The organism is Raoultibacter timonensis, from assembly GCF_022845715.1.
In the GTDB taxonomy this organism is placed as follows: domain Bacteria; phylum Actinomycetota; class Coriobacteriia; order Coriobacteriales; family Eggerthellaceae; genus Raoultibacter; species Raoultibacter timonensis.
This window is the reverse complement of record NZ_AP025564.1, coordinates 519045-576715: the sequence shown is the minus strand read 5'-3', so window position 1 is coordinate 576715 and position 57671 is coordinate 519045. Positions and strand designations below refer to the sequence as shown.

Here is a 57671-nt window from a genome sequence, read left to right as displayed (position 1 = left end):
TGACCATGCTGCGCACCTCTTCATCTTCCCATTCGGTGGCGCCCAGCTCGCCTTCAGCCCAAGCGCGCTTGGCCATAATGTCCTGTTCGGCGGTTTCTTCGCCGCTTTCGGGCCTCAGATCGTAGGTAACCACCACAACGTTGTTCTCGTCCTCGTCGGTGTCGACGTAGCGCATAGTGCCGGCAAGGTCGTCGTTATCCTTGCCGGTGACCTCGAGCCAACCGGAAGGAACCTTCAGAGTCATCCCCTGCACTTCCACTTCGCGATCAAGGCTTGCACCACAACCGGCCAGCACACCGCCAATGGCCAAGAACAAAGCAAGCAGGGCCGCAACGCGCACTTTCTTTCTCATGTTTCGTCCTTTCATTTATTTATTGTACATTTGTACATTAGGAAGATACCAGAAAGTGCGCGTTATGTACATCTGTACATTAAAGTTTCTTGAAATTGTTTTCTACTCGTCTTCACCCACAAGCGCAACGATGGCGGCGCAGATGGTATCGGAATCGTAGGACGCGCCGTAGATAGCCGTGTCGATGATCAGGCCCGTAAGAAAGGTTGACAAGATTTGCAGCCTCTCGAGACCGATGAGCGGGGCGTAATCTTGCGCATTTTCCACCAGCGCGCGCTTCCATAGCCCACTGACCTCCGGATCGCTGACGGCGGCGGCATAGAACATGGCGTCGGTACTCACTTGCCGTTCGTCGGCAAGATAAGCAACGACGAAGTCGCACAGCATCTCAACGCCCATCTTTCGACTTCCCACCCGCGCAAGCATCTCTTGGTTGCGCAGGGCGATCTGCTCTGCAAGCAGCGCAAGGCCGGCATGGCGCAAGTCGTCGATGCTCTTGAAGTACTGGGTGGTGGATCCCAGCGGCACGCCCGCATGCTCGGCGACGCGGCGATGCGTGAGGTGCCGGGTTCCCTCTTGGGAGATCAGTTCTGCAGCAGCTTCTGCAATCTGCCGCTTGCGACGCTCCGGGTCGCGCGGTGCCCGCGCCTTCTTCCGCTCCTCCGCCTGTTCCTTGCGGCTCTCTTCGCCCATTGCGTCCTCCTCGTACTAATGTTCAAATGTACATTAGTGTAGCACGAAACGAGGTCGGCTATCGACACGAGACGGGGCTCGATGAGATGCTATACTTTCTTACCTGCCGATTGATCCAAGGAGGTGCGATGGACCCGTCCGCTGCCTGCATGTCGAAGCACCCGCACGTCGTACGCCTCGCCCTCGCCGTGACGCTCACCCTGCTCTTCCTCTTTTCGAGCGCACCGCGCGCTGCCTTTGCCGATCCGACGGGCGATCCCGCACGTGAAGCGGCCCTGCCCCCTTCGTTCGATCTGCGCGCCGTGCCCGCCGAGGATGGCGACACGGCCAACTACCTTACGCCCGTCCGCGCCCAAACCGAGGACATCTGCTGGGCGTACGCTTCGCTCGCCTCGCTCGAGTCGTCTATCCTGCGTACCAGCGGCGCCGCCGTCGAGCTTTCCCCGTGGCACCTTGCATACTTCACTGTTACAGGAACCGAAGAGAAGGAAGCCGCCGGACTCTTTTTCATGGATCCTCCCCTGTACGCCGGGGGCACCGAGCCCCACCTCGTGGCCGCAAGCCTCGCTGCCGGCAAAGGAGCAACCCCCGTTGCAGCGGGAGCCGATGCGGCGTACGATCCCATGGACGAAAGCCTTCGCTACCGAAGCGAATACCGCCTTACCGATGCCGCATTTCTCTCGGCGCGGGCGGGATCCTTCTGGGTGGGCGCCTCGGACGATCAGGTCATGGCCGATGCCAAGCACCGCATCATGGATTCCGGGCCCATCGTGGCCGAATTTGCTAGTTCGATGTACAACGGATTCTACGACTTCGACTACGCATCGTATTGCAACGCGGCAGAGCCGTGGAACGCGCCCGACCACTACGTAAGCATCGTCGGCTGGGACGATGCGTTTCCCCGCGAGCACTTCAACGCCGCACACCAACCGCAGGCAGACGGCGCATGGCTCGTGAAGAACTCCTGGGGAACCGACGTCCAGAACGATGGCTACTGCTGGATCTCCTACGAAGACGAAACGCTGCGCTTGATAGCGGGATTCGACGGCGAACCGTCCCGCCAGGGAGAAACCGTCTACCAGTACGATAAGCAGGGATGGCTCGATTCGATCGCCCTCGGCAGCCAGACAACCGCTTACATGGCAAACGTATTCACGGCAGACAGCACCGAGCTGCTCGACCGCGTGATGCTCTGCACGACTGATCGGGGTACCGCCTGCACCATCGAGGTCTACCGCTCGGTCGACGAGGGAGACGCAGACCCGACGGCGGGCGAGCTCGCCGCGCGCCAGACGGCAACGTTCGGATTGCCCGGCTACCACACGATTCCGCTCGATACCCCCGTAAAGCTCGACCCGAACGAGCGTTTTTCGATCGTGGTCAAGCTCGACAACCCGACGTACCGCTACGTCGTTCCCGTCGAGGGCATGGTGCTCACGGATCCCGAGCTGCCCGACGACACTGCGCCGCAGCATATGGGATACGACGCATCGGGAGCCCGCGAGATCAGCTACCTCCCGCCGATGGCGTAACGTGGAGCGATTCTGCGGGATCAACGTGGGAGGGCGTTGCCTCGCGCTGCTACAAGACCAACGTCTGCCTCAAGGCGCTCACGGTACCGCGCGAAGCGGATAGCGGCGAGGGCGAAGGCAGCGAGCCGAATCAGGATCACGATCAGCCGTCCGAGATGGACGGGAAGCCGACGTCCGGCGAGGGGTCGATCCGGGCAGGCGCCTCGCTTCCCGCAGTCGGCGACGAATCGCCTGCCGCTCTGGCGCTCGGAGCGGCGGCCGCAAGCGCGCTGCTTGCTCTCGTCGCACGAGCAAAGGAGGCGAACCGCCGCTCTCGTCGCGGCTAGCGTCAGTCGAACCGAGTCGCCATCGCCGGATGCCCCGAGCGGCTATCACCGTATAAACACCCGACCTTTTCGCTTCGCGGCCCCTTTCCTCACGCAACTTGCTATAATACCTTTGTCTAACTACATTGCGACAAAGGCAGCAAGGCAGCCGGCTTTCGGCTACCAGCCGCCGAAAGCTTTTCACCAGGGGATCGGAACACGGGGGCTGCATGTTCAATATGCTCATAACATGCTATCTCTTTCTCGGCGGAGCAGGCGCCGGAGCGCTCACCGTCATGGGGGCTCTCGAATGCGTCAACGCACAGCAGCGTTTCGGTGATTGCCCCGCCGAAACATCGACCGTCAGTCGAAGGCGGCGCATCCGCCAAGCTTTCACCCTGCCCGACGAGTTCTTCTCGCGCGGATGGTCGTTCTGCTTCGTGGCGCTTGCCACAGGCATGCTCTGCCTGTTCGCCGATTTGGGCAGACCCGACCGCATCATCAATCTGCTGCTCTCCCCTGAGCTCTCGGCTATCGCCGTCGGTTCCTACGCACTCGTGCTTTCGCTCGCCTGCTCGGGCGCCTTCGCTCTCGCTTCCCTTCTCGAAACACCGCGCATCTCTCCCCGCGTCATACGCGTACTCGCAGCGCTTTCCATCGCTTTCGGCATTGCAACCATGGCATACACGGGAGTCCTTCTGCAAAGCATGGCATCGATTCTTTTCTGGCAAACACCGCTGCTTCCGATCATTTTCGTTCTCTCGTCGTTTTCGTGCGGCATCGCGCTTCTGCTCTTTTCCACTTCGTTCGTCGAGGCGCGCTACTCGTTCGTTCGGCCGATCGTCTGGCTCTGCCGAGCCGACAGCATCGCCATCGTGCTCGAGGCGGCGTTTCTTGCCGCATACCTCGCTTGGGGATTCAACGCCGAAGGCACACGGCTCGCCGTTGAAGCGCTCGTTGCAGGGGATCTGCGCTGGCTTTTCTGGGCAGGCCTCGTCGTATGCGGCCTCGCGGTACCGTTCGCACTCGAGCGCTTCGTTACCCACGGCAACTATAGAACACAGCTTTTATGGATCGGCACGTTTCTCTTAGCAGGAGGCTTCGTGCTGAGATACTGCATCGTCGGCACCGCCGATTACGACGTGACCCAAATGCCCGACCTCTTGTACGGATTGGCTTTCTAGCAGATGAAAGGTACTACTATGGGACGACGCAATACCCGCATGATGAAGGACGCCCCCTACGACGTTCGCGACAAAGAAGCCGAAATCAGGACAGCAACTTCGTACGTACCGCGCAAATCATCCCGAAACGGCGCGGTGATCTTCAACATCGCCGTATTCGTGGCGACGTGCGCGATCGTGCTCGGAATAGCTTGTGCCGTATCGGGATCGATCACCCTCGAGGCGATCATCGCCATGCTGCTTGTCGCCGCGCTCGTGCTCTCGTCAACCCACATCGCGCTTTCCTGGGAGAAGGTCGTCGTGCTGCGCTTCGGCAACCTCAACCGCGTGGTGGGTCCGGGACTCTACTTCACCATCCCCATCATCGAACACGGTACGATACGCGTCGACCAGCGCATCATAGCCACCCCCTTCTATGCCGAAAAAACGCTCACCGCCGATCTTGTTCCCGTGAACATCGATGCCGTGCTGTTCTGGGTGGTATGGGATGCCGAGAAAGCCTGCACCGAGGTGGAGGACTACTACGCAGCCGTCTCGTTCCTCGCGCAGACCGCCATGCGCGAGGCAGTGGGGCGCTCGACGGTGGCCGAGGTGGCGCTGCGCCGCGATCAGCTCGACTTGGAGATCAAGGAGGACATCGAGAAGGAAGCGGCCGGCTGGGGCGTCGACATCATCTCGGTCAAGGTGCGCGATATCGTGATCCCCGACGAGCTGCAAGAGGTGATGTCGCTCGAGGCGCAGGCCGACCGTGAGAAGAACGCACGCATGGCCGTTGCGGGCGTCGAGCGGGACTTGGCCGAGATGCTCTCCGAAGCAGCCGACGTGTACGGCGATCCGGAAGCTGCGCTCAAACTGCGCACCATGCTCATGCAATACGAAACCGTGAAGAAGTCGAAGGGAACCGTGGTCACCGTGCCGAGTGCCCTCAGCGACGGCTTCGTCGACGGCTCGGGCGACAAAACGGGCGATGCAGCGCGGAGTCCGCGTGGATAAACGCCGATGGGAAAGCATGTCTGCTATGATGAACACCACTTACTACTCTGAAAGAACATCCTTATGAGCGCACTCGAATCGTTTGAACTGGACTACAGCAGCGGCCTTCCCGTATGGATTCAGGTAAAGAACCGCATCGCCTACCTGATCGGATCAGGCGAATACAGCGCAGGCGACCGCCTGCCCACCGTGCGCGCGTTGGCGGTCGACCTCGACATCAGCTACAACACGGTGAACCGCGCTTACATGGATCTAGAACGCGAGGGGTACATCACCACGAGGAAGGGCCGCGGCACGTTCGTTGCCGAGCGCAACGACGTGGGCGCCGCACGGGCGACCGACAGCCCCGTCGAACTCTTGATCGACGATATGATCAACGCCTGCTCCCATGCGGGGCTGAACGAAGACGACATTCTCGCGATGGTCAAGGCGCGGCTGGCGCATCGGAAGGGCTAGGCTCGCACCCATTCGGCAGCATCGCGTCTCTTAGAGGAGGTTCGCGGATTTGCCGACCAGCTTTACTCATAAATTTATTCTCTAATTGGAATAGTTTGTCATATTGATTGTCGCAATGGATTGCGATAAAGTGACAGCATGAGGATTTGGCCAATTCTTTACGAGGAGTATCAGGGGGATATCCTGAAGGATTGAGCTTGGGGGAAACCGGGAGTATGGGCTTCCAATCGAAGCATCCGACAGATGATATCCTGACACAATCTTTGAGGAGGAGAAATGTCAGGAGCGAATAGTCCGCAAGGCGGGCTCACTCGTAGAAGCTTTCTCAAAACGACCGCTGCAGTTGCAGGGGCGGCCACCGTCGTTGGGGGCGCATCTTCGCTCACAGCTTTAGCGGAAAATTACAGTGCTGGTCAGGTAGAAGCGCAAGGCGAGCAAATCTTTCGCGGTGTGTGCCGCCCGAACTGCTTTGGTTTTTGCCACATAAACGTCCATGTGCGCGATGGCAGAGTGACGAAAACCTCGCGGGCGGAATACAACGAAGAGTGCTACAACCGCATTTGCCAGCGCGGCCTATCTCACGTCCACCGAATCTACGATCCCGAACGCGTGCAGTACCCCATGCGCCGCGCGGAAGGAACCGAACGCGGCGCCGGCGAATGGGAGCGCATAAGCTGGGACGAAGCGCTTACCGAAATAGCCGACAAGATCAAAAGCATTCAAAGCGAATACGGCGAAGGTTCCGTAGCGTTCCTTACCGCCTCGGGCAATCAGGCATCCGGTATCACCAGCGCCTATGGCCGCTTGCAGGCCCTCCTGAATGCCAGCAGCATCGGCCCTTGCTTGGACATGGGCAGCTACTACGGTATGCAGGCGGTAGCAGGTCTGTACATCAGCCCCTTAATGGGCTTGCAAATGTGGGAGGGCAACGAGCCCACCGATGCCAAAAACGCAAAAACCATCGTGGTATGGGGCGCCAACATCACCGACGCCCAAGTGCAGAATTGGCACTTGGTCAAGGAAGCCATGCAGAACGGCACCAAGCTGGTCGTCATCGACCCCGTATTCACGCAAATCGCCTCCAAAGCCGACAAGTGGATACCTATTCGCCCAGGCAGCGATACGTTGCTTAAATACGCCCTCATGAACATCGTTCTTGAGAAAGAGGCTCAGGATATCGAGTTCCTGCAACAGCATACGGTCGCCCCGTTCCTCGTCCGTAGCGATACGGGCATGTTCGTACGCAGGAGCGATACCGGCGTCGAACCCACCGCAACCGGCGAGATGAACCCCACGACGGGTGAAGAGATCATGCTCGATCCGTACATGGTACTGGTTGACGGCGAGCTGGTCGAAGTGACCGAAGCTTTAACCCCCGCCATCGAAGGAACCTACGACCTCGATGGTGTAGCATGCCGTACCGCCTACGAGCTGCTGAAAGAAGAGATCCTCTCGCACTCCCCCGAGGAGGCGTCGAAGCTGACCGAAATACCCGTCGAAGATATCTACGAACTGGCGGATATCTGCATGGATACGCCAGTGTATCACTACGAAGGCTACGGCCCCCAAGCGTACAACAACGGTGCGCACACCACCATGGCGGGCCTCACGCTATGCGCGCTTCTGGGCAACCTGGGCAAGCCGGGAGCTTCGTACGGAGCGTTCTGGGGAGTCCACATGGGCCTCGGTTCAACCTATACCGCCCCCAACGGCCCCAGCACGGGCTTTTCGATCCCCAGCGTCGACCTGAAGAACGTTGTGGAAAAAGGTCAGTTCGCCGGCAAAAAAGCCGACATCAAAATGCTGTGGATGTACTCGGCAAACCCGCTTAACACCCACACCGACACCCATGCATGGACCGACGTCATCATTCCCGCTATGGAGTATGTTGTCGTTGCGGACTCGGCCTTGACCGATTCCGCCCGCTACGCCGACATGGTGCTGCCGATCGCGCAATGGTTCGAGCTCGAAGAAGTAGCCAATGCGGGACAGTGCTCCTCGCTTCACTACAACGAAAAAGCCATCGAGCCGTTGTACGAAAGCAAACCGGACACCCAAATCGTCACCGAACTCGCTGAAAAACTGGGGCTCGGCCAATACTTCACGCTGAGCAACGAGGAGATTCTCGAAGAGGTATACAACACCGAACTGGGTACCGCACTCGGCATGAGCATGAACGACCTGCGTGAAAAGAAGCAGATACGCTTCATTCCCGGCGATGCCGAAACCGATCCGCACATCGCATACAAAGACGGCGCGTTCGGCACTGCGTCGGGTCGCTTCGAGTTTTACCGCGAAATGCCCACGGTGCGAGCGGCAACGACAAAAACCCCTACACCTGAAGAAATCGACCGCGACCGCATGGCGCACTGGTTCCCGCCGCTCGAAGCATGGCCGGAAAACGAGCTGTATTCGAAGTATCCGCTCGTGCTCATGAGCGAGCGCCCGCGCTATCGCGTCCATTCGCAGTGGTTCAATACGCCGCTTTTGCGAGAAATCGATCCCGAGCCGTTCGTGAAGATCAACCCCGTAGACGCCGAAGCGCGAGGCATCACCGATGGCAGCTACGTCGAATGCTTTAACGATCGAGGCACGGCTGTAGCCAAGGCGGTGTTTTCCGAAGCGATCCGCCCCGGCACGCTGCTCTACCCCAAAGGCTGGCAGCTCAACCAACACAAAGCCGGAGGCTGGTCTCTTTTGAGCTCCACAGAATTCGACGTATTCGCAGTGAACAACAACTTCATGGACGTATTGTGCGACGTTCGCGTATGGGAAGGGAGTGACGAATAATGACGCGTCTTGGTTTTGTCATCGACAAAAAGTCCTGCATCGCCTGCCATGCGTGCGCGGTAGCATGCAAAGTGGAAAACAATTTGCCTGACGGCATATGGTGGAATCGCATTCTCACCGAAGGCGGGGATAACATGGACACCCCCGACGGCACCTATCCCAACCTCACCATGGCAAACATTGCCGTTGCGTGTCAGCATTGCGACAACCCCGCCTGCGTGAAGGTGTGCCCCGTAGGCGCGACCTACAAGGATCCCGACACGGGGGCCGTACGCCAGGACTACGACAAGTGCATCGGCTGCCGCATGTGCATGTCGGCATGCCCTTACACGGGCGTGCGCTCGTTCAACTGGGAAGAGCCGAATTACGCCATCGGGCAGGCAATGGGCGACGCTGATGTTCCCACCCATCAGAAGCACGTGGTTGAGAAATGCACGATGTGCTGGCATAGGCTGGCGAAAGGCTTAGAGCCCGCATGCGTTGAGGTTTGTCCCGCTCGCGTACGCTATTTCGGTGACTTCGACGACCCCAACTCCGAGGTTTCCAAGCTCATTCGCGAACGAGAGCATACGAAGCTCCTCGAAAATCGCGGTACCAACCCATCCGTCTACTACCTCGTCTAAGCAGAAAGGGAGAGAACAATGTCTGAGAACAACCGGGCGACGACGTCGCCCAAGGCTCCTGCTGCCAGGTTCGGGGGCAAGGGGCTCAACGTCGGCATCGCCGTTGCGGCTATCGTAACCGTTGTAGGTCTAGTGCTCTGGGGGGTCCAGCTTTCGGGCGGCCTCGCGCAGACGGGCATGCGCAACTTCGACTCGTGGGGCCTCTACATCACCTGCTTCATGTTCCTCGTGGGCCTGTCGGCCGGCGGCCTCATCATCAGCTCGGTGCCGAAGGCGTTCGGGATGAAGGGCTTCGGCGGCATCTCGAAGGTTGCCGTGTGGACCTCCGTCTGCTGCACGGTGCTCGCCATCGGCTTCGTGGTGGTCGACCTCGGCCAGCCCTTGCGCCTGTGGGAGCTCTTCGCCTACTCGAACCTCGGAAGCCCCCTCATGTGGGACATCGCGGTCATCGCCATCTACCTGATCCTCTCGGTCGTCTACCTCTGGGCGACGCTGCGGGCGGAGGCCGGGAAGGTGTCGCAGAAGGCCCTGCGCGTCGTCAGCGTCATCGCGCTCGTGTGCGCGGTGCTCGTGCACTCCGTCACCGCCTGGATCTTCGGCCTTCAGCAGGCCCACGAGTTCTGGTACACGGCGCTTCTCGCGCCCTGGTTCGTGACCTCCGCCCTCGTGTGCGGCACCGCGCTCGTGCTCGTGGTGGTCATAGCCCTGAGCAAGGCCGGTTACATGGAGCTCGCGCAGGAGAACGTCGTGAAGATGGCGAAGATGCTCGGCGCGTTCGTGTGCGTCGACCTGTACTTCTTCGCCTGCGACCTGCTCACGTCGGCCTTCCCGGGAGGCTCGGGGACCGAGGTCGTCGACATGCTCGTCTCCGGCCCGCTCGCCCCGTTCTTCTGGGTCGAGATCGTCGGATGCGCGCTCGCCGCGGTGGTCTGCTTCGTCCCGAAGCTGCGCACCAATCCGCTGCTCGTCGCCGCCGGCCTGCTCGCCATAATCGGCATCTTCTGCAAGCGCGTGCAGCTGTTGGTTGGCGGCTTCCAGATCCCGAACATCGACTACGCGGGCGTGATGACGCAGTACTCGGTGACCGACTGGGCGGCCGGCATGGCCGGAGCCTACCAGGGCATGGTGTACTGGCCGACCCCGCTCGAGTTCGGCGTGGCCCTCGGCGTGTTCGGCCTCGGGGCGCTGATGCTGCTGCTCGGCCTCAAGTTCCTGCCCCTCAAGCCCGCCGAGAACTCGCACTAGAAGCCCCTCGCCCGCAAGGCGCCTCCCACGCCGCGGCTGCCAGCGGCGTCCCGGAGCGCGGCTTGCGGGCCCTGCCTAAGGATCGACATGGTCAAGAAAACCCTCGTAACCCTCGCGGCGTTCCTGCTCGTGGGCGCCGCCGTGTTCGGCGCGGGAGCGCTCGCCGACCCGTCGGTGGGCCTGCCGCGGGCCATCGCGGAGGACTCCCCGTGCCCCGCGACCTCGTGCGCGAGCGGGAGCTGCCACGGGTTCGACGACGTGCCCGAGCCCGACGGCGCGACCGAGATGGCGTGCCCTGAAGCCTCCTGCGCAAGCGTCGAGTGCCACGCGTGGGACACGCTCGCCGACCGCTACTACCGCCCCTCCGACGCGAGCCTGAACCTGTGGGTGCTCGCGCCCGTGGCGCTCGTCGTGGGCCTCGTGCTGCTCGTGAAGAAGGTGAGGTAGATGGACGGGAAGTGCTTCGTCGCAGACGCCGTCGCGCTCGCCGTCTACCTCGTCGCGGCCAACCCCGCCCTCACCGGCATCGGCCTCCACGAGTGGATCGGCCTCGGCGTTTTCGTCGCGTTCGCCGCGCACGCCGCGCAGCACGCCGGATGGGTGGCCGACACCGTGCGCGGGGCGCTTCGCTTTCCCGCGCCCGCCCGCGTCGCCAACCTCGCGCTCGACGCGCTCATCCTGATCGCGTTCATGGTCGTCACGGTGTCGGGCCTCGGCGTCTCGGGTACGGTGCTGCCCGCGTTCGGCCTGTACGCCGACGGCTACTACTTCTGGGACCCGCTGCACGCGATTGCGGCCAAGGCGCTCCTCGCCCTGCTGCTCGTGCACGTGGCGGTCCACTGGAAGTGGCTGTACAACTTCGTGCGTAAAAGCAGGGGGGCCGTACGCGGAAAGAGCCCCGTCGAAGGAGAAGACGATGACTGAGCACGAAGCGAATCCGATTGCAGGCGGCGCATCCGCCGAACCGCGCGCCCTCGCGACCGCCTACGAGCTGCTCGCTCTCTCCTTCCGCCACCCGGGCCCCGAGCTCGCCGGGGCCGTCGCCTCCGGCGAGTGGGCGGAGGCTGCCTCCGAGGTCGCGGGCGCGCTCGGGCTCGCGCTGCCGGGCGGCTGGGGCGCGGGGCTCGAGTCGTACGCGGGCCGCGGCCCGGAGGCCCTCCTGCACGCCCTGCGCGCCGAGGCCACCCGCCTGTTCGTGGGCGCGCCCGAGCCCGCGGTGTCGCCCTACGAGGGCGTGTGGCGCGCGGCCGACGACGGGGTGCAGGCGCTTTTGTTCGTGAACCCGCACTCCATGGCCGTCGAGCGCTTCGTGCGCGGCTGCGGCCTCGGGCGCCCCGAGGGCACCAACGAGCCCCTGGACCACGCGGCCACCGAGCTCGAGCTCCTGCAGTGGCTCTGCATGATAGAGTGCGGCCTCGCCGCCGCCCCGGAAGGCGCCGAGCCCCCGCACGGCTCCTGGGCCGCCGCGCGCGCCCGCTTCCTCGAAGATCACGCCCGAACCTGGATGCCCCGCTTCGCCGAAGCCGCGGCCGCCGAGTCCCGCGAGCCGCTCTTCCGCGCGGCGGCGGTGATGCTGGGGGCGGTCATCTCGTAGCGTCGCCCATACGGGGAATCCGCCGTCGAACAGCCGCCGGCATGGCCGCGCATGTGTTCTTGCGGCGATCAGGCGTCCCGAAGCCCCGCTACAAACCCCGCCGATTCCGGCTGTGCGCCGAAAAGGCGCGTTCGTGGCAAGAAACGGCCGCATTCACCACCGTCGGAACCTTCTTCCGCAGCCGGTTTTTCGGCCGGCTCCCGGCTGATCTTGCACCGTACTCCCCGTCGGCTGCGGTTAATGCACGCTTTTGTCAAGCGATCCCCGCCTTTTCAGGCGGTTTTGCTTGACAAAGGCGTGCATTACCGTCGCAAAGCGGAAGCCCGCCGCTTTTTTTGGCGATCCCGGTCGGCTCACGTTCGAGAACGGCTCGCCAATCGAAACGTTGAGCAACTCTGCGATATCGCGCGATGCGACGGCCCCGTGCGGCGGGCGCGCGTTTCGCCGTGCAGGGAAGGCTTCGGACAGCGAATACGGCTGTTTCTTGCCGCGAACCTGGGAATCCGACGCACGGCCAAGATACCGGGACCGCGCATGACACCTGGTAGCGACCTGGCGCTCCGGAGTCCCGAGCGGGCGCATGTCAATATTGGTTCTAACAGCGAACTCGGGGATCCGGCGCACAGCCGTCCCGACGCACATGCGCACCCGCCCGCCCAGCGGCGATCAAGCATCCCGAAGCCTTGACGGAAGGCCGACGATTCCGACTTTCAACGTCCAGCGGCGGATTTCCGAACGGAGGCGTGCCGATTCCAAGCAGCAGCGGAACGGCGGAACTCCACCCGTATGATTAATCGAGATACTCCGCGACAACGGACTCATGCATACGAATACCTCATCTTCTTCGGATTCCGAAGAAGGCCGAACCGCGTCGCCCGTCGGCCTCGCGCAGGCTCCCGGAAACAACTGCGTGAACGGCAGCCAACGGTTCGATGCGAAACCGGCCGTACGCGCCACACGGTGCTACCGTAATGCTCAAACGAGAGAATGGGAGGCATGCTATGCACGCGAACACGTACGACTACATCGTGGTGGGATCGGGCCCTGCCGGAAGCGTTATGGCCAAAATACTCAGCGACGACGGTGCGACGTCGGTACTCCTGCTCGAAGCAGGAGCGAACAACGATGCCGATCCGCTCGTCCAGGATCCCAACGCCAACCTGTACCGGCACTTCCCCGAGTACTTCTGGAACGAGGGACCCTCCATTCCGCAGAAAGGTACGAAAGGTCGCGACTTCCCCCTCACCGGCGGTCGTACGGCAGGCGGCGGCTCGTCCGTGAACGGCGAGATGTACGTGCGCCCCACCCCGTTCATCCTCGAACGGTGGGCTAAGATTGCAGGCCCCCAATGGTCGCTCGCCGAAGCCACGAAGAGATTCATCGAGCTCGAGAACTACCTCGGCGAATCGAACAGCCCCGACGTGCGCGGCACAGAAGGCCTTCTGCACATCCGCCAGAACCACCCCACTACGCCCGCGCTCGTCGATAAGATGACCGTCGCCTTCGAGCACTCTACAGGGCTTCGCGCTATCGGAGACTACAACGATCCGGCGACCCCAATCGGCCCCTTCCGCAGCTGGCAGCTCTACCAGAAGCCCGACGGCCAACGCGCAAGCGCATCGGTTTCCTTCCTCGAGCCGGCGATGGCCGAAGCGAGCACCGGCTCGAGACGCCTCGATGTCCGGTTCGAATCGACTGCCGTGAAAATCCTCTTCGACGGCACCCGCGCCGTGGGCGTCCGCTTCATTGAGCGCGGCGAACAGCGCGAAGCCGTTGCCTCGAAGAAGGTCATCGTATGCGCGGGCATCCATAGCGCCAAGCTGCTGCTGGTATCGGGAGTCGGTCCGGAGCACGAACTCGCCGAGGCGGGCGTGGCCCTCGTTGCCGACAACCAGCACGTTGGCCGTCACCTGGCCGACGACGCTTACGTGGGTGCCGTGCTCTCCGTCAATCCTGACGATATCGCCGAACTGGCAGAAAACGATGCAAACGCGAAAATCCACGGCGGAGCATTCCTCCCCTCGCCCGAAGGCAAAGGCGAGCCGAACGAGCGCGCCATCCAGATAATGGCAACCGGCGCTACGACCCAGGCGCTCTATCTGAGCGTACTGTGCGTGAACCCCGAAAGCCGCGGCACCTTGAAGATCCAAAGCGCCGATCCGCTGAAATCAATGCTCGGCGATTTCGGGTTCCTCACCGACGAGCGCGACGTCAAGACCCTCATGGCTGCCTTGCGCACCTACATCGCGCCCATGGCGGAGAAGATGGGCGAGCTCGACGCGGCGTACAGCCTCGTTGCCCCCGCGCCCGAGGTGCTTGCCGACGATGGCAAGCTCGAGGATTACGTGCGCACCTCGTTCATCCATACCTACCACGATCAATGCTCGGTACGCATGGGTGCCGAAGCGGGTGCAGCCGTCAACGGCTGGGGCGAGGTATACGGAGTAGAAGATCTCGTTGTCGCCGACGCCTCCATCATCCCCTACCACATGGACGGCAACACCTCGGCCTGCGCCTACCTTATCGGCTGCACGATCGCGAAGCACTTGGTCGAGGGATAGAAGGCGGCGCGAACCGCCAAAAAAGCGGGTAGGGCGAACATCCGAGCGCAACACCCGTTCCTCGTACGAGAAATCCTCTAGCGCGCGTAAAAAATGCGGACGAGCATCCAACAGCGATGCCGCCCGCATTTCTATGCGCGCAATCCTCTATTTTGATAGCTTGGATCCCGCTATTTTGTCATGCAAGCCTTCTCTGCCCAGCCGCGATCCTGCTGCAATTCCATCGTCGCTTATCCCAATAGCTTCTCGATATCGGCTTCGAGCTTTTCGGGTGCGTAGGCGGGGGCGTAGCGGGCCGCCGGATTGCCGTCGCGGTCGATGAGAAACTTGCCGAAGTTCCACGTGATGTCGCCTTTCTTGGAAAACGGCTTGAGCGCTTTCACCTTCTTGGCGAACGAATCCGCCTCAGCATCGCCCTGTTCGTCAGGCAGTTGTTCTTTGAGCCACGCAAACAGGGGATCGGCGTCTTTTCCATTCACATCGACCTTCGAAAAACGCGGAAACGTCGTGCCGTAGTTGAGGGTGCAGAACTCTTCGATCTCCTCATCGGTTCCCGGCGCTTGCTTGAGGAACTGATTCGAGGGAAAATCGAGAATCTCCAATCCCCGATCGCGGTATTTCTTGTACAGCGCTTCGAGTTGGTCGTATTGCGGGGTCAGGCCGCATTTGGTTGCCGTATTCACGATGAGCAGCACCTTGCCGTCGTATTGCGACAGGTCGGCTATGCCGCCCTTTGAATCCTTCACCTTGAAATCATGTACGTTCATGGTCGTTCTCCTTTTGCGTTCGAACGAATCATTTGTTGTCTTGCTGCCAACATAGCTGGTTTCACGGACTCCGGCTTGTTTTGTTGCTCTTCCGAAACCGTAAAAGCACGACGTTCTAAAACGGTTCGCTTACCGCCCGTTTGCGCGCTCGAAACGGTTGCTACGGTTCGTTTACCGCCCGCTTGCACAGACGAAACGGTTGCCCGCTCTGCCGCGCCGCCCCATCGCAGCTCCCTATAATCCTTATTACATTACCTATTTTGAAGCGCCCGAAAAGACGCCTCGAGCACAGCACGAAGGAGTCGATACCCATGAAAGAAACACCTGCATACACCATCAGTACACGAGGAGTGGTGATCTCCTGCATCCTCGCCGCGGCAATCGTCATTGCAATCGGATTCGCGATTTCGCTCACCAAACCCCCGACCGCCCATGCAACCTCTTTCGACTCGCATGGATTTGATTATTTCGCCCTCCAGGAAGCAACGTCCGCCAAAGATGCCGAGCATGCGAACCTTATTCGGGAAGAGGCCCGCGAGTCGGCATCGCGCGCCCAGCGGATAGCCGCTGAAACGCAAGCCGCCGAAAACGGCGGTCAGGCCGCCGCACCGCAAAACCGCATCAGCACCGATCTCTTCGAGTTCGACCTGCCCGAGTACTGGAGCGACCGCGTGAGCGTAACGTATAACGAGGATGGCGGCGTTTCGGTGTATGCAAACAACTTCCCTGAGGCGAGCCTCGTTACCCTCAAGATTACCGAAGCTTCCGATTCCGCGGCCGAGGACAGCGCGGACACCGCTATGGTGTACAGCAAAGACCTGGGGGGCGGCAAGCACGTCGAACTTTGGATGACGAATTTCGCCTGGGTCGTATTCGACGTCAATCGGCCTGAAGCCTCCCCCGAGGGATGGCAAGCCGATCTGCTCGACCAATCGGTCGCAAGCGAACTCGTCGATCTGCAGACGCTCGGCACCGTTCCCGTCGAAAAGATCATCCAGCCCGCCAAAGCCGATGGCACCCAATTTGAGACCCAGATCGATTGGGAGAACGCCGTAAACGAGATCGTACCCACGATCGTCGTGAAGTAGGAAAGCGCGGCTTCGCCGATCGGTTGTTCTTGCTTTGCGCTTAGATCGATTCCAAAAATGGGGGCGCCCGCATATGCGGGCGCCCCTTCCCTGCTCGCACGAGTCCCACATCGGGAGCTCGGCGCCTGATGCAACAACTACTGACCGAAGCGACCGCCAGTCGTCGGGTAACCGTAGATGCTGCCGTCTTTGATCTTCATCTCGTCTTCCCAAGGAAGCTTGTACTTGCCAGCCGCGAGATCCTTGATGTAGGTCAGGCCGGCATCGCTCTCGCCGCCGGGAAGGGCAACGTAGCCGCGATGGCCGAGGTTGTAGATGTTGTTCTCGAGACCCCAAGAACGACGCGCCTGATCGGCCTGGCACGGGAACACTTCGCCCGTAACGATTTCCCACGGATTGCGATGACCCTGAACGAGGACGGTGCCGTCGTAGTTCGTAATCTGGCCTTCGCCGAAGTAGTAGAACACGTTGTCGTAACCAGCCAGGTTGACGGCCAGCGTGTACATGAGGTTGTGCCACGCGTTGGAGCGGTTGGTGAGGATCCACTGCTCGTTAACCTGCGTGCTGTAACCGGAAATGCGGATGTACACGTTGCAGCCCTTGTAAGCGGCTTCGCGAGCAAGCTCGGGAATCATGCCGTCGTGGCAGATGCATACGGCGAGCTTGGAACCTGCAGGGCCGTCGCATACCGGCATGCCGAGATCGCCGGGATACCAAGGCTCGATCGGGTTCCACGGGAACAGCTTGCGATACTTCAGGCAGATTTCGCCGTTCGGATCGATGATGATGGCGGTGTTGTACGGGTTCTTGGTCGGATCGGGGTTGCGCTCCATGATGGAGAATACGCCGTAGACGCCGGCTTCTTTGCATGCCTGGCCGAACGTGTCGGTCTCAGGACCGGGAACGTCGCACAGGAATTCCTCGGTCAGCCACTTGGCGGTGTTGAGGCCCTGAGTGCTGTACTCGGGGAATACGATGAGCTCGAGGCCCGGATAGCCGGCCTTGGTCGCGTGAAGCGTGCGAACGATGCTCTCAATCTGCTTGTCGATGTCGGCACGTGAATTAACGATAGGAACGGGGAACTGGATCAGTGCTGTCAAGAAGCCATTTTCAGGTTTGTTCATACTTCCGATGCTGCCCATAACTCTTCCTCCTGTCTCGACGAAGCCGCATGCTTCGCCGTACGCTTCGGCAAGTGCCTTCACTCGCCTTCGATTTACAGGGAAAACAGGTTCGTTTTCCCAAAAACCCTGATTTCGGTACGTTTTAGTACAGGAACTTCCACCAATCCGCCAAAAGCATGTATCCAGGGATCCAACAGGTGATAATTCCCACTACCACGGTGTACCAGCCGATGAACTTCGGGCCGAGGGTTATCTTCATTTCTGCTCCAGCAAACCAATACGCCAACCACAAGGTTCCCCAGATGAGCCATATGACTCCGAAGATCGGATCGGCGTCCATAAACGAAAGGTATGCGCACGGCAACGTATTCACCGCAACGAACAGGCAATACCACGCGAGCGGCCTTCCGTCGAGCTGGAAAAGATTCGTACACCCCACGAACAGATAGGTAAAACCAAAAAGCATGTTGGTAGCGATTCCGTAAAAATCGGCACCGATACCGCTCGCGCCAACGGTCATAACCGTACACGCAATGTTGATAGCATTGATGACCACGAGCAGACCGCCGGTAAAGAAATTCATCACCGCCATAGCCTTTGGATCCCACTTCTGAAGCGTTCCAACCCCGTTCATGAAGAGAACGCAGCCGACATAGAGCAAACCAAGTCCTAAGGTCATTCGGATTACACCCCCTCAATTTCAGTCTGGATTCTGATAACGATAGTGCATCCGATGCCCGTCCATTATTACATTGGTGCCAAATGGGTTGTCAAGGATGAGAGCCCGAAATCACAGCGATTTGCTAATAATTTTATTTTGCCTGATGAATTACTGATTTTAATCTGTTTTTCGCAAAAATCTCCCCACCTTGAAAACCCGGGTTTCCCAAATCAATCCGCTTCTCAAATGTAGTACAATTGTGTTACATTTTTCTCGTTTTACGGGGGGTTTTATGAAAGAAACCATTTTGCACGTGAGAATCGACGCCGATTTGAAGTCGGAATCGGAAGTTTTATTCGCTTCGATGGGCACGAGCCTGTCTGAAGCGGTGAGAATCTTCCTGACGCAATGCACGCTCGACCAAAAGTTCCCCTTCCAGATTAAGAGCTTCGAGAAAAAGGGCGGGAACGGAGCTTTCGGCTTTCTCAATCTGTATTCGAAGCCCATCGCGCGTGAAACCGAACGCGAAGCCTGGATCTCGTCGTTGGCCAAAAAATGATTACGATTATCGATGAGAGCGTCATCTTGCGCTATCTGCTCAATGACGACAAGAAAAAAGCCAAGCAAGCTGCAGCTATCATCTCCGACGGCCACGCGTATTCCTATCCGGAGATTTTCGCGCGCGTCGCCGTCACCCTCAGAGACGTGTACGGCGTACCCCGATCGCTGGTGAGCGAGGCGCTCCTCAACCTTCTCGATGATATTCGCGTCAGCGAAGAGGACATCGTCCGTTACGCCACCCGCCTGTTCGGTGCCAGCATGCTCGATTACATCGATTGCCTTCTCGTAGCCCGCAACCATCTGTACAGCCACGAGATCGTCAGCTTCGATAAGCCGTTGATGAAAAACATGATGTAACCTGCCTATACGCATAATAGACCATCCGATGCGCGCCCCGCTGTGGTATACTGAACGAGTATCTTTTCCGATACGTGCGGCATCCGATGACTATATGTTCCGTAGAGGCCAATCGCGCGTGCGATCTTGGTCGAGAGGTCATGCCTCGATGGCTTGACCCTATACAAAGGAGTATGAGCATGGAGCTGCAATCAACCTACGATCGTATCGACGACGATCACGCCGCCCTCGGCATCACCATCCCCGCGAACGATGTGAATACGCTCATCGACCAGTTCATCATAGCCTTAGCCTATCAAAGCAACATCACGCCGAAAGAAGGCCAAGAGCTCGAAGAAGCCGCCGCGCAGAAACTCGGCAAAGACGTCGTCGAAAACCATCTGACAACCTCCGTCATGAGCTATTCGTTTCCCTTCGCTGCCGAGGGAAACGGCATCCAGATCGTCGGAAAACCGTCGTTCACCGAACACGGCACCCTCGCTCGCGATGCCGATTTTTCCTTTAAGGCGCTCTGCACGCTCAAGCCTTCCTTCGAGCTTTCGTCCTACGAGCCGGTGCACATCTCGGTGCCGCCCCTAGAGGTTACCGAGGAGGATGTCGAGCGCTATCTGGAAGCCCTTGCGCAGAGCCACTCGTATCTCGAAGAGGACACGAGTCATGCAGAAATCAGAAGGGGCGATCTCGTAGAGCTCGAGATCGAAACGTTCAAGGACGACGTACGGTGCGATCAGCTCTGCTCGGAGAGCCGCTCCTACACCACCGGCGCCGATATGATGCCTCCGGGATTCGATGAGGAGGTCCTGAAGATGCACGTGGGCGAAACCAGAACCATCGCCTACGAATACCCCGGGTTCACCCTCGACGAGAATTGCGAACCGGAAATCGAGCATTACACTTCGACGGTAACCGCCAAAAAGGTACAGAAGGTGGTCGTTCCCGAGCTGAACGACCAGTGGATCAGCGAGAACATGCCCGATGTCGACGGGGTCGAGGGTCTGAGGGAAAACGCTCGCGAGACGATCTATGCGCGTAAATCGGTCGAGTACCGCCACTACAAGAACCTGCAGAGCGCAAACGAGCTCGTGAAGCGATTCGAGGGCGAAATATCGCCTGCGGTGTTCGATGCCGTAGTCGACGACATCCTACGATCATTCGAAGAGCAGCTTGCCCAACAGGGCACGACGAAGGAAGCGTTCATGCGTCAGCAGGGCATAACCGAACAGCAGCTGATGGCTCACTTTTCGAACCAGGTAAACGATCAGCTCGTCAGACAATTCGCCCTTGATGCCGTCGCAAAGCATTTCGAGCTCGAAGTCGACGACGATGATCTCGACGAATATTTCAGAGCTGCCGCTTCCCCCGGACTCGAAGCCATGATCAGGCTCGATTTCGAGCGGAACGGCAGAATGCACGAGGCGCGGCTCTCCGCACTCAGGCTGAAAGCAAACGATTACGTTACCGAGCACTCCGTCATGCGCATTGACTGACCTGGCACCGGCCGAACTCAGATCCGGGCGCAGAGCGCCAGCCCTCGCCCGGATCTGCAGCGAATCGCAGCCGGCGTGACAAGGCGAGCCGGCGCACCATGCCCAATCGGGCATGCGGCACGAAGCACCGCCGAATGCGCATGCGAAGCGGAAGCCGCGCAACCGGCTTATCGGCGCACGAGGGTTTCCGGATGGGTGTAGACGGTAAAGTGCCCGTTTCGGGCAAAAGCGCAAAGCGTGATTCCTCGCTCATCGGCAAATTCGAGAACGGCGGAGGTGGGCGCCGAAACGGTGGAGACGAGCCGTATTCCGTACGTTGCGCACTTCCTCACCAAATCCAAGGCACACCTGCTTGAAAGGTGAACGAATCCGCTGAGGGGGTCGACTCCTTCTCGCAGCAAAGCACCGATCAACTTGTCGACCGCGTTATGCCTGCCGATATCTTCCCTCACGCAGCGATACCGGCCTTCGAAATCGGCGAAGGCCGCAGCATGGGTGGCACCCGTACCTCGATGCATACGCTGTGCGTCGAGCAGCGCGAAGCTTGCCCGATGCACCGCCTCGGGAGAAACGCCGAACGGCGCTCCGTCCGCTTCGATGCCGCGCGATCGAAGTGCCTGAGCGGCTCTTGAAGCGCAAAGCGCTCGGAGGTCGCACGGCCGGATCCCGAAGCGGCGATTCCCGGAAACAGCCTCGATACAGGAACACTCGTCGAGGTCGGCAAGCACTCCCGAAGTGAACACGTACCCGACTGCGAGATCTTCCAAGTCCTCGGGGGTGCACGATATTTCCTCAACGAGGAGGCCATCGCAATAGATTCCGACAGCCTCCTCGCGCGCCACGGCTTCGACAACCGGCGACCAGCTGGTTCCCTCTACGTACCAGACCTCGTGCATCTCTCTGTATCCGCTGCCGTCCATCGAACCCCTAGCGATACGATCTCTGCAGAATTCCCAGCACGTCTTCTTCGGTCAGCGTGTATAAATCGACATCGGCGATGCCGGTGCGGTTAACCGCTGCATCGGCTATAGCGGGCAGATCGTCCCACGCGATGCCGCAGTCCGCCATCGAGAGCCCGCGTACGCCGAGGCGGTCGAAAAAGCCTGCCAAGCCAACCGCGAAGGACTGCCCCGCTGGATAACCGCACGAATCGACGCCGAGGTACATGCCGACCCGATCGAGTTCGTCGGGAACAAAGGCGGCGATGCGCCTGTAGTATTCCTCCGCGATCATGATCAGGCTCGCACCGTGAGCGACCGAGGGGAACATGCCGCCGATCGTTTGGGCGATGATATGGTGCGAGGTGGTGTTGATGAGGGATTGCGTGTAGCCGCTGCAGATGTCGGCCGCGTAAGCGAGCATCGTCCTGCCCTCGATGTTGCTCGGATCTTCCACGACGACCGGCAACCAAGTCAGAACGCTCGAAATGGATTCGAGGGCGAATACATCGACGAGCCGATTCACTCCCCTGTTGGTGATCGCGCACTCCGCCGCATGGAACAGCGCATCGATTCCCTGATAGATGGTCTGATCTCTCGGCAGCGAAAGCATAAGCTCGGGATCGATGATGGAGACGGTCGGGTACAGGGCATCAGCTGCAAAATCGAGCTTCTCACCCGTTTCGGTCTTTGTGATAACGCTGTACGGATCGGTTTCGGTCCCGGTTCCCGCCGTCGTGGATATGGCGACCACGGGAGCGGCGTCGACGATTTCCTTCTTTCCGCCGCTGCCCGTATAGGCATAATCCCAAAGATCGCCGTCTTGCCTCATCATCATCGCAACCGCTTTGGCTGCATCGATACTGCTTCCGCCCCCGAGGCCCACCACGAAGTCGCAGCCGCGCTCCTTTGCCAAAGCGCACGCCTCCCTCACTTCGCCGATCGTCGGATTCGGCGTTATTCCCTCATACACCGTTGCTTCCACCTCGGCTCCGTCGAGCAGGCGGATGACCCTTCCGAGCAACGCCTTTCTCTCGGGCCTTGCGCTTCCCGTTGTGCATACAAGCGCGTGGGATCCCGGAAGGTCCAACGACGCCAGTTCGTCCAATCGACCCGCTCCGAAAACGATCCGTGTCGGCATCTGGGCATCTATCATCATGGCCGTTCCTTTCATCTGCTGTTTTTGTCCGAGGTCGCCTGCTTGTACAGGGGATACGTCTCGAGGTTCCCCCCGTCCGCAAAGCGGTCGTAAAGCTCTTCGACCGCCCGCTTGACAGCGGAGGTCAAAGGATTGAAGAACGTCGTATCCTCGGGCTGGACTCCGAGAAAAACGACGTTGCCAGCCGATTGGTTCAGCTGGTCAAGAAGAAACGTCATGGGAAGCGCATGGGTTGTGATGAGGAAGCTTTCGGCAACGTCTGCGGCCGTCAGACGACGGATCGCACCCGTCTCGAGACCCATATCGGCGGCGTCTACCACCACGACGACTTCGGGGACCATGCGCCTGATCGTCCGCAACTCGTCTTCGGGCGTCTGGCCGCCGTCGATGACGGTCCATCCCGTATCAGGGCCGTCCACCATCATCTTTGCGAGCATCGGCCCCAGGGCGTCGTCTCCGCGCAGAACGCTGCCGACCGTGAGCAAGACCTTGTCAGGCATCGATCCTCCTCCCCATAAGATACATCGCCGTCTCCCGCTCCGTCGCATCGAGCAGCTGCGCGAAATCGCTCATCCACGAGATTTCCGCCGAGTAGGGATTCGTATCCTTTCTCACATAGAGCTCACGCAACGTGTGCTTGATCGCGGGCTTGAGCACCGGCAGGTGGCTTTTGTCGATCTGGATCTCACCGAACCGCAATATCCCCTCGAGCTTCGAACGCGCCAAGCTATCGGATATGTTGTCCAAAACCGATCGGAAGGTCTCGATCGGGCAGGACAGCTTCGCAGCGAAGCAATCCATAACGCCCGTATGGTGCCCCACCGACAACGTGTAGTACATGATGTCCTGAGCATCTTTCGGGATATCTATCTCACTGTCGACCAGCTTTGCCGTAAGTTGGTATATGACAACCTGGCCTCCCATGTCAGCCTCCCACGATTCTCGACTCAAGCAGATTCTTGAGCTCGGTCAGCACCTCAACCTTACGCGGATCCTTCTGTGCCGCCAGCAGCGAAGCGACTTCCTTCATGGCGTCGGTCTCGCTGTTGTCGAGCGCGGCAAGGAACGCATCGCACATATCGCCACCCTGGCGGTACCCCGAAAGGCGACGCGCCTCCCGTTCGAGTTCGACCCTGAGACGATAGGGAATACGTTCGAATTTGAGCGAAGCGCGCTCGCCTTCGGCCTCCGTCTCGTTGACTGCGTGCTGTTTCTGATCGAGCATCCCGAGCGCCATGGCGAACCCGTATACCGTTTGCGCCGGAGTCGGCGGGCATCCGGGGATGTACACGTCGACGGGAAACAGCTTGTCGGTGCCTCCCCAAACGCAATAATTGTCGTGGAAGATGCCGCCCGTGCAGCCGCATGCACCGTACGAAACGATGATCTTCGGATCGGGGGCGGCTTCGTAGGCCCGCATGGCCGGCAGCCTCATAGCCCTGGTCACCGCTCCGGTATACACGAGAATGTCGGCGTGGCGCGGGGTGGGAACCACCTTGATGCCGAAACGTTCCACATCGAAAACCGGTGTGATCGAAGAGAATATCTCGATTTCGCATGCGTTGCATCCCCCGCAGTCGACTCGGTACACGTACACGGATCGCTTGATGCTTTTCAACAGCGTAGCTTTGGCGCGCTCGATATCTTCGCTGAGCTTCTTCGGCTCGAGTTGCGCTTGCAGCTGAGTGGGAATACCTTGCTCGATCATGCCTGCCTCCTCTCTCGAATACGGTCTTTGCATGCAAGCGCATCGTTTTTCTGCTTGCACGATAGGCACCTGTCGATCGAATCACCCGAAGCGCCGTTGCCGCCGATCCGATCCAAAACGGCGGCAACGTACTCGACTTCTTTGCGCGAAGCGAAGTATTCGCCGCAATCGGAGCACCTTTGCAGCCGATAGGTGCACGAATCCTGCAAATCGGCCTTGCTCATAACCGCCAACTCGAATTCGGATCCGAGCCTGATAGCGTCAACGGGGCAGACTTCTTCGCACCGTCCGCAGAAAATGCACCTGCCGTAGTTGATCGTCCACGTTACCGTGCCCGCATGCACATCGACTTTCATCTGAATGGCGTTCGGCGGGCATGCCACGGCGCAAGCCGCACATGCGATGCAGTTCGGGGCATCATGCTCCGGCTTACCCCGAACGTCGGGAGCCTGCTCGATAGGCGCAAAGGGGTATCTGACGGTGGCATCGCCTGTTTTCAGAATTCCTTTCAGGGTTTTCAACATTGCCGCGACTCCTTATCCCCGACCCGAAAGCGGCGATCGGCTTCGATCCCGACAGTAGTCCTCAAGCTCCTGCTTCGTTATAACCACCTGCGATTTCTTCCCGATATCGACAACGGTTACCCGGTCGGTACATGAATAGCAGGGATCGATGCTGCCCACGATGACCGCCGCGTCGGCTATCGTATTGCCTCTGAGCATCGACCGGAGAACGGGCCAGTTGCTATAGGTAGAGGCCTTCGCCCTCCAGCGATAGCACTTCTGGTTATCGCCCGTCATGGACCAATGCAAATCCTCGCCGCGAGGAGCTTCGGTGAAACCGACTGCGAACCGATGCGGTTTATATTCCCACGACTCGTTCAGGATGGGGCCGGACGGGGTGTTTTCAAGCCACGACTGTATCATGTCGAGACTGTCGAAGAATTCCTCGACCCGGACGAGCGTACGGCTCTTCACGTCGCATCCGTCGTGCACGCGGGCAACCTTGTCGGTTCGCTTGTAGCCGTCAAACGGGTGGTCGAAACGCGTGTCCCGCGCGAACCCGCTCCCCCGCACCGTCGGCCCGACGGGACTGTAGTCGCGCGCTACTGCGGGATCCAGAATGCCGATGCCCGCCGTACGGCTCTCGAAGTTGGCGGTCGACAGCAGCGCTTCGACCAGCTGTTCGGTTTCCCGCCGAAGCTCGGCGAGCATCGCGATCGTCTTCATGCTCTGATCGGCGAGGATGTCGCGCCGTACTCCGCCGATCAAGTTCAAACCGTACGTTTTGCGCGCACCTGTCAGCATCTCCGCAAGATCCATCGCTTTTTCCCTTACGCGGAAGAAGTGCATGAACCCGGTATCGAACCCGCAGAAATGGCACACGAGCCCCAGATTGAGCAGATGGGAGTGCAGTCTTTCAACCTCAAGCAATATCGAGCGAATCACCTGGGCCCGCTCGGGCACCGCGATTCCCTGCGAGTTCTCGACCGATTCGGCGTAAGCAACCGAATGGGCGCAGCCGCAAATACCGCAGATGCGATCGGCCAAAAACGGAACCGAATCGTACGTCATACGCGTTTCGGCGACCTTCTCCATACCTCGATGAACGTAAAACATCCGATAGTCGGCATCGACGATATGCTCGCCTTCGACGAACAGCCTGAAATGCCCGGGTTCATCGGAGGTAATATGCAAGGGACCCATGGGGATGACCGTCGTCGTTCCCGGCTCAGCCCTGTTCAGGAATTCATAGTTCTCGAGATCGGCCGCAAGCTCGGGGCGATGACGGTAGTCCATCGAGTCTTTGCGCAGGGGGTAGAGCCCCTCCGGCCAATCGTCGGGAAGGACGAGCCTGCGCTCGTCGGGCAAGCCGATAGGCGTGAGGCCGAACATATCGCGCACCTCGCGCTCGCCCCAAACGCACGCGGGAACCCGCGCCGCAACGGACGGAAATGCTCCCGCTTCGGGGGATATTTCGCTCCGGATCACGCATATGCACCGATCGACCTCTTCCATGGACAACACGTAGTAGAGGGCGAAGTTGCCATTGATCGGCCGCTCGTCGTTGCCGACCACGACCGACAGCCAACCGCCCCTGCGGTAGTACAGAAACTGAACGACATCGGGCACCGAATCCGCCCGAATCGTCATCGTTACCTGCTCCTCCGATTGCCATTCCTCGCTTACGAGAGCGCCGTGGAACTGCCTGCGTATCACTTCGACGTGGGTCGAGCCGCATCGCTTGTCTTTGTTTCCGCCTCGTTTGCTCACGAGAGCCTCCTATTCGATCGGTTGCGTTGCCGCGTCTGCCGCATAAAGCACTTCTCCGAGAACCGGTATCTCGTAGAGGTGCGACGCATCCTCCTGCATGACTATCGCCGTAGCCGACCCGACGCCGCTTATCACCGGCGCGGGCAAGGCGATACCGAACCACAGAAGCAAAGCGATGAATACCATCTCGGGAACAATCATCAATGCCCCCACATCCTTCTTCTTCACGGAGTCGGGAGCCTTCCCGAGCACGGAGCGCAAAAATACCAGGCTGAAGGCGGCTATCACAACGGTCAGCGCCAAGCATATCGGGATGACGAGCCAAAGGTATCCTGCGTAAATCCCGGATATCACCGTCAATACTTCGCTGAGGAACAACGCGAAAGGCGGGAACCCCGAAAGGGCGAACAATCCCGCACCGAGCAGAACCGCCGTAACGGGGGCCACCTGCACGATACCGCCGATCTTCTCGAGATTGCTCGTCTTGAACTTCATCGCCACGTTTCCGGACAGGCAGAACATGAGCGCCTTTGCCAAGCCGTGGAATATGCAGTGGAGCAGCGCGGCGGCGATGCCGAGCGGTCCACCGAAGCCAAGGCAAAGGGCGACGATGCCGATGTTCTCGCACGAACTGTAGGCAAGCTTGCGCTTGAGATCGGACTGGGAGAAAAGAGCGAACGCGCTGAAGACGATCGAAGCCGCACCCAGTATGAGCATCACGGTTTGGGGAAACTCGGGGCCGACCGCCTGAACGGCCAGAATATAGAATCGGATGAGCACGAGCATCGCGCACTTGGCCAACGCGCCCGACATCAAGCCCGAAAGAGGACTCGGAGCCTGCGAATAGGCATCGGGCATCCAGGTGTGCATGGGGAACAACCCCGCCTTGGTACCGAATCCGATGGCGGCGAACACGAAGGCTATCCTGATGAGCGCCGAATCGAATTGGGCGGCATACGGCACGAGCGACGTCCAGAACACGGCCTGGTGCGGATCGGCCATGATATCGGCCGCGTTGGCGTACACAAGCAGCGTCCCATACAGACCGAACGCAACACCCGCCGTGCAAACGATCAGGTACTTCCACGCCGCCTCAAGCGAGATCTTGGTGTTGTACGACCCCACGAGAAACACGGTCGACAGCGTGGTCGCCTCAATGGCAACCCACATCATGATCACGTTGTTCGATGTCACCACCAAAAGCATGGTGAACACGAACAGGCTGAAGAAGGCATAGAACCGCTTCACCTGGGAGGCATCGAGCCGCCCCTCCCTGCTGTCGAACCGAATGTAGGAAACCGAGCATAAGCCCGTCAGCAACACGACCGTGCTCACCAAACCGAGGAAGACCGCACTGAGCGCATCGACCTGGAACCACACATCGATGACTTCCACGGAGCCTGCGCCTGCGAACACGGAAGCCACGATAAAAAGGCTCGCCAGAAACGTCACCGCAATCGATACGACGTGAATCGCTTCGAACACGGCACGGGGAAGCTTGAGGGGAAGAACCGCTATCAGCAGACAGGCCACAAGCGGCGTTGCCATCGTAATCAGCAGCAAGCTTGAAGTATCCATTTCCTATCCCCTCAGTTCCATAAGGTCGCGGGTATCGAGCGTTTTCGTCGTCTTGTAGATCTTCAAGACCATGAGAACCATGATAAGAACGGCGAAGATGGCATCGGTTGCGATGCCGATTTCAACAAGCTCGGGCGCCTGGGGCGCAAGGAGCGCCAACGTCACATGCGAGCCGTTTTCCATCAGGCAGTACCCGAAAATCTGCTTCACGATGTTGCGTTGCGAAACGATGCAGGTCAAACCGATGAAGAAATGCGCAAGCGATATGGCGAGCGCCGGCTTCACCTCTGCTGCCGTATAGAGGTCGACGCCCTGAATCGCCGCAAAGCAGATCAGCACCTCAAGAGCGATGAGCGTAATGCTCTTGAACGGCGAGAGGCGCTCGCCGAGATCTTGCGAATCGGCTCCAAGCTTCCTTTGCAGGAACAGCAGCATACCCGGCACGAGAACGACCTTGGTGATGAAGGCCGACGCGGACCACATGAACAAAACTTCCGAGTCGGTCGCAAACGCAAGCGAAACAAGCAGCAGCACGAGAACAAACGATTGCAGCGCATAGAGAATCGCCGATTTCTTGACCGATCGGGCAAGGACCACCATCGTCGACGTGACAATGAGCAGGCCCCCCAAAGCGTTTACCCAAGCATATGCAGACATGACATCACCTAACCCAACCAAGCTACTGCAATGAACCCAGAGCAGACCGTCATTACCATAAGCACGACAAACACCACGGCCATGGGCTTTGGAAGCGGGCTTGCCTCCTCAACCGTTTCGGACGGGGTGCCGGAAACAACCGAACCCATCCATTTCAGGAACCACGCGAACGAACAGAGCGATTCAACGATCGCAACGATAACGATCACCAGCAACAACACGCTTTGTGATGAGATTTCGAACCCGCCGGCCAGTATCATGAACTTGCTGAAAAACGGACCGAACGGGGGAAGGCCGCCGATCGCCAGCGCACCGAAAGCGAATGCGATCGCCAAAAGCGGCATTTTCGATGAGAGGCCTCTGAATTTCGTCAGCAAACGCGTTCCCATCGTGTAGCTCAGCGCACCCGCCACCAAAAAGAACAGGGTCTTGGCGAACGCATGGTTGAAGATATGGGCGATACCGCCCTGCATGGCAAGCTGCGATCCGAAGATGGCGAACCCGAAGCCGAGAAACATATACGAAAGCTGCGCGATGGTCGAATACGCCAAGAGCCGCTTGATGTCTTTCTGCGGCAGGTACATGAGGAAGCTGAACACCATGGTAACGATGGCGCCGACGACCACGACCCAACCGACCTCGACGGGAACGGGTCCCGCGCACAAGAGAGCCCGGGCAAAAATATACACGCCCACCTTCACCATCGACGCACCGTGAAGATACGCCGAAACGGGCGTCGGAGCCTCCATGGCCGAGGGAAGCCACATGTAGAACGGAAGCTGCGCCGATTTGCCCCATGCGGCGACGAGGATCGCGATGAGGACGAACATCTTCCATCCCCCGTCGAGCTGCGCGATCGCCTGAAGCTCGAAGGAGCCCGTCTGAAGGAAGAGCACGGCGGCACCGCAGTAGAGCCCAAGCGATGCGATGTGCGTGATGATAAGCGCTTTCATCGCCGACTTTTTCGAGGTGTCGTTGTTGTAGTAGCCGATAAGGGACCACGAACACGCACCGGTGATTTCGAAGAACACGAGCTGGCCGAGTATCGTCGAACTGAAAACAAGACCGGCCATCGCGCCGATGAATGCGATGAAAACCGCATAGAACCGCTTCTTGTGCTCGTCGGGATGCTCTCTGTTCCCCTTGTTCAGATAGGCGAACGAGTATACGGTCACCAAAAAGCCGATGCCCACGAACGCCGACGCCAGAAGCGTGCTCATGCCGTCGACGGTGAAGCCGAATGCAACCACCGAACCGAACGAAAACCACGGTATCGATGCAGCCTGCATGCCGCCTTGGGCATAAAGCGCAGCGGCTGCCAAGCAGGCGAGCAGCGAAGCTCCCGCAGCAACCGCACATATCCACCGCGCCGCCTTCCGCGGCAGCGCAAGGATAAGCACCATGCCCGCGAAGGGCACCAATATCGCCAAGAGAGGAAATATCGCCATCTCGACTCCCGAAACCATCCCCATCACCCCTTCCACTTAAATGCCCATAACGAGGAATGCGAGCGACAGGACCGAACAGCCCACCACCATCCACGTATGCTGAGAAAGCAGTTTGAAACGTACGCGCACGACCGTGTTCTCGATCAGGGCGCACACCGTAAACACGATCGACATCTTCACAAGGAAAGCCAGCAAGCCGAGCGCCAAGGAAGCCGGCGCCATATCGACAGCGCTCCCGAACGGGAAGAAAATGGCGAGCACCATGCTGATCACGATGATCTGCTTGAGCGACATCGCCAGCTTGATCATGGCCAAAGAAGGGCCTGAATACTCTGCGAGGGGTCCTTCTTGGAGCTCTTGCTCCGCCTCGGCCACGTCGTAGGGAAGCTTGCCCAATTCCATATAGCAGGCAATGCAGAACGCGAAAGCCGCAACGACCATCGCTATGGGAGACGTAAACGAAAGCGTTGCAAGAGCGTTGCCCATATCCCCGATATTGGAACACCCCGTGGCGATCGCCACGGCGAACAGCGCGATGATCATCGAAGGCTCGATCAGGGAGCTCGCAAGTAACTCCCTGATACCGCCGACGCCCGGATACGACCCCGAACTGTCGATGGAAGACAAAGCGAAGAAGAAGCGCGGGAGGGCGAGCAGGTACACGACCACGATGAAATCGCCGAGCGCAGGGATCGGGCAGAACCGCGTGATCATCGGCACGCCCATGGCAAGGAGCAGCACGGTTGCCAAAAAGAGCACGGGCATGATCCGAAACGGTGCACCCGAATCTCGCGTACGCACGTCTTCCCGCTTGAACAGTTTGATCAAATCGTAATAATCCTGAAAGACGCTCGGCCCCCTCCTCGTATGCATCTTGGCACGCAATACCCTGCTCACACCCGAGAACAACGGTGCCGCGAGCAGAAGGAGCACGGGCTGAATGATTGCTAACAGTATCTCGTTCATGGTTTCCCCGCTTACCCGATCACGACGGTCAGTATCAGAAAGAAAACGAGCGCCCCGACGACGTACGATATGTACACGCGGTAATCGCCGCCTTCGACCTTTTGCGCCACCTGACTCAATCGATCGACAACCTTGATCACCCCGTCGACGACATACCGGTCGGCAAACGGTTCGACCTTTCTGATTCCCCCGACGAAGCGCTCGTACAGACAGAGGACTTTTTCCTTCTGGGCGGACGCCAGCTCTCTGATGCGGTACAGGGCTTCGAAAAACATCCGCGCAGCCGAAGCGAAAGACGTCGTTGCCGCGGGCATTTCCGCTTCGGGGAGATAACCGCAATCCCACGGATCGTCCCTCAACCCAATCCCCGCTCTGTGTCGAGCGAGCGAACGCAACCCCGCAAGCAACAACACGAACAACGCGAGCAACGCCGCTATAAGGATCAGGGATACCCCGGTACCCGATAAGGGATTCACGAGCTCCGAGCCCACCGCCACCGCACTTGCCCCAACAGCCGTACCGAGCACGGATGCCGCAATGCCCTGGATAGCGGGCGCAACCCAAGCAGCTCCCACGCCGAGCCCGATGCAGATAACGACAAGCAAGACGCTTGCCACAACCATGGATGCAGGCGCTTCGCGCGAAGCGCGCGCCCGATCGGATCGCGGCGCACCCGTGAAAGCGACGCCGTACGCCTTCACGAAACACACGATGGCCAACGCGCCCGAAACGGCGAGGGACGCTGCAGCCAGAACGGCGACCGTTTTCACAAGAGGCGCCGCATCGAACGAAATGCTGAGCAGCGACTGATAGGTGATCCATTCCGAAGCGAATCCGTTCAGGGGAGGTATGGCGCATATGGCAACCGATGCGATGAGGAACACCGCCGCCGTCCAGGGCATCCTATGGGCGAGACCGCCCATAGCGTCGAGGGAACGCGTGTGCACCCTGAAGATCGCCGACCCAGCGCTCAAAAAGAGCGCTCCTTTGAACATCGCGTGGTTGAGAAGGTGATACAGCCCCGCCAGAAGCCCCAGTGCGGCGATCACCGGCTGATCGAGAGCCGTTGCCGCAATCGCCGTGCCGACTCCGATAAGGATGATTCCTATATTCTCAACCGAACAGTACGCGAGCGTTCTTTTGATGTCCCGTTCCGCAACGGCGTACGCAATGCCGAACACCGCCGACACCGCGCCGAACACCACGACGATAAAGCCCCACCACAGCTGGCAGCCCGATGCGCCGAGCAGGTCGAAGCACACCTTCACGATACCGAAAATACCGATCTTGACCATGCCGCCCGACATGAGGGCCGAAACGTTTGAGGGCGCTTCGGGATGAGCGAGCGGAAGCCATGAATGGAAGGGAACCATGCCGGCTTTGATGCCGAACCCGAGAAACGCGAGCATGAAAACCACCGAAGCAACAGCGGGAGCTACCGAGACCGCCCTAAGATCAGCGAATTCGAAACTTCCCCCCGCAGCGTTCGCCATGATAAGAAAGGCGATCATGATCATAAGAAACCCGATATGAGCCATGACGAAGTACACGAACCCGCCCCGTTGCGCCTGCTCAGACCGATCGAACACGACGAGGAAATACGACGTCAGAGACATGAGCTCGAAAAACACGAGGAACCAGAACGCATTGTCGACCGCCACAACGAAAATCATCGATATGACGAACAGGTTCATGTAGAACCCGATTTTCCCGATGCCGCGACCTCGATACTCGTCGAAATACGAGAACCCGTATATCCATGCCGCGATAGCCAGAACGGCGATTACCGCGATCAGCAAACCCGACAAGGGGTTGCACGAAACCGAGAAGTCGGCGAACTCGAACGGGCTCGCCATGCGAAAAACCTGCGCCGGCCCGAACATCGACAGCAGCCCGAAGCCGAGAGCGAGAACCGATGAGGCGACTCCGCAGCAACATGAGAGAATCTTGGCAACGCTTTCTCGGCGGTACAGCACAAGCGAGAGAAGCGCGCCCGCAATCGAGAAAACACCCGCCGCGCTCAGTAGCGTCAAATTCATTGCGACCTCCGAACCTTCGAGCATTCCACCGACACGGATTCGAGCTCCTCTGCAGCATGATGTCTCTTACCGCGCACTTCGGCATTCAAATCCCCTTGGTCGATCAGGGAGAGGGCGCCCGTTAAGCAGGATTCGACGCATCGGGGACTCGCCGACAAACCTGCGCATAGATCGCATTTCACCGCGCAGGTTGCAACCCCTATCTCCCACTCGAGCAAAGGACTGATCGAAGCCGAATACGTCGGCGTCCGATAGCGTATGCCCTCAACGCCCGCAACGGACGTGCCCGAGGGCGTAATCGCCCCATAAGGGCAGGCTATCGCGCACATCTTGCATCCGATGCAACGCTGCTCGTCGACGCGGACAACGCCGTCCTCGCGGCTGATAACGCCTATCGGGCACACGGCGAGGCAGGGTGCGCTCTCGCAGTGGTGGCACATGACGGCAGCTGAAACGCGCTTCGTTTCCACAACCGCGAGACGGGAAGCGCTTTGCAGTCCCGCTTTCTTGTGAACCCCGATGCAGGACGCTTCGCATGTCCTGCATCCTATACACAAGTCGGGGTTTATAACAATGTAGAGATTCACATCCGCCTCCAAGCTCGTTACTCTCAGCGGCTACTGGATCTCGGCGTACGAGGGCAAGGGCTCATCCTGATGAGCGGCCTCGGCAGCAAGGCGCGCCTTCAGCTCGTTGTACAGCATCTCCATATGCTGTTCCGCCCAAACCTGATCTCCGATCGAAGCGACGTCGCACGAGCTGAACTTGTCTTCCGGCGTGCCCGAAAGAGGATCCGTTACATGCATGGTGAGATCGTTGCATTTTCCGATCCACCACTGATACGTCATATATACGGCACCCGCGTTGATCCGCTCGTCGATCGAAGCCCGAGTGATCACCTTTCCGCGCCGCGAATATACCCAGACGAGCTCTTCGTCGCGAATGCCCCTGCTCTCAGCGTCAATCGGGTTGATGTGCACGTAGCCGGGCTCGTCGGCAAGCTGAGCGAGCGCCCTGCAGTTGCCGGTCATCGATCGGCACGAGTAATGCCCCACTTCGCGGACGGTGCAGAGAACGAGCGGATATCCGTCGTCGGGCTCTTCCGTGGGAGCAACCCAGCGATGGGAGAGCAAAAGGGCGCGTCCGTCGGACGTATTGAAGGTGCCTCCGAGATACAAATCGGGAGTACCCTCGCCATCAACGTCGGGAATCGGCCATTGCGCATACCCGAGGCCTTCCATCTTCTCGTAGGTGGCTCCGTAGAATTGGGGGCATACCTCTCGGATTTCATCCCATATTTCTTTGGTATTGCGATAGCGCATCGGATACCCCATGCGGCACGACAGTTCTTGGAATATCTCCCAATCATGCTTGCATTCGCCCTTCGGCGGCACAGCCGCCGTGAAACGTTGGAAGGTGCGGTCCGACGCGGTGAACACGCCCTCATGCTCGCCCCACGAAGTTGCAGGAAAAACAACATCGGCGAGTGCGGTCGTCTGCGTCATGAAGATGTCTTGGCTGATGAAGAACTCGAGATCTTTGAGGGTCTTTTCCATATCGGCGGAGTCCGGCTCGGTTTGCAGCGGATCTTCCCCAAAGTTGTAAAAGGCCTTGATGGTGCCGTCTTTTACGCCGTGGGGAAGATCGGTGAGCTTGTATCCTTCTTTGTTGGAAAGCTGCTCGACCGAAACGTTCCACGCCTTAGCGAACTTGGCACGAACCTTGGAATCCCCAACCTTCTGATAGCCCGGATACAGATTCGGAAGCATGCCCATGTCGCAGCTTCCCTGCACGTTGTTCTGGCCGCGTACGGGAGCAACGCCGCAATGGGGCTTTCCTATCTTGCCCGTCACGCAGGCGAGGGAGGCGATGGCGTGGACCGTCTGCACGCCTTGGCGCTGCTGCGTAACCCCCATGCCCCAGCCGATGATCGATGTTTCCGCCTGAGCATACGTCCGCGCGGCTTCTCGAATCAAATCGGCGCTTACGCCGACGGTATCCTCGACGGCCTCGGGCGGATACTGCATGACCACATCAAGCCACGACTCGTAGCCTTTCGTGTGGGCATCGACAAACGCCTTGTCAACCAGCCCCTCCTCCACGATCGTATACGCCATGGCATTCAGAAGCGCCAGGTTCGAACCGTTTTTCATCTGGATATGGATATCGGCGATGCGTGCCGTTTCGATGACGCGGGGGTCGCACACGATAATGCGAGCGCCCTTTTCCCGCGCTTTCACGATTCTTCGGGCAACGATCGGATGGCTGGCCGCCGGATTATAGCCGAATAGCATGATGCACGCCGCCTCCTCGAGGCCGGGAATGCTCACGCTCATGGCACCGCTTCCGATCGTGTCCATGAGCCCGATGACCGAAGGCGCATGGCAGGTTCTCGCACAGTTGTCGATGTTGTTGGTACCCACGCACGCCCGCGTAAACTTCTGCATCACATAATTCGCCTCGTTACCCGGACCGCGCGACGATCCGGTGAGCATGATCGAATCGGGTCCGTACTTCTCCTTAATCTCAAGGAGCTTCTGAGCCGTAAAGTCGAGAGCCTCATCCCAGGTCACCCGCTTGAGATCCGCTCCCTTGGTTCTTCTGATCATGGGATAGAGTATCCGCGGAGTCAGTATCTTCGTATCGTTCACGAAATCGAATCCGCTGAGGCCTTTGAGGCACAGGTTCCCCTCGTTCGTGACTCCGTCCAAAGGCTCGGCGTCCACGATCACGCCGTTCTCGACAATCAGGTTCATCTTGCATCCGGCACCACAGTACGGGCATACGGTCATGTGCTTTTCCATAAGGCAACCCCTCACTAAAACGTTGCGTTCGAAAACGATTCCATGAACGACTCGGCGGTCTTTGCAGCTTTGCTGTGCTTCAAGGCGGCTTCCGACGAGAGAAACGCACCATCGGCAAGATACAGGCCTTCGGTAGGACACGCCTCGACGCAGGCAGGCCCCCCGTTTCGTCCGACACAGAGATCGCATTTGACGACAACGGGTTCTTGCCCGGCGCCGAAAGAAATGCCGCCGAACAATTCGACCTTCGGCTTCGATCCGATTGCAATGGCTCCGAACGGACAGGCGAGAACGCAGTTTTGGCAACCGATGCATTTTTCCTCGCGGATTCCCACGCGAGAGCCATCGGAATACAAACATCCTGTCGGGCAGGATTTCACACACGGAGCATCTATGCAGTGATGGCAGCTGATGGGTGCCGACACCTTTCTCGTGGTTACGAGCTGCAGACGCGGGCCGGTCACCTCGCTTCCCGTATGCGATCGGATGCATGCGACCATGCATGTCTTACACCCTATGCATCTGTTCGGGTCTGCGAAGACGAAACTTCTGGAACTCATAAGCGTATCCTTCCCTTTATGTCGGGTGCCACACCCAGCGGGAAACCAACAATTACATTAACAACTACACAAATTATTCACGATCACCCAAGTTGGTTTTCACATCTAATCAGCCGCCAACCCCCTTTGTCAAGGAAAGGAGAGAACGCGGCAAGATGCCGTGAAACAGTAGTGTTTTTGCTGGTTATCGAATACTTATCAGGCCGTTTGCATTGCTGGCATCAAGTTCGCCTTCTGCTGGCACAATCGCCTCATGCAAATATCTGCGTTTTTGAGCGTATCACGCATGTTATACAAATATGTTCTTTTTACATGGAAAACGGCAGGGTAAGGCTACACGGCAGACACTTCGCCGGAAAAGTTTTAGGCATTATAGAAAAAAGAAGCGCCGATGGGGGCCATCGGCGCTTAAACATCGCTGAGAGTTAAACGTACAGCACCCCGCGGAAACCGCGCGCACCGTAGTACGAATCGGCACCGTTGTGATAAACGAACACCGTGTCGTACCGACGGTCGCAGAACAGCGCACCGCCGAGATCCCTGATGCTCTCCGGGGTCTCGATCCAACTCGATGTTTTCCTATCGAATTCACCGAGCGCTTGCAGCCTTCGATACCGGTCTTCATCGAGCAGCTCGATCCCCATAGCCCGCGCCTCGTCAACCGCATTCCCGCTCGGCTTGTTCTTCTTTCGCCCCTCGAGGGCCGCGCGGTCGTAGCATAGGTTCCTTCGCCCAAGGGGGCTCTCCGGCGAGCAATCGACGAAGACGGCTTTGCCCGTAACCACGTCCATGCCGATCACGTCGGGTTCGCCTTCGGTCCGCTCCATAAGGTACAGCGAGCGGAGAGCATCTTCGTTCCCGTCGATCCGCGCGTGCACCTCGGGCCACGCAATCGTCGCATGGCGTTCGGGGTGCGAAGCGAATCGCGCCTCGAGTAGTTCGATAAGATCGTTTTTCTGTTGTTCGCTCAATGCCGCAGCAGCCCGTTTCATGCTTGCTCCTCTACGTTGTCGCGCCGTAAGGACGCTCTATTTCCATCGCAGTATAGAATCATGCATGTAAAAGCTAGCGTTAACGTCCCATTTGACATTCGTTCGTAAGGCGCCCGATGCCTTTACGAAGGAATTCCCCGCAGCGAGAGCGTCGCATCGGCCACCCGAACGCATCGCATGCACCCGATCGCCACGGTCGAGCTCGGGGCGGAACGAGACCGGCTAGCAGATACGTCAGGAGCCGCTCGATATCGCTCGGGTTTGCCTCGCATTAACAAAAAAAGCGCCGACCGCATACGCAGTCGGCGCTACAGCAATCGACGCACCCTCACCCGTCGAGCGCTCCTCATTGTTTGCTTAGCCCTCGTACACGACCTTGCCACCGAGAATGGTCTTTGCCACCTTCGTATCGCGGTACGCTTCGACGTCGCCGGTCACGAAATCGCTGTCGAACAGGCACAGATCGGCGAAGTTGCCCACCTCGACCGAACCCATTTTGTCATCGTCGTGGCTGAAGAACGCTGAGTTCTTCGTCCACATGATCAGGGCCTCGATGGGCGTGACCTTCGACTCATCGCCCTTGGAGAGCGTCTTGCCCGTCGTCTCGTCGAGCCGCGTGATGGCGTAGTACATGCCGAGCATCGGATTGGGAGACACCACCGGGCTATCGGAGCTTCCGCCTGCCAGGATCCCGTTCTTGAACATGAGACCCGGCGACTGGAAGCGCTCGACCTGCTCGGGCCAGAACAGCGGCTCCTCGCCCATCTGGGAGACGAGCGTCGGCTGCAAGCATACGCCTACGCCGAGCTCCTTCATGATGGGCCACTGGTCCTCGTAGGGGAGTTGGTAGTGGATGAGGTAGTGGCGCAGTTCCTTGACGGGCCTGATCTTGTTGGCTTCCTGGAAGGCGTGCAGCGCGCGGTCCTCGCTCGCATCGCCGATCGTATGAATGCCGAACTGCCAACCGAGCTCGGTCGCCTTGCAGACGAGGGCGTCGATTTCCTCTTGCGTGTAGATGGTGTCGCCGTAATATCCCGGACGCTGCCGGTACTCGCGGCGGCTCATGGCGGCGGTGAACGCAGCGGTGATGCCATCGAGCGTCACCTTGCAGCCGTTCAGCTTGAGCATCTCGTCGCCGAAGCCGGTGACGCAATCCATCTCTTCGAGGCGGCGCAGGTTGTCCTCGAAGGAGCCGAACTGCGGATCGAGGTAGAACATGAGGTTGGCGCGATAGGAAAGCTTGCCCTGCTTTCTCGCCTCGTTGTAGATATGCATCTGCTTATAGTTGAGGTTTGCGTCGATAGCGCTCGTAATGCCGAAGGAATTGAGACGACGCCCGATAAGCTCGAGGCTCTCGAGATGCTGGGCATCGGTCAGAGGCGGCTTGGCCTTGAGCATGGGTTGGAGCGCGCCGTTCTCGTAGAGGAGACCGTCGAGCTCGCCGTCGTCGTAATGCCCGATCTCGGCACCTTCGGGCTGCGGCGTGTCCTTCGTGTAGCCGCACGCTTCGAGCGCAAGCGAATTCGCAGCAATGGTATGAACGGACATATGCAGGAGAATGACCGGGTTGTTCGGAGCGACTTCGTCGAGCTCGCGGCGCGTGATGACCTCCTGGCTGTCCTCCCAGATGAGCTCGTTCCAGCCGTCGCCTTCGATCCATTCGCCGTCGGGGGTGTTCGCAGCCTTCTCGGCCACGGCATCGAGGATGGCCTGGCGGCTCGTCACGCCGTTGAAATCGAGGTTGAGCATCTGCTCGCCGGTCCACTTGCAGTGCATGTGGCACTCGACGAAGCCCGGAGTGAGAATCTTTCCGGTCGCATCGATGACGTTCGTGTTGTCGCCGATGTACCGATCCATTTCAGCAGCTGTGCCAACGGCGATTATCCTGCCGTCTTTCGCCGCAACACCGCCGTCCTCGATAATGGGGAAATCGGTCTTACCCTGCTTAACCTCGTCGCACGTGATCGCGACGGTATAGATTTTCGGATGCGCGATAACCAGATCGGCTTCGGGATACCAAGTTTTCATGCCGTACCTCCTTGTAGGTGTGCCCGTTAATGCAGGCATGCAGACAGCGCCGAAGCACGCGCCAGCGTGCTCGCCCGCGCCTCGTACCCCTCGCTTCCTCGGCCCTTGCATCAGTATGATGCAACCCCCGCATCAAGCACAGTGTCCGAAAGTGTGATATTTCTCCTCCCCGTACCGGTGGCCGTATTGCGTTTGCCCCCTGATCGTAGAGCTAATACCTCGTTTTTTACCCAGGCGTCGTCGAATACGGCTCCCGGTAAATCGTTCTTTCGGCTCATTGCGCTCAGTAGCTGCGCCCTTATGATTAAAAGACCCCTTCCCTTGGCACAACAGCATATCCGCTGGGTCGATTACCGTGCGGTCAGACACGAGAATCCGTGCGTTGCGCATGGTTTCGACCCTCGTTGCATACAGGAAAGGAGCTGGCATGGATCAAGACTCCACCCACACTTCTCGCAAAGAGATACTGCCCGCTTTCGCAGGGACGCTTATCGGGGCAGTGGTTTTGTTCCTTGCGATGAACGCACTCCAGCCAATGTTGATGGAAAATCACTTCATCCATGATTTCGGCACCATGCTCGCCGGCTGCATGGAGGGCACGGTATTCTACAAGGTAATGTGGTATTTCGCAGACTTCACCGAAGCCACCTTCATCGCCTCGGTTCCCGCATCGATCTTCATGATCGTCGGCGGGTTCGTGGCCGCCTACCTCGAGCGGAAGAAGTCCCGCCTCGCCGGGACCGGTGTAGACGGCCACGGACACCTCTTCAGCGGCATGTTCTTCGCAACCGCAGCCGCTATCCTTTTGGGGATGCTGGTCTTCGGCGAACTCTACCCGGGATGGACGGGATGGGTTCCCACCTTCGCCGTAGTCCTTACCGTACAGGTTCTCGTGCTTTTCTTCGGCGTCAGCGCCGCGAAGATCGCAACCTCGGTGCTGCTCGGAACGTTCATCACGTTTCCGGTGGTCTACGTGCTCCAGATCTTTCTCGTCGGACCGCTTGGGCTCCCCCTGTTCGTCGCCGTCTCGATCGGCGTATTCATCGTCGTTCCGCTCTGCACGGCGCTGTTCAAGCTGTTCCCCTGGATGAAGATACAAGAGCCCGAAACGCCGCCGGCAGAAGAAATCGAAGAAGAGCAATCCAAATCCTCACCGACTTCGTTTTTCCTCAACCGCGTGTTCGGCGACGTTGGCGAGCTCGCCATCTGGGGTAGCTCCATCGCCACCGTCGCCATGTACGTCGGTGCGATCATCGGCTGGGTGCTCAACCCGCTCGAGCCCGCGTACGGCGCGGGGAACCTCCCGCTTCTCATCGCTTCCCAGATCGCCGTTGCTGCACTCGCGATTTTCATCTGGTATCCGAAATGGAAGAAAGAGGGATGGGCGTTCACCTTCCCCGGCATCGTGCTCGTATCCGCCATCGTCGGAAGCTATGCAGCAACCGGTACGGTAAGCGATATCGTGATCGCGGTGCTGACCATCGCCATCGGGGCCGTCATCTTCGCCCCCATGGTCGAAAAGGTGATGGCGCTCTTCCGCTACAAGGGGTCCTACCACGTCATCGCCCTGATCCAGCTCTGCATATTCTCCGTGTGCATTGTCTGGTCGTTTGTGATCATGTACGGATTGCTTCCGCTGTTCGCAGCTTGATGCGCAGTCGCGGCGGAAAGCTCGAGGGAGGCTTTCCGCCGCGACGCGAATGTCGCCTGAAAGCAGCCTCCGCTAGCAGCCGCAGTAGAATTTCGAAACAAGAGTTGCCCTGTTGGCCGCTTTTGCCTTATCGAATATTTTCTGCATATGGGACTTGACGGTTGACAAGCTGATGCACAGCGTTGCGGCGATTTCAGCATTGGTGTAGCCCTTGAGCACCAGCTGGAAAATCTCCTTCTCTCTTCCCGTAAACGAGTCGAGAGGAAAGCTATCGTTGCCCGCACGAAGCCGCTCAGTCGGCTCCACGCGGATAATGCAGGCTTCGGCATTGGCAGGATCGTCAGCTATGCAAATGCGATATTCCGATCCCGTCGTTGTCGTAAAGGTTACGAGCTTGCTCTTTCCCTTCGCATCAGCGTGATGGGGTTCATGCATAGGCACTTCCTTCCCTTCTTGCAAGCACGGGTGCAGCCAAGCGCGGCTCTGGGAACCCGCATTGGCAGGCGCCCGACGCCTGACCGTTTTTTATCGCTCCGTTATACTTCATGCATGAATCATGCCAACTAGAGCGTTAAAAAACCGCAGGTCACGTTGACTTGCCGTCGACAAGGTCGTCTCGTTTTTCAAATTATGAGATCAACCGCTGTTTCGTCCTGCGACGAAAACGAGAAGATCGGTTTGCCCCAACCGTTTCCGGAACCATGCTGTTCACCCTCGAGCCGATGCGCACGCAGGACCTCGCAGGAAGCCCGGCGGCAAGAATGCGCTCTTTCGCTTATCCGATAGGCCGGACGGCTTCCGCGCTCTTCCAGAAAGCCCGAGCGCTTTCGGCGCCGCCCATGGCGAGAAACGCCTCGAGCACCCGATCGTCATCGTCCAGCTCGGGATGGAACGCAACCCCGAGCTGGTTTCCGTATCGTACGGCTACGATGCTGCCGTCGATTCGCGCGAGCACATCGACGCCTTCGCCTGCTTCGACGACTAAGGGTGCACGGATAAACGTCATGGGCACATGCTCCAAACCCGCGAAAGCGGCACTCGCATGAAAGCTGCCGAGCTGACGGCCGTAGGCGTTGCGACGTACCGCTACGGGCAGCGTGCCGAAGCCGCCAGCGCCGCCATTCCCGACCCTCGCGGCAAGCAGGATGAGCCCTGCGCACGTTCCCAAAACCGGCATGCCCGCCGCGATGCGCTCAAGGAGCGGTTCGAACATGCCCAGCTCGTGCAACAGCTTGATCTGCACGGTGCTCTCGCCGCCGGGCAGCACCAAGCGATCGAACGGCTTTGCCGCATCGCTTGCCTGGCGCAGCTCGATGCATCGGCACCCAAGCCGCTCGAAGCGGCGCTCGTGTTCGACGAAAGCCCCTTGAACGGCCAGCACGCCAACCGTTTGCCCTTGGCCGCACGACGCCGCGCCGTCCGTCCGTACCGTTTGATTCACGACGAGCCTACCTCCCGCGCTCTGCCATGAGGATATCGATCTCTTGCTCGTTGATGCCCACCATAGCCTCGCCGAGGTCTTCCGAAAGCGCAGCTATCATGCCCGCATCCTCGAAGTTGGCAACGGCTTTCACGATGGCCTGAGCGCGTTTTGCCGGGTCACCCGATTTGAAGATGCCCGAACCCACGAATACGCCCTCGGCACCGAGCTGCATCATAAGTGCGGCATCGGCGGGGGTTGCCACGCCGCCTGCAGCGAAGTTCACCACGGGCAGCCTTCCCTCATCATGCACGAACCGCACGAGATCGTAGGGCACCTGCAACTGCTTGGCCTCCTCGAACAGCTCGTCTTCGCGCAGCGAGACCACCTTGCCGATCTGCGCATTCATCATGCGCATATGGCGGACCGCCTGTACCACATCGCCCGTACCGGGCTCCCCTTTCGTCCTGATCATCGAGGCGCCTTCCGCGATACGCCTCAGCGCCTCGCCGAGATCGCGCGCACCGCACACGAACGGCACCGCAAACGCCGTCTTGTCGATATGATAGGTATCGTCGGCTGGCGAAAGCACTTCGCTCTCGTCGATGTAATCGATTTCGACGGCTTGCAGTACCTGCGCCTCGACAAAGTGCCCGATGCGGCATTTCGCCATAACGGGAATGCTCACCGCAGCCTGGATACCCTTGATCATGGCGGGATCGCTCATGCGCGACACCCCGCCCGCCGCACGAATATCGGCAGGAATGCGTTCGAGGGCCATAACCGCGCAAGCTCCCGCCTCCTCGGCGATGCGCGCCTGCTCGGGCGTGGTCACATCCATAATCACACCGCCCTTGAGCATCTGGGCAAGTGCGCGGTTGAGTACGCTGCGGTCCTCGGCAGGCTGCTCGTTTGGCACAACGGTTTTCAAAGCGGGATGGGAGTTTGGCATAGCGGTTTCCTTTCGTTGAAGAACCCATCGAATCCTACTGCCCATATGGATATAGTGGTATGATCAAAATATTAGTTTTGAATAAGACCAGAATAGAACCAGCGGCGCCTCAGAAGACGCCTTCGGTTCAGACATCCGCAAAGGACGCTCGTGCTTACCTACCAACTCGACCAACGGGGAACGGCCAGCCTGTACGAATACCTCTACACGTGCATCCGCGCCGATATCGAATCGGGTGCAATCGCCGCACACGAAAAGCTGCCTTCGAAACGAACGCTGGCAAAGCATCTCGGCGTCAGCCTCATCACCATCGAAGGCGCCTACGCCCAACTCGCTGCCGAAGGCTATCTGTACTCCATCGAACGCAAAGGCTATTTCGCATGCCCGCTCTCGATTGGCTCTACGCCTTCGCCGCCCCCCGTATGGGAAGCGCCGCGAAACGATTTGCGCGCGCCCCTGGCACGCGCCACGGCACAAGCAAACCCGCATAGGGCATCGGAGAACGCCGAAACGCCCGCGGATGCCGCTTCGGATGCAAACGCCGCCGAATGCCCTGTTGCCGATTTCTCCAGTGGATCGCATGCCGCGGGCCTCTTCCCGTACAACACGTGGGCGAAAACGGTGCGCGAAGCTCTCACCTGCGAATCGGAGCAGACGCTGCTCAACGAATCATCGGCCGCAGGATCGTATCGACTGCGAGAAACGCTCGCTTCCTACCTCAAGGGTTTTCGCGGCATGCAGGTGCAACCCGAGCAGATCATCGTGGGGGCAGGAGCGCAACTGCTCTACATCATGATCGTCCAACTTCTGGGAAGGTCTTGTCGCTTCGCCGTCGAGGATCCGGGCTACCCGCGTCTCACGAAGATATACCGCAGCAACGAAGCAGCGCTCTCGCATGTGCCCATGGATCAGAGCGGCATCGTCGTCGAAGCCCTTCGCGCGAGCGCCGCCGACGTCGTTCACATCATGCCCTCCCACCAGTTCCCCACCGGCATGGTCACGCCGATCAGCCGCCGCTACGAACTGCTCGGCTGGGCGAACGAACATGAAAACCGCTACGTTGTCGAAGACGACTACGACTGCGAGTTCCGCTTGGCAGGGCGTCCCATACCGCCGCTGCAAGCCATCGACGCAAGCGAGCGCGTGATCTACGTCAACACCTTCGCAAAAAGCCTCGGCCCCGCCTTCCGCATCGGCTATCTCGTGCTGCCGCCGCATCTGGCCGAACGGTTCGCCGCCGAACTCGGCTTCTATTCCTGCACGGTGAGCGCCATCGATCAGCTCGCCCTTGCTCGCTTCATCGAGAGCGGCGATTACGAGCGCCACATCAACCGGATGCGCAGCCACTACCGCACGGTGCAAAACGAACTTGCCTGCGCACTCAAAGCAAGCGCCGCAAGCGACCGCATCGCCATCGAAGCGCAGGATTCGGGACTACACTTCATCATGCACGTCGACACGCTTGCCGACGACGATGCGCTCGCTGCGGCGTTTCGCAAGCACGGCGTCGCCCTCGATCCTCTCTCGGGCTTTTTCCAGCGAGACTTCGCCGCGTGCGCACCCCTTGAGCGGGAGCGCTACGAGCACCGGTTCATCGTGAACTGCGACGGCATCGAACGGTCGGCGATCTTTCCCGCAGCCGAAGCGATAGCGCAGGCAATCGCTTCGGTATAAGCATCGCACGACACGCAGCGATCGATACGGGCATCGGCTAGGCAAGAGCAGAAAAAAGGACCCGGATCGCTTGACCCGAGCCCTTGCATTGCCCCATCGCTTTCGGGCTATTTGACCACGCGAACGCGACGAATGCCCTCGATGCCCCTGAGCTTGCCGATCGCCTCGTCGGGCGCGGCCTGGCTGAGATCGAGCAGCGTATAGGCGTGATCGCCCTTCGACTTGTTCGTAAGGTTGTCGATGTTTACGCCCCCCTCGCCGAATGCCGTGGTGATCTGGCTCACCATGTTGGGGATGTTGTCGTGGAAAACAGCTACGCGGCTTGCGCCTTCAGGGCACACCCCCATGTCGCACGCCGGATAGTTCACCGAGTTCTTGATGTTGCCGTTATCGATGTAGTCCACGAGCTCGCGCACCGCCATCATCGCGCAGTTGTCCTCGGCTTCAGCCGTCGAGGCACCGAGGTGCGGCAGAACGATTGCGCCTTCCATGCCCATAACCTCGGGGACCGCGAAATCGGTGATGTAGGCGTGGACCTTGCCCGATTCGAGCGCTTCGGCCATGGCGGCGTTATCGACAAGCGTATCGCGGGAGAAATTCAAGAACACCGCCCCGTCCTTCATGAGCGAGCACGCATGGGAATCGATCATCCCGATCGTGCTTTCCATCGCGGGAACGTGGATGGTGATGTAGTCGCACTCGCGGAAGATATCGTCGATGTTCGTCACGTGGTGCGCTGCACTCGACATGCGCCATGCAGCGCCAACCGACACGTAGGGATCGTAGCCGTATACATCCATGCCTAGATCGATGGCAGCGTTCGCAACCTCAGCGCCGATGGCTCCGAGCCCGATGACGCCGAGCTTCTTGCCGAGGATCTCGCGTCCCGCAAACGCTTTCTTCGCCTTTTCGGCTGCTTTGGCAATGTTTTCGTCATCGGCGTTCTCGCGGCACCACTCGATGCCGTCGACGATTCCGCGGCTGCCGAGCAGAAGCGCGCAAAGCACGATCTCCTTCACGGCATTCGCATTGGCACCAGGGGTGTTGAACACCACGATGCCCTCTTCGGCGCAACGATCGATCGGGATGTTGTTCACACCGGCACCGGCGCGCCCGATGGCGAGTAGGCTCTCGGGGAATTCCATGTCATGCATTGCCGCACTGCGGACCAGGATACCCGTTGCCTTGTCGAACTCGTCGGTAAGCTCATACGATTCGGGCAGCAGATCGGTACCGTACTTGGAAATGTTGTTCAGGCAATGGATGTAATGCATGGATTCTCCTTCGCGCACGAATGATTGATGTCGCGTGCTTTCCCGCTTGTCGGAGCTCGCGTCCCCGGCATCCCAATAATGAACGTATGATACCCCAAAACACCCGCCCGACCGCGCACGTCGTGCATAGCGGCCGTTTTGCTTGGCTAACCGCACTTCTCATCGACAAGATCAATGAGCTCCTGTTTGGCATGAACGGCCGAAGCGCGCTCGCAAACGCATAACGACGGGCCGATCGGCTCCAACGGTCACGGAAGCCCGAATGCTTTCGGGCATCCGTTTACTTCGCAGGCAGAATACAGCGGTGCCCGCGCGTCGCATCGCACTTGTTGCACGAGATGCAACGCGGGCCATACGCAGGATCGGCAGCCCACCGATTCACGAGATCGGGTTCGCATATGAGGGGGCGGCACATCCCGAACGCAGCGACAGCGTCCTCAGCCGCCATTCGCTCCATTACGGCAAAACTCCGATTGCCGCCCGTGAGAACGATCGGCACCGAAGCCTCCTCGGCCAACCGTTTCGCGTAAGCGGCGAAAAAGGGCTCGCCCGCGACCCCCCTCACCTTGCATGCGCGCCACGCACCGCTCACCTCGATCGCATCGATGCCGCTTGCAACAAGAATCTTCGCCACCGCAAGGCTGTCTTCCTCAGACAACCCCCCGTCCACGCCGTCGGAGCTGTTGAGCTTCACCATAAGCGGATAGCCTCGCCCCACCCCGTCGCGAATCGCAGCCATCGCCTCCACGATGATGCGGGCGCGGTTTTCGATCGAGCCGCCGTACTCATCGGTGCGATGGTTGAGCAGCGGACTCAAGAACTGGCTCAGCAGATATCCATGGGCCGCATGCAGCTCGACGCCGTCGAATCCAGCCTCCTTCGCACGGCGCGCTGCGGCGGCAAACGCCTCGATCAGCATCTCGATATCATGCTGCGACGCCTCAACGGGCACGATACCCGTCTTCGGGTTCGCGATGGCCGAAGGTCCCAGAATGCGTTCGCTCGGCGGATCGAGCCTGCTCGCAGAGCCTCCGTACACGATCTGCGAGACGATGCTGGCTCCTCGTTCGTGCACGGCATCGACAAGTGCTCGGTATTCGGGAACAAAGGAGTCGTCGTAGATTCCCATCATGTTCGGATTCGGGTGCTCATCGGCCGTGACGTACGCATACCCCGCGATGATGGTTCCCACGCCGCCTTCGGCCAGCTCTTCGTAGATCGCTGTCAGCTCTTGCGTCAGATGCCCGTCATCGGTGGCAAGCCCCTCGTACGTCGCCGCCCGCACGAAGCGGTTTTTCGCCCGCATAGCTCCCATGGTCAACTCTTCGAATAGACGGCTCATCGCACCCTGCCTCCGCTCAGTTCCCTTTCGCTTTCGCACGAAGTAATGATAGCGCACCCGGGAATGGGATAGGGCGCGCGGATCAGCTTTGACATAGGCCGAGGGGGCGCGACGTCGATCCGCCGACAAACCACCATTGATATGGTTTCGCTTAAGACCCCGAAGCGTCAAATGCTTGCTAGGCAATCCGCGCGAGGCATCGGTTCCGACGCGGAGCCAGAAAGGCGAACCGGGGCCTCGGCGCGCAGCTGCGGCAAGCAAATCGATTGGACACGAATCCTTGTCCACCGTCGCCCTTTCGGCGAGCGTGTTGCTGTTTTGCTCCCATTTCTCTGCCGCAGCACCGTCTTCCTTCCAAGAAATCCCAACACCCGCTATCATGAGAAGGGGAACGGCAATGCAACCGCACATCGAGAGGACTTGCCCATGGGATTGTTCGATGCTTTCAAGAAAAAGCGAACTGCAGCAAAAGAACCTGTTCAAACACAGAAAGCTGCATCCGCCAGCAAAAGCACCGCCGCCCAAACCGCCTCGCCTGAAAACAGATTGCGCACAACGCTTCCGAAGGATTTCGCCGATACCGTCGGGGCCGGCGATGTTGCCGCCATCAAGGCGGTATTCGATCGATGCCGGATCGATGCAACCAGCGGCTACGCCAAAGAGACGGCACTTGCCTTTGCCGGTATGCCCGAAGAAGCCGTTCGGTGGCTCGTCGCCCAAGGGGCGGATATCAACGCGAAGGATTTGTACGGAAACACGCCCCTGCACAAGGAAGCTGCATGCTGGCAGGGAAATACCGAGCTGCTCGTCCAACTCGGTGCCGATATCGAAGCGAAAAACAACGACGGCAATACGCCGCTGCATCGCGCCGCCTGCAAAGGCGTCGCCCAAACGGTCGAACGGCTGCTCGCACTCGGCGCCGATCCGCTTGCAAGGAACAACGAGGAGCGGACGCCGCTCGAACAGAGCCTTCGCGAATGCCGAAACGCCGATATCGTGAACGTTGCCGCAGTGGCGGACCTCCTCGTTGAAGCCGGAGACGGTACCGCACCGGCGGCAAAACGATCCGTCGAAAGCATCGGAAAATCCTTCGAGTTTTACCGCGATAGCTTCAACAAGGATTCGCTCGAGGAAACCGACGCGGCGCTCTCCCATCTCTACGAGCTGTTCGGGGTTGCTCCCGCCGCAAGGAGGCGCATCCACGATGGCGTATCCCCCATCGCCGTAGACGCTGAAACCTGGCAGAAGCAACACGCCGAGCTGTGGGACTATCTTGTCCCTGCCAAAGGCCACGCAGCCACCGCCCAGGGCGAAGCCATACGCATCACCGGCAAAGTCGCCTACGAGGTGCTCGATAACGGCGGCATCAACTGGGATGCCGATTTCAACAAGATGCTCTGCGCCCTCGCCCGTTTCTTTCGCTCCGGAAACCCGTTGAGCGAAACGGAAGCAGACGAGGCGGACGCGCTTGTAGACGCCCTCGAAGACGGCTTCGGTGAGAAGGAGCCCGACCGCCTCAGCGAGCTTGCGGTGCGATGGGTCCTCGCCAACCCCGATCCGATGCCTCTCGGCAAACAGGCCTACCGGAGATAGCATCCGACAGGTGCCGTCCGCAGCGCATGCACGCCTTACGCGACGGAAAGAAACGCGCATGGCCTCGCACCCGAAGAGGCGCGAGGCCATGCGAGAAACCGATGCCGCTTGTTTTACGCTTGTTTTACGCTTGTTTTACGCTTGTTTTGCCCGATCTGCTGCGAACTGTCCGGCACGACGTCCACCCGTGCAGGCGCGGCCGTGGCTCACGCCCGAAATGGTGATCGGATAATCGTCGAAGAAGAAGCTGCCCGAGCAGTTACCGGCAGCCCATAGACCTTCGATGGGCTTCTTCTCGGCATCGAGCACCTGCTGGTTCTCATCGATTTCCAGTCCGCCGAGTGTGATCAGCAGCGTCGTTCCCGAATGCACCGCGTAGAACGGCGGCTCGGTGATCGAGCTCAGGCACTGCGCACGTTTGCCGAAATCGGTATCGACGCCCGCTGCGCACAGCTCGTTGTAATGCTCGATGGTCGCCTTCGCCGTTTCCTGGTCGATGCCTTCCATCTTTGCAAGCAGCCCTTCGATCGTGTCGGCCGAAAGAATCTGGCCTTCTTCTATAAACTGCTGTATCTCTTCGGGATTGTGCAAAGGCGAACGGAAATCCTTGCATACCACCATGCCCATGGCGGGGCCGTCGGTTTCCCATTTCGCATCCCATACAACCCACTTCATATGGCGCGGCTGGGCGTTGTGTGCACGGCAGACATAGGCGTACGGCATGTCCTCGTTGCAGAATCGCTCGCCGAAATCGTTGAGGTACAGCCATGGCTGGCGCGTCAGCGGGATCGACGGCATGTGCTCAAGCCCCTCGACGCCCTCGTCGAAGTACATCGGGCAATGCGGCGCAGGGTCGATCGAGGCGCCCGCCCACGCTCCCATGCGAATGCCGTCGCCGGTGTTGTGCGCGGGAGTCGTGATGTTGTATATATCCTCTTCGTGGTTCGGAACGAACGCGTCCATCATTTCGGCATCGGCTCCGTAGCCGCCCGCAGCCAAAACCACGCTCTTCGCATCAACCTGATAGTGTTTCGAGCCGTCTTTGTACACGACGCCGGTCACCGGTCCGCTCTCGCCGCGAATAAGCTGCTCGGCCGTCACGTTGAAGCGGATCTCCACTCCGAGCTCCTCAGCATAGGCCGTAAACGCCTTCGCCCACCCGATCGCAAACGGAGGCTCGTAACCCGCTTCGGCTCCTTCGGCCATGAGATCGTCGGTCGGCACGATCTGGAATGCGTCGGTTGCGAAATGCTCGTACCATGCATCGGGAATAACCTGCATCTCCTCGGGCATCGGCGCAACGGTGATGCCGTGGTCGGTGAGCATGCCTGCGGCCCAATCGAGCGCCTCGGCCGAATGGTCGACCCACGCCTTGACCACGCGGTAATCTCCTCTGTGCCCGCCCCAGCGCAGAACCTCCTGCAACACGTCCTCTTTGCGCGCCGTCAGATCGATGCCGACCTCCTTCTGCAACGAACCGCCGATCGCGCCGTAATCGATGCCGCGAAAGTTTGCGATGCCGGTCTTTTCGAGGACAAGCACGCTCGCCCCCTTTTCGGCAGCCGAGCACGCAGCCGAAAGCCCGGCCATGCCCGCTCCAACGACCACAACGTCAACCGATTCGGCGCCTTCAACCGATCCGATTGCTTCGGGTTCGGTTTCCCAACTGTAGGTTTTCACGCCTACCTTCGCGTTAGCGACCGCCTCCGATTCCTGCGGAGCGCATCCCGTGAGCCCCGCCACTCCCATAGCGGCTACCGATGCCGCGCCAAGACCGAGAAAGCTCCTTCTGCTCAATCCCTTTTTCTGCCCTTCCATGGTTTCCTCCCATCGAACGTCTGCATCCATGCCGATAGTGTGTCGCTCCCGAACGCGCCGCACCATCGATGCGAAGTGAGTATTCGCAGGAAAACGCATCGGTAAAAAGCAACGATTGACCCGAATTGGGCGCTATGCGACCATGAATCGACGGAGGTGGCGATGATAGCCGTATGGTGGGACAATCTGAGAGAAAGCTGCGATATGCGCATGATGGCAGGCACATCGGCCGCCGTCTGCTGGCTGCTCCTGCTTGCCATCTCGCCGGTGTTCTCAACTGCGCCGACGCTGATCGCCCAAGGGCTGTCGTGGCGCATCGTTGCGGTCTTCTGCTCGGTCGTCTTGTTCGTGATTTCGCTCGTCCTTGGCGCAAAGGGCGAGAACCCGGAAGGAAAGGCGCTTTCTTCGGGAGTGGCCTTCACGGGCGCGACAGCGTTTCTCGGCGTTTTACTCCATCGCTTTACCGAGAGTGCCGCGATTGATTTTCTCGCTGCGGTCTTCGTTGCCTGCGGCGTGGCAGGGCTATGCCTGGGGTGGGCGCAGCCGTTTTCGACGATTCGCCTGAGAAAGCGCGTTGTGGCATCCGCCGCGGGAGCTATCTGCGGATGCATTCTCTACTTCGCCATCGTTGCTATACCCCAGCCGTTCGCGCTGTTCGTCGGAGCATGCCTGCCGATCGCCTCGACAGCTTGCTGGATGGTGCTGCGCGCGAGCGCCGCTCCCGACGATGCCGAATCCGAAACGGGCTTTCACCTTCAATCGGCGGATCGCATCGCACGCGATGGTTCTGGTGCGGATCCTGCGCAGGGCATCGAGATGCGCAGAGCCGTTCTCCATCCGTTCGGACGCGAACTCTCGGCCGCCATCGCCTTGTACGGGATGCTGTTCGTGCTCGCCGGGCATGTGCTACCCGAAACCGAGTCGATGTGGGTCCTCTCGGTTGTGCCGGGCGTTGTAAACGTTGCAGCATTTCTCATCATCGAAATCGCGCTTACGCTGTACATGGTCAAGCGCATCCATCGGGAAAACCCCGTCGTCGCCTACCGACCCGCCACCATACTCGTGGCCATCGCGTTTCTGCTGCTACCGTTTTCGAGTTCGGAACTGTCGCTCGCCTGCATGGCCATCGCGTTTGCGGGATTCGGAAGCTTCATGGTGTTCTTCTGGATCGTGATGGGCAACATCAGTCAGAAGTGGCGCCTCCCGTACCTGCGCGTGTACGCACAGGGGTTCCTCACGTTGCTGGCCGGTATCGCTGCCGGGGAACTCGTCGCCTGGCTTCTCGTCCTGATCCGCCAACCCGGCTTCGACTACGTAGCCACGCTGAGCATCGTTTCGCTGTTTCTGCTCGTCGCGATGGCGTGGCAGATGTCAGACGGATCGCGCTTCGCCAACGAGACGAAGGAGATGGGCGGCCAGTTCTTCGAGCCCGATGCGTCCATGCGAGACGAAGACGACAGCTCCGGCTCGCCCGACCTCGATCGCGTTGCCGAACGGTACCGTCTCTCCCCGCGCGAAGTCGAGGTGCTTGCACTTCTGCTCAAAGGGCGAAGCATTCCCTACATCTGCGACGAACTGTTCATTGCCAAAAGTACCGCGCAAACCCATGTGCGCCACATCTATTCGAAGATGGAAATCACCGGCGGACGCCAAGAGCTCATCGACCGGATCGAACAGGATGGATACTCTTTAGCCTGACAGACGGGCTTGAGCCTGGCGGAGGCATTGCGCCCATACGGGCAACCCGACCGCACAAATCCCGCAGAAAGCCCCGTCGCAGAAACACGGCGGTGAGCTTCGGACCGCGCGAGCCGAGCGGGAGCGGTATCTTCACTCCGCTTCGCCCAACCCCGAAAGGAGGTCCCTGAAACGAGCTACGTCTTTGATCTCCCAGCAAACGCTCGCAATCGCGAGCCGTCCGTCCTCGACGCGTAGCACGCGACCGCGGTCGACCGTCCAGAACCAGCTTCCATCCTTGCGGGGCATGCGGTACATAGTCTCGTAGCACAGCCCCTCGTAGTACGTCGGCCCGATATCTTCGATCACCTGGGGAAGATCGTCGGGATGAATGGTGTTGATCACATGCCCGTCGATGCCGGCTACGAACTCGTCGAACGTACTGTATCCGAGCATCTCGACGATTTGGCGATTCGCGTAGAAGAGGGGGAACCCATCCTCACAGTAACCGCCGATCAAACCGCATGGAACCGTTTGCGCGAACAAGTGCGAGGCGATGCTGCGGTACTCTTCGGTCAAAGCGTCGATGCCCTCGTTGATCGAAGTGATACCAAGCACGCTATCGAGTACGGCCTGCGATGAGAGCAGCGCCTCCTCTTGCAGCTTCTGCTCGGTCACGTCGGATATCCCCGCGTAGAAGATGCGCCGCTCGCCCTCGCTTTTGAGGAAGTACGCCTTCATATGAAACCAACCGAGCTCGCCCGAAAGGCGGTACCGCCGAAACGTCGCTTCCGCGCCGGCGATGGGATGGCGTTCGGCTCGATCGAACATATCGAGGATCATCGGCAGGTCATCGGGATGGATCATGCGGTAAATCCAGGCCTGGCGCTCTCCGAGATCGACCGGATTGCATCCGGTTACCCGGTAGTAACCGTTGTTTACCTGCATGAGCTCGAAACGGTCGGAATAGACGGCGTATACCGCCATACCGCCTAGCAGGTTTTCGAGGATGGTGCGGCTCGCCGCGCCTCCGTCTTGCACCAAATCGGCCAGATCGATATCGTCGACGACGCGCGGAAGCACACCGCGATAGTCGATGAGCCCTTCGGTTTCCATAAGCGCTTCGAATTCGCTCTGCGGCATCGGACGGTAGAAGTAGAACCCCTGCGCGTAATCGCACCCGATTCGTTTCAAAAATTCTACCTGCTCTGCGGTTTCGACACCCTCGGCAATGACGGGCATGTCCATCAACCGCGCCATACTCGTCACGGCTTCCAAGATGCCTTCGCTTCGATTCGCGTCGTCGGCATCTTCGCGCAGCAAACCCATATCGATTTTCAGCGTATCCACTCCGATGCTCTTCAGCATGTTAAGCGAAGAATAGCCGCTTCCGAAATCATCCATGAGCACGGTAAAGCCCCGCCGCTGCAAATCGTCGACCAGATGCGTCACGCATTCGTCTTCGGCGTAGGCGCTTTCGGTGATCTCCACCTCGAGCAACCTCCGCTCGATCCCGTGACGCTCAACGATGCGCTCGAGCTCATCGGCCACGTCGATGGCGCGCACGTCGGCGCGTGAAACGTTGACCGACACGGGAATAGGATGCCTGCCTTCGGCGATCCACGACGCAAGCAGGCCGCACGCCATATCCCATACATAGCGGTCAAGATAGACGATGAAACCCGTTCTTTCAAGAAACGGTACGAACTCCCCAGGGCCGACCAGCCCTTTTTCGGGATGGTTCCAGCGGACGAGCGCCTCGATCCCCACGATACGACCCGTTCGGATGTTGCACTTCGGTTGCGCATACAAGACGAACTCGCGCTGATCGAGCGCGCGCTGAATGGCTGCGAGCATCTTCGGTTCCTGCTCGAGCTCGAGCCCCATGCCCCGATCGTACCACGCGATACGGCGCGCATAGGTTCCCTTCACCGTGTTCATGGCGATCATGGCCCGATCGCAGAATGCGCTGACGGGCACATTGGAACCGTCGACGCCGCACACGCCGATAGCGGGATAGAAGCGAACATCCATGGTTTCATCGGGAGCGATCGTACCGATCGCCGATTCGAGATCGTTATCGCGGGCGATTCCCGCAGGCAGCAACGCAACGAAATCGTCCGACCCGAAATAGCCCACCGAACCTTCGTGCCGTTCGCAGAAAGAAGCCAGTCGATCCGCGAGCGCGCGAAGCATGCGATCCCCCACTTCGCGACCGTACCAATCGTTCAGCACCTTGAAGTGCTCGATATCGATGTAGACCATCTCGTATCCGCCTGCGCGATCGGCGTCCGCAATCCTGCGTTCCACTTCGTCGAGGAAGGGGCGGGCGCCCCAAAGACCCGTGATAGAATCGCGTTCGTCACGCGCGGCCAGGTCGCCATCATCGCCGACTCGTGCAGCCTCATGGTCTTTCCTGCGCTGGACATCGGTGATGAAACACAGAAGCGAAGGGTCTTCGCGCTCTTCGCCGACAAGCGGCACGATGGAATGGGAAACCCAGCTCCACGTGCCGTCTTCCTTCAGCGTTCGAAACTCGCCGCCCGACACCTTCACGCCGCGCTCGAGCACCCGTACAAGGTTTTCGTAGCTCCATAAGGCTCGGTACCGATCCCGATCCTCTTCGTGAATCGTGGCCAGACGCGCGTCGCGTTCGGCGTCGCTGAATGCTCCGCCCATGCTCGGCATGACGTACTTCCCCGGTTCGTGGTACAGCACGCGAAACGTCCTGCACACGACATCGATCTCGATAAGCTCATCGTAGGCCGAGCTGCCGTCGAGTTCGAGCAGCAGATTCTTGTCCGACTCGTCGATTTCCCTGCTCGCCATCAGCATGCAAGGACCGTGATCCGGCCAATCGATATCGATGCACGTCGCCTCGAACCATGCATGCTTGTGATGGTTGTACAGCACGCTGCGGCCGAGGCGGTCGTCGTTTTTGTTGCGCCATGGGCAATCCGGACACGGTGCGTTCTCCCCCCGAACAATCTCGTAGCAACGATCGCCGAGACGGGCCTCGGGCATGGTTTTCATCGTATTCTGATCGAGGTAGACCAGCCGATGGTGGCTGTCTACCACATAGGCGTTCCACCGCTGCCTGCCGTCGGGAGCTGTTATCTCAGCCATGCCCCGCCTTTCGCTCACGAGCTTACCGCACCGTTCGACCTCGGGCGGGCGGCCAAAGCCCTGCTCGCCCGATTCGGCTCGTTCGATGCCGCACGCGCGAACCCCATACGCGCATGCAAGAGTATTATATGAGTTTATCACGTATCTTTATCTCCGTCGCATCGCCATCGCACGATGCGGCGCATCATCAACCAAACGTTCGTCCTGCGACCATGGGCACCCGCCTGGTTTTCGCTAGAGCACTCTGTATAACTAAGTATTTTAGTCTTATATAAGCTATACTGGCATGCATTAACGTATTCGATCCGTTTGGGAGCGAGCATGGCGTCAAAGCAAAACCGTTCAGAGCACGCCGCTAATCCCTCGCCCGATTCCCGCAGCGAGGAGTCGACTATGGACAGCAGCGACATCACAGCCGCCATATGCGAAGAAAGCGACGGGTTCATCTACGTTTCCGACACATGCACCAACGAGCTTTTGTACCTCAACAAAACAGCGCGCGATCTGCTCGGCTCCGCAGACAACGATTACCGTGGCAAGGTGTGCCATCGCGTGCTATACGGCCTCGAGGAGCCGTGTCCGTTCTGCACGAACGACAAGCTTTCTTTCGACGAAACGCACTGCTACCAGCACTATAGCGAACGACATGGGCGCTATCTTCTTTGCCGCGACAAGCTCATCGAAGTAGACGGCAAGCCCGTGCGGCTCCAAATAGCCGACGACACCACCCCCGAAGTCGAGGAGCGCAGCAGTCTCGAAGCACGCCTGGCCGTCGAAGAAACGCTTGTCCGCTGCGCTCGCACGCTTTCGGGAAACATTGAGGGAGCATCGGGGATCGACGAGCTGCTTCGCATCCTCGGGGAATTCTACAATGCCGACCGCGCCTACGTGTTCGAATCGACGCTCAGCGGCATCGCCATGACAAATACCTACGAGTGGTGCGCAGCCGCAATACCCCCGGAAATAGATAGTCTTCGCAATGTGCCCCTCGATGCATTCGACAGCTGGATACAGCAGTTCGATTCCATCGGCATGGTTCACCTCATCGACATCGAAAGCACGCTCGACCACGATACGGAAGAATACCGCACACTCGCACCCCAAGGGATAGACAGCCTGATCGTCGTGCCGCTGTACGAGGAAGGCGGCGTGATGAGGGGCATGCTCGGCGTCGACAATCCGCGGCGCAACACCGAAGAGGACCGGCTGTTGCGCTCCCTCACGTATTTCGTGCAAAACGATCTCGAGAAGCGCCAGATGCTCGAGCGGCTCAACGAGCTCTCGCACGTTGACAGCCTTACGGGAATAGGAAACCGCACCAGCTACCTCGAAAAGCTCGTCGAGTTCTCCGAAAATCGGCCCGCCGCCTTCGGGGTCGTATTCGTGGATATCAACGACCTCAAAATCGCGAACGACACCCAGGGGCACTCGTTCGGAGACAGGATCATCCAGCGGGCGGGACAACTCCTCAACGAATCGTTTTCCGGCAGCGTGTTCCGCATCGGCGGCGACGAGTTCGTCGCGTTCGCTATCGATCTGCCCCGCATCGAGTTCGACCGCCGTATCGAAAGCTTCAAAGAGAGCATTGCCCGGGACAGCATTGTCAACGTATCGGTAGGTG

50 protein-coding genes (2 of these 50 cut by a window edge) are annotated in these 57671 nt (G+C 59.4%); 21 read left to right on the top strand and 29 right to left on the bottom strand.

From position 1 onward, the window contains the following. Both MWL89_RS02270 and MWL89_RS02265 read right to left on the bottom strand, forming a co-directional pair. Window positions 1-352, bottom strand: the 5' portion of a protein-coding gene (locus MWL89_RS02270) for a hypothetical protein (protein WP_244411594.1). The gene continues 179 nt to the left of window position 1, outside the view; only the first 352 of its 531 coding nucleotides appear in the window; it begins with the start codon at window positions 350-352; the stop codon falls past the left edge of the window. A 102-nt stretch (window positions 353-454) separates the two neighbouring features. Continuing rightward, a complete protein-coding gene (locus tag MWL89_RS02265; RefSeq protein WP_244411593.1) occupies window positions 455-1045 on the bottom strand; it encodes a TetR/AcrR family transcriptional regulator in 591 nt (196 codons plus the stop codon). A gap of 128 nt (window positions 1046-1173) precedes the next feature. Between MWL89_RS02265 and MWL89_RS02260 the strand changes: the two genes are divergently transcribed. The 12 genes from MWL89_RS02260 (at window position 1174) to MWL89_RS02205 (ending at window position 14328) form a co-directional block, all read left to right on the top strand. Next, complete coding sequence (locus MWL89_RS02260; protein ID WP_244411592.1) at window positions 1174-2577, top strand: lectin like domain-containing protein; 1404 nt, start codon at window positions 1174-1176, stop codon at window positions 2575-2577. A gap of 155 nt (window positions 2578-2732) precedes the next feature. Continuing rightward, complete coding sequence (locus MWL89_RS02255) at window positions 2733-2903, top strand: hypothetical protein (protein WP_244411591.1); 171 nt, start codon at window positions 2733-2735, stop codon at window positions 2901-2903. A gap of 209 nt (window positions 2904-3112) precedes the next feature. Next, window positions 3113-4066 (top strand): NrfD/PsrC family molybdoenzyme membrane anchor subunit, encoded by a 954-nt coding sequence (gene nrfD, locus MWL89_RS02250; protein ID WP_244411590.1) that lies wholly within the window; start codon window positions 3113-3115, stop codon window positions 4064-4066. 18 nt (window positions 4067-4084) lie between these two features. After that, window positions 4085-5059, top strand: coding sequence for a slipin family protein (locus MWL89_RS02245; protein WP_244411589.1), 975 nt, complete (start codon window positions 4085-4087; stop codon window positions 5057-5059). 63 nt (window positions 5060-5122) lie between these two features. Continuing rightward, window positions 5123-5515, top strand: coding sequence for a GntR family transcriptional regulator (locus MWL89_RS02240; protein ID WP_102379221.1), 393 nt, complete (start codon window positions 5123-5125; stop codon window positions 5513-5515). A 276-nt stretch (window positions 5516-5791) separates the two neighbouring features. Then, window positions 5792-8305 carry a molybdopterin-containing oxidoreductase family protein gene (locus MWL89_RS02235; RefSeq protein ID WP_244411588.1) on the top strand — a complete coding sequence of 838 codons (2514 nt, stop codon included), beginning with the start codon at window positions 5792-5794 and terminating at the stop codon, window positions 8303-8305. Beyond that, entirely contained in the window at window positions 8305-8928 is a 624-nt protein-coding gene (locus tag MWL89_RS02230; protein ID WP_180995151.1) for a 4Fe-4S dicluster domain-containing protein, read from the top strand. Before MWL89_RS02235 ends, MWL89_RS02230 begins: the two co-directional genes overlap by 1 nt. Before the next feature lie 18 nt (window positions 8929-8946). Then, on the top strand, window positions 8947-10173 hold the full coding sequence (gene nrfD / locus MWL89_RS02225) for an NrfD/PsrC family molybdoenzyme membrane anchor subunit (RefSeq protein WP_244411587.1): 1227 nt from the start codon (window positions 8947-8949) through the stop codon (window positions 10171-10173). Between the two features lie 87 nt (window positions 10174-10260). Continuing rightward, window positions 10261-10620 carry a hypothetical protein gene (locus tag MWL89_RS02220; RefSeq protein ID WP_244411586.1) on the top strand — a complete coding sequence of 120 codons (360 nt, stop codon included), beginning with the start codon at window positions 10261-10263 and terminating at the stop codon, window positions 10618-10620. Then, window positions 10621-11097: a DUF4405 domain-containing protein gene (locus tag MWL89_RS02215; protein ID WP_244411585.1), complete on the top strand. Its 477-nt coding sequence runs from the start codon at window positions 10621-10623 to the stop codon at window positions 11095-11097. Beyond that, the gene (locus tag MWL89_RS02210; protein WP_244411584.1) at window positions 11090-11767 is read left to right on the top strand and encodes a TorD/DmsD family molecular chaperone; all 678 of its coding nucleotides are present in this window, start codon (window positions 11090-11092) and stop codon (window positions 11765-11767) included. The genes MWL89_RS02215 and MWL89_RS02210 overlap by 8 nt, the downstream gene beginning before the upstream one ends. A 1001-nt stretch (window positions 11768-12768) precedes the next feature. Continuing rightward, window positions 12769-14328: a GMC family oxidoreductase gene (locus MWL89_RS02205; RefSeq protein WP_244411583.1), complete on the top strand. Its 1560-nt coding sequence runs from the start codon at window positions 12769-12771 to the stop codon at window positions 14326-14328. Between the two features lie 230 nt (window positions 14329-14558). Here MWL89_RS02205 and MWL89_RS02200 read toward each other — a convergent pair whose 3' ends face one another. After that, entirely contained in the window at window positions 14559-15095 is a 537-nt protein-coding gene (locus MWL89_RS02200) for a glutathione peroxidase (RefSeq protein WP_102379226.1), read from the bottom strand. Window positions 15096-15406: 311 nt separating this feature from the next. Between MWL89_RS02200 and MWL89_RS02195 the strand changes: the two genes are divergently transcribed. Then, window positions 15407-16183: a hypothetical protein gene (locus MWL89_RS02195; RefSeq protein ID WP_244411582.1), complete on the top strand. Its 777-nt coding sequence runs from the start codon at window positions 15407-15409 to the stop codon at window positions 16181-16183. Window positions 16184-16320: 137 nt separating this feature from the next. On the opposite strand, the gene MWL89_RS02190 is transcribed toward MWL89_RS02195, so the two are convergent. After that, window positions 16321-17325, bottom strand: a complete 1005-nt coding sequence (locus tag MWL89_RS02190) for a formamidase (RefSeq protein ID WP_102379629.1) — start codon at window positions 17323-17325, stop codon at window positions 16321-16323. A gap of 124 nt (window positions 17326-17449) precedes the next feature. Beyond that, window positions 17450-17986, bottom strand: coding sequence for an AmiS/UreI family transporter (locus MWL89_RS02185; RefSeq protein ID WP_102379228.1), 537 nt, complete (start codon window positions 17984-17986; stop codon window positions 17450-17452). A gap of 274 nt (window positions 17987-18260) precedes the next feature. Between MWL89_RS02185 and MWL89_RS02180 the strand changes: the two genes are divergently transcribed. From MWL89_RS02180 to MWL89_RS02170, 3 genes are all read left to right on the top strand, one after another. Then, window positions 18261-18527, top strand: coding sequence for a type II toxin-antitoxin system RelB/DinJ family antitoxin (locus MWL89_RS02180; protein ID WP_102379229.1), 267 nt, complete (start codon window positions 18261-18263; stop codon window positions 18525-18527). Next, entirely contained in the window at window positions 18524-18886 is a 363-nt protein-coding gene (locus tag MWL89_RS02175; RefSeq protein WP_102379230.1) for a PIN domain-containing protein, read from the top strand. The genes MWL89_RS02180 and MWL89_RS02175 overlap by 4 nt, the downstream gene beginning before the upstream one ends. Window positions 18887-19065: 179 nt before the next feature. Then, on the top strand, window positions 19066-20373 hold the full coding sequence (locus tag MWL89_RS02170) for a trigger factor (protein WP_244411581.1): 1308 nt from the start codon (window positions 19066-19068) through the stop codon (window positions 20371-20373). Window positions 20374-20540: 167 nt separating this feature from the next. On the opposite strand, the gene fdhD is transcribed toward MWL89_RS02170, so the two are convergent. The 17 genes from fdhD to MWL89_RS02085 all read right to left on the bottom strand — a co-directional run bounded on the left by fdhD (window position 20541) and on the right by MWL89_RS02085 (window position 39523). After that, entirely contained in the window at window positions 20541-21293 is a 753-nt protein-coding gene (gene fdhD, locus MWL89_RS02165) for a formate dehydrogenase accessory sulfurtransferase FdhD (protein WP_244411580.1), read from the bottom strand. A gap of 7 nt (window positions 21294-21300) precedes the next feature. Further along, a complete protein-coding gene (locus tag MWL89_RS02160; protein ID WP_102379233.1) occupies window positions 21301-22470 on the bottom strand; it encodes an iron-containing alcohol dehydrogenase in 1170 nt (389 codons plus the stop codon). A gap of 11 nt (window positions 22471-22481) precedes the next feature. Beyond that, a complete protein-coding gene (gene hycI, locus MWL89_RS02155; RefSeq protein ID WP_244411579.1) occupies window positions 22482-22970 on the bottom strand; it encodes a hydrogenase maturation peptidase HycI in 489 nt (162 codons plus the stop codon). Further along, complete coding sequence (locus tag MWL89_RS02150) at window positions 22963-23394, bottom strand: formate hydrogenlyase maturation HycH family protein (protein WP_102379235.1); 432 nt, start codon at window positions 23392-23394, stop codon at window positions 22963-22965. The genes hycI and MWL89_RS02150 overlap by 8 nt, the downstream gene beginning before the upstream one ends. Before the next feature lies 1 nt (window position 23395). Next, window positions 23396-24178: an NADH-quinone oxidoreductase subunit B family protein gene (locus MWL89_RS02145; RefSeq protein WP_102379236.1), complete on the bottom strand. Its 783-nt coding sequence runs from the start codon at window positions 24176-24178 to the stop codon at window positions 23396-23398. After that, entirely contained in the window at window positions 24175-24702 is a 528-nt protein-coding gene (locus MWL89_RS02140; RefSeq protein ID WP_244411578.1) for a formate hydrogenlyase complex iron-sulfur subunit, read from the bottom strand. Before MWL89_RS02140 ends, MWL89_RS02145 begins: the two co-directional genes overlap by 4 nt. 12 nt (window positions 24703-24714) lie before the next feature. Next, window positions 24715-26451: a hydrogenase large subunit gene (locus tag MWL89_RS02135; RefSeq protein WP_102379238.1), complete on the bottom strand. Its 1737-nt coding sequence runs from the start codon at window positions 26449-26451 to the stop codon at window positions 24715-24717. A gap of 9 nt (window positions 26452-26460) precedes the next feature. After that, window positions 26461-28029: a hydrogenase 4 subunit F gene (locus tag MWL89_RS02130; RefSeq protein ID WP_102379239.1), complete on the bottom strand. Its 1569-nt coding sequence runs from the start codon at window positions 28027-28029 to the stop codon at window positions 26461-26463. A gap of 3 nt (window positions 28030-28032) precedes the next feature. Further along, complete coding sequence (hyfE, locus tag MWL89_RS02125; RefSeq protein WP_102379240.1) at window positions 28033-28686, bottom strand: hydrogenase 4 membrane subunit; 654 nt, start codon at window positions 28684-28686, stop codon at window positions 28033-28035. A gap of 8 nt (window positions 28687-28694) precedes the next feature. Continuing rightward, on the bottom strand, window positions 28695-30134 hold the full coding sequence (locus MWL89_RS02120; RefSeq protein ID WP_244411577.1) for a hydrogenase 4 subunit D: 1440 nt from the start codon (window positions 30132-30134) through the stop codon (window positions 28695-28697). A gap of 36 nt (window positions 30135-30170) precedes the next feature. Continuing rightward, window positions 30171-31100, bottom strand: a complete 930-nt coding sequence (locus tag MWL89_RS02115; RefSeq protein ID WP_102379242.1) for a respiratory chain complex I subunit 1 family protein — start codon at window positions 31098-31100, stop codon at window positions 30171-30173. Window positions 31101-31111: 11 nt separating this feature from the next. Continuing rightward, a complete protein-coding gene (hyfB, locus tag MWL89_RS02110; RefSeq protein WP_244411576.1) occupies window positions 31112-33139 on the bottom strand; it encodes a hydrogenase 4 subunit B in 2028 nt (675 codons plus the stop codon). After that, window positions 33136-33726: a 4Fe-4S dicluster domain-containing protein gene (locus MWL89_RS02105; protein WP_146040653.1), complete on the bottom strand. Its 591-nt coding sequence runs from the start codon at window positions 33724-33726 to the stop codon at window positions 33136-33138. The genes hyfB and MWL89_RS02105 overlap by 4 nt, the downstream gene beginning before the upstream one ends. A gap of 30 nt (window positions 33727-33756) precedes the next feature. Next, window positions 33757-35943, bottom strand: a complete 2187-nt coding sequence (gene fdhF / locus MWL89_RS02100; RefSeq protein ID WP_244411575.1) for a formate dehydrogenase subunit alpha — start codon at window positions 35941-35943, stop codon at window positions 33757-33759. Between the two features lie 14 nt (window positions 35944-35957). Beyond that, a complete protein-coding gene (locus MWL89_RS02095; RefSeq protein WP_180995154.1) occupies window positions 35958-36443 on the bottom strand; it encodes a 4Fe-4S dicluster domain-containing protein in 486 nt (161 codons plus the stop codon). A 485-nt stretch (window positions 36444-36928) separates the two neighbouring features. After that, window positions 36929-37495: a DUF4256 domain-containing protein gene (locus MWL89_RS02090; protein WP_102379246.1), complete on the bottom strand. Its 567-nt coding sequence runs from the start codon at window positions 37493-37495 to the stop codon at window positions 36929-36931. Window positions 37496-37852: 357 nt separating this feature from the next. Then, complete coding sequence (locus tag MWL89_RS02085; protein ID WP_244411574.1) at window positions 37853-39523, bottom strand: amidohydrolase; 1671 nt, start codon at window positions 39521-39523, stop codon at window positions 37853-37855. A 427-nt stretch (window positions 39524-39950) separates the two neighbouring features. On the opposite strand from MWL89_RS02085, the gene MWL89_RS02080 reads away from it, so the two are divergent. Beyond that, window positions 39951-41174, top strand: a complete 1224-nt coding sequence (locus MWL89_RS02080) for a hypothetical protein (protein WP_244411573.1) — start codon at window positions 39951-39953, stop codon at window positions 41172-41174. Window positions 41175-41246: 72 nt separating this feature from the next. Here MWL89_RS02080 and MWL89_RS02075 read toward each other — a convergent pair whose 3' ends face one another. From MWL89_RS02075 to pdxS, 3 genes are all read right to left on the bottom strand, one after another. Beyond that, the gene (locus tag MWL89_RS02075; protein ID WP_102379249.1) at window positions 41247-41609 is read right to left on the bottom strand and encodes a response regulator transcription factor; all 363 of its coding nucleotides are present in this window, start codon (window positions 41607-41609) and stop codon (window positions 41247-41249) included. 340 nt (window positions 41610-41949) lie between these two features. Beyond that, window positions 41950-42615: a pyridoxal 5'-phosphate synthase glutaminase subunit PdxT gene (gene pdxT / locus MWL89_RS02070; RefSeq protein ID WP_244411572.1), complete on the bottom strand. Its 666-nt coding sequence runs from the start codon at window positions 42613-42615 to the stop codon at window positions 41950-41952. Between the two features lie 7 nt (window positions 42616-42622). Then, window positions 42623-43546 (bottom strand): pyridoxal 5'-phosphate synthase lyase subunit PdxS, encoded by a 924-nt coding sequence (pdxS, locus tag MWL89_RS02065; protein WP_279611952.1) that lies wholly within the window; start codon window positions 43544-43546, stop codon window positions 42623-42625. A 150-nt stretch (window positions 43547-43696) separates the two neighbouring features. On the opposite strand from pdxS, the gene pdxR reads away from it, so the two are divergent. Further along, the gene (gene pdxR / locus MWL89_RS02060) at window positions 43697-45220 is read left to right on the top strand and encodes a MocR-like pyridoxine biosynthesis transcription factor PdxR (RefSeq protein WP_244411571.1); all 1524 of its coding nucleotides are present in this window, start codon (window positions 43697-43699) and stop codon (window positions 45218-45220) included. Window positions 45221-45327: 107 nt separating this feature from the next. Here pdxR and MWL89_RS02055 read toward each other — a convergent pair whose 3' ends face one another. Continuing rightward, complete coding sequence (locus MWL89_RS02055) at window positions 45328-46494, bottom strand: 3-phosphoglycerate dehydrogenase family protein (protein WP_244411570.1); 1167 nt, start codon at window positions 46492-46494, stop codon at window positions 45328-45330. A gap of 280 nt (window positions 46495-46774) precedes the next feature. Continuing rightward, complete coding sequence (locus MWL89_RS02050) at window positions 46775-47836, bottom strand: NADH:flavin oxidoreductase (protein WP_102379253.1); 1062 nt, start codon at window positions 47834-47836, stop codon at window positions 46775-46777. A gap of 426 nt (window positions 47837-48262) precedes the next feature. Here MWL89_RS02050 and MWL89_RS02045 point away from each other — a divergent pair, with 426 nt between their 5' ends. Beyond that, window positions 48263-49429 (top strand): ankyrin repeat domain-containing protein, encoded by a 1167-nt coding sequence (locus MWL89_RS02045; protein WP_244411569.1) that lies wholly within the window; start codon window positions 48263-48265, stop codon window positions 49427-49429. A 135-nt stretch (window positions 49430-49564) separates the two neighbouring features. Here MWL89_RS02045 and MWL89_RS02040 read toward each other — a convergent pair whose 3' ends face one another. Next, window positions 49565-51247: an FAD-dependent oxidoreductase gene (locus MWL89_RS02040; protein ID WP_244411568.1), complete on the bottom strand. Its 1683-nt coding sequence runs from the start codon at window positions 51245-51247 to the stop codon at window positions 49565-49567. Window positions 51248-51409: 162 nt separating this feature from the next. On the opposite strand from MWL89_RS02040, the gene MWL89_RS02035 reads away from it, so the two are divergent. Then, window positions 51410-52945: a helix-turn-helix transcriptional regulator gene (locus MWL89_RS02035; protein ID WP_244411567.1), complete on the top strand. Its 1536-nt coding sequence runs from the start codon at window positions 51410-51412 to the stop codon at window positions 52943-52945. 132 nt (window positions 52946-53077) lie between these two features. Here MWL89_RS02035 and MWL89_RS02030 read toward each other — a convergent pair whose 3' ends face one another. Beyond that, window positions 53078-56050: an EAL domain-containing protein gene (locus MWL89_RS02030; protein ID WP_244411566.1), complete on the bottom strand. Its 2973-nt coding sequence runs from the start codon at window positions 56048-56050 to the stop codon at window positions 53078-53080. Between the two features lie 321 nt (window positions 56051-56371). Here MWL89_RS02030 and MWL89_RS02025 point away from each other — a divergent pair, with 321 nt between their 5' ends. After that, window positions 56372-57671, top strand: partial view of a GGDEF domain-containing protein gene (locus MWL89_RS02025; RefSeq protein WP_244411565.1) — the 5' portion only. 98 nt of this gene lie beyond the right edge of the window; 1300 of the gene's 1398 nt are visible here — the first part of the coding sequence; its start codon is at window positions 56372-56374; the stop codon falls past the right edge of the window.

Coding starts and splice junctions, on each gene's coding strand:
- fdhF (WP_244411575.1), bottom strand. CDS start 35,943: ATGGAAAAGCACATGACCGTATGCCCGTACTGTGGTGCCGGATGCAAG.
- MWL89_RS02235 (WP_244411588.1), top strand. CDS start 5,792: ATGTCAGGAGCGAATAGTCCGCAAGGCGGGCTCACTCGTAGAAGCTTT.
- MWL89_RS02075 (WP_102379249.1), bottom strand. CDS start 41,609: ATGCATGAACCCCATCACGCTGATGCGAAGGGAAAGAGCAAGCTCGTA.
- MWL89_RS02030 (WP_244411566.1), bottom strand. CDS start 56,050: ATGGCTGAGATAACAGCTCCCGACGGCAGGCAGCGGTGGAACGCCTAT.
- MWL89_RS02265 (WP_244411593.1), bottom strand. CDS start 1,045: ATGGGCGAAGAGAGCCGCAAGGAACAGGCGGAGGAGCGGAAGAAGGCG.
- MWL89_RS02180 (WP_102379229.1), top strand. CDS start 18,261: ATGAAAGAAACCATTTTGCACGTGAGAATCGACGCCGATTTGAAGTCG.
- MWL89_RS02160 (WP_102379233.1), bottom strand. CDS start 22,470: ATGATGATAGATGCCCAGATGCCGACACGGATCGTTTTCGGAGCGGGT.
- MWL89_RS02040 (WP_244411568.1), bottom strand. CDS start 51,247: ATGGAAGGGCAGAAAAAGGGATTGAGCAGAAGGAGCTTTCTCGGTCTT.
- hyfB (WP_244411576.1), bottom strand. CDS start 33,139: ATGAATTTGACGCTACTGAGCGCGGCGGGTGTTTTCTCGATTGCGGGC.
- MWL89_RS02190 (WP_102379629.1), bottom strand. CDS start 17,325: ATGGGCAGCATCGGAAGTATGAACAAACCTGAAAATGGCTTCTTGACA.
- MWL89_RS02195 (WP_244411582.1), top strand. CDS start 15,407: ATGAAAGAAACACCTGCATACACCATCAGTACACGAGGAGTGGTGATC.
- MWL89_RS02245 (WP_244411589.1), top strand. CDS start 4,085: ATGGGACGACGCAATACCCGCATGATGAAGGACGCCCCCTACGACGTT.
- MWL89_RS02175 (WP_102379230.1), top strand. CDS start 18,524: ATGATTACGATTATCGATGAGAGCGTCATCTTGCGCTATCTGCTCAAT.
- MWL89_RS02215 (WP_244411585.1), top strand. CDS start 10,621: ATGGACGGGAAGTGCTTCGTCGCAGACGCCGTCGCGCTCGCCGTCTAC.
- MWL89_RS02170 (WP_244411581.1), top strand. CDS start 19,066: ATGGAGCTGCAATCAACCTACGATCGTATCGACGACGATCACGCCGCC.
- MWL89_RS02115 (WP_102379242.1), bottom strand. CDS start 31,100: ATGAACGAGATACTGTTAGCAATCATTCAGCCCGTGCTCCTTCTGCTC.
- MWL89_RS02080 (WP_244411573.1), top strand. CDS start 39,951: ATGGATCAAGACTCCACCCACACTTCTCGCAAAGAGATACTGCCCGCT.
- hyfE (WP_102379240.1), bottom strand. CDS start 28,686: ATGTCTGCATATGCTTGGGTAAACGCTTTGGGGGGCCTGCTCATTGTC.
- MWL89_RS02045 (WP_244411569.1), top strand. CDS start 48,263: ATGGGATTGTTCGATGCTTTCAAGAAAAAGCGAACTGCAGCAAAAGAA.
- MWL89_RS02240 (WP_102379221.1), top strand. CDS start 5,123: ATGAGCGCACTCGAATCGTTTGAACTGGACTACAGCAGCGGCCTTCCC.
- MWL89_RS02120 (WP_244411577.1), bottom strand. CDS start 30,134: ATGGCGATATTTCCTCTCTTGGCGATATTGGTGCCCTTCGCGGGCATG.
- MWL89_RS02090 (WP_102379246.1), bottom strand. CDS start 37,495: ATGAAACGGGCTGCTGCGGCATTGAGCGAACAACAGAAAAACGATCTT.
- MWL89_RS02130 (WP_102379239.1), bottom strand. CDS start 28,029: ATGGATACTTCAAGCTTGCTGCTGATTACGATGGCAACGCCGCTTGTG.
- MWL89_RS02035 (WP_244411567.1), top strand. CDS start 51,410: ATGATAGCCGTATGGTGGGACAATCTGAGAGAAAGCTGCGATATGCGC.
- MWL89_RS02140 (WP_244411578.1), bottom strand. CDS start 24,702: ATGTTGAAAACCCTGAAAGGAATTCTGAAAACAGGCGATGCCACCGTC.
- MWL89_RS02085 (WP_244411574.1), bottom strand. CDS start 39,523: ATGAAAACTTGGTATCCCGAAGCCGATCTGGTTATCGCGCATCCGAAA.
- MWL89_RS02055 (WP_244411570.1), bottom strand. CDS start 46,494: ATGCATTACATCCATTGCCTGAACAACATTTCCAAGTACGGTACCGAT.
- MWL89_RS02095 (WP_180995154.1), bottom strand. CDS start 36,443: ATGGTCGCATGCATCCGATCGCATACGGGAAGCGAGGTGACCGGCCCG.
- pdxS (WP_279611952.1), bottom strand. CDS start 43,546: ATGCCAAACTCCCATCCCGCTTTGAAAACCGTTGTGCCAAACGAGCAG.
- MWL89_RS02260 (WP_244411592.1), top strand. CDS start 1,174: ATGGACCCGTCCGCTGCCTGCATGTCGAAGCACCCGCACGTCGTACGC.
- nrfD (WP_244411587.1), top strand. CDS start 8,947: ATGTCTGAGAACAACCGGGCGACGACGTCGCCCAAGGCTCCTGCTGCC.
- fdhD (WP_244411580.1), bottom strand. CDS start 21,293: ATGGACGGCAGCGGATACAGAGAGATGCACGAGGTCTGGTACGTAGAG.
- MWL89_RS02205 (WP_244411583.1), top strand. CDS start 12,769: ATGCACGCGAACACGTACGACTACATCGTGGTGGGATCGGGCCCTGCC.
- MWL89_RS02145 (WP_102379236.1), bottom strand. CDS start 24,178: ATGATCGAGCAAGGTATTCCCACTCAGCTGCAAGCGCAACTCGAGCCG.
- nrfD (WP_244411590.1), top strand. CDS start 3,113: ATGTTCAATATGCTCATAACATGCTATCTCTTTCTCGGCGGAGCAGGC.
- MWL89_RS02210 (WP_244411584.1), top strand. CDS start 11,090: ATGACTGAGCACGAAGCGAATCCGATTGCAGGCGGCGCATCCGCCGAA.
- MWL89_RS02185 (WP_102379228.1), bottom strand. CDS start 17,986: ATGACCTTAGGACTTGGTTTGCTCTATGTCGGCTGCGTTCTCTTCATG.
- MWL89_RS02050 (WP_102379253.1), bottom strand. CDS start 47,836: ATGAGCCGTCTATTCGAAGAGTTGACCATGGGAGCTATGCGGGCGAAA.
- hycI (WP_244411579.1), bottom strand. CDS start 22,970: ATGCCTGACAAGGTCTTGCTCACGGTCGGCAGCGTTCTGCGCGGAGAC.
- MWL89_RS02255 (WP_244411591.1), top strand. CDS start 2,733: ATGGACGGGAAGCCGACGTCCGGCGAGGGGTCGATCCGGGCAGGCGCC.
- MWL89_RS02220 (WP_244411586.1), top strand. CDS start 10,261: ATGGTCAAGAAAACCCTCGTAACCCTCGCGGCGTTCCTGCTCGTGGGC.
- MWL89_RS02200 (WP_102379226.1), bottom strand. CDS start 15,095: ATGAACGTACATGATTTCAAGGTGAAGGATTCAAAGGGCGGCATAGCC.
- MWL89_RS02150 (WP_102379235.1), bottom strand. CDS start 23,394: ATGGGAGGCCAGGTTGTCATATACCAACTTACGGCAAAGCTGGTCGAC.
- MWL89_RS02230 (WP_180995151.1), top strand. CDS start 8,305: ATGACGCGTCTTGGTTTTGTCATCGACAAAAAGTCCTGCATCGCCTGC.